This is a genomic window from uncultured Maricaulis sp., assembly GCF_963975345.1.
Taxonomy (GTDB): Bacteria; Pseudomonadota; Alphaproteobacteria; order Caulobacterales; family Maricaulaceae; genus Maricaulis.
In genome coordinates, this window is record NZ_CAXBGE010000009.1 from 1 (window position 1) to 57671 (window position 57671).

Annotated in this window: 49 protein-coding genes (1 of these 49 running past the window's edge); 28 read left to right on the forward strand and 21 right to left on the reverse strand. The window is 62.6% G+C overall.

The features are described 5' to 3' along the window. Positions 1 to 269: 269 nt before the first annotated feature. On the reverse strand, positions 270 to 746 hold the full coding sequence (locus AAC029_RS10615; RefSeq protein ID WP_339747333.1) for a hypothetical protein: 477 nt from the start codon (positions 744 to 746) through the stop codon (positions 270 to 272). Beyond that, positions 739 to 1065: a hypothetical protein gene (locus AAC029_RS10620; protein WP_339747336.1), complete on the reverse strand. Its 327-nt coding sequence runs from the start codon at positions 1063 to 1065 to the stop codon at positions 739 to 741. The genes AAC029_RS10615 and AAC029_RS10620 overlap by 8 nt, the downstream gene beginning before the upstream one ends. A 288-nt stretch (positions 1066 to 1353) precedes the next feature. Between AAC029_RS10620 and AAC029_RS10625 the strand changes: the two genes are divergently transcribed. From AAC029_RS10625 to AAC029_RS10645, 5 genes are all read left to right on the forward strand, one after another. Further along, a complete protein-coding gene (locus AAC029_RS10625) occupies positions 1354 to 2127 on the forward strand; it encodes a hypothetical protein (protein ID WP_339747338.1) in 774 nt (257 codons plus the stop codon). Further along, on the forward strand, positions 2042 to 3637 hold the full coding sequence (locus AAC029_RS10630) for a DUF6504 family protein (protein ID WP_339747341.1): 1596 nt from the start codon (positions 2042 to 2044) through the stop codon (positions 3635 to 3637). Before AAC029_RS10625 ends, AAC029_RS10630 begins: the two co-directional genes overlap by 86 nt. Continuing rightward, positions 3637 to 4116, forward strand: coding sequence for an endonuclease domain-containing protein (locus AAC029_RS10635; protein ID WP_339747344.1), 480 nt, complete (start codon positions 3637 to 3639; stop codon positions 4114 to 4116). Before AAC029_RS10630 ends, AAC029_RS10635 begins: the two co-directional genes overlap by 1 nt. After that, a complete protein-coding gene (locus tag AAC029_RS10640; protein WP_339747347.1) occupies positions 4113 to 7340 on the forward strand; it encodes an error-prone DNA polymerase in 3228 nt (1075 codons plus the stop codon). The genes AAC029_RS10635 and AAC029_RS10640 overlap by 4 nt, the downstream gene beginning before the upstream one ends. Positions 7341 to 7432: 92 nt before the next feature. Continuing rightward, positions 7433 to 7810: a BlaI/MecI/CopY family transcriptional regulator gene (locus AAC029_RS10645; protein ID WP_339747350.1), complete on the forward strand. Its 378-nt coding sequence runs from the start codon at positions 7433 to 7435 to the stop codon at positions 7808 to 7810. 7 nt (positions 7811 to 7817) lie between these two features. Here the strand turns inward: AAC029_RS10645 and AAC029_RS10650 are convergent, their stop codons facing one another. The 3 genes from AAC029_RS10650 to AAC029_RS10660 form a co-directional block, all read right to left on the reverse strand. Then, positions 7818 to 8759, reverse strand: a complete 942-nt coding sequence (locus AAC029_RS10650; RefSeq protein WP_339747353.1) for an alpha/beta fold hydrolase — start codon at positions 8757 to 8759, stop codon at positions 7818 to 7820. Positions 8760 to 8876: 117 nt separating this feature from the next. Further along, positions 8877 to 11198 carry a TonB-dependent receptor gene (locus AAC029_RS10655; RefSeq protein ID WP_339747356.1) on the reverse strand — a complete coding sequence of 774 codons (2322 nt, stop codon included), beginning with the start codon at positions 11196 to 11198 and terminating at the stop codon, positions 8877 to 8879. Next, complete coding sequence (locus AAC029_RS10660; RefSeq protein ID WP_339747359.1) at positions 11195 to 12154, reverse strand: alpha/beta hydrolase; 960 nt, start codon at positions 12152 to 12154, stop codon at positions 11195 to 11197. Before AAC029_RS10660 ends, AAC029_RS10655 begins: the two co-directional genes overlap by 4 nt. A gap of 36 nt (positions 12155 to 12190) precedes the next feature. Between AAC029_RS10660 and AAC029_RS10665 the strand changes: the two genes are divergently transcribed. The 5 genes from AAC029_RS10665 to AAC029_RS10685 are packed head-to-tail and all read left to right on the forward strand — an operon-like array spanning position 12191 to position 16780. After that, positions 12191 to 12799, forward strand: a complete 609-nt coding sequence (locus AAC029_RS10665) for a TetR/AcrR family transcriptional regulator (RefSeq protein ID WP_339747363.1) — start codon at positions 12191 to 12193, stop codon at positions 12797 to 12799. 40 nt (positions 12800 to 12839) lie between these two features. Then, the gene (locus tag AAC029_RS10670) at positions 12840 to 14342 is read left to right on the forward strand and encodes an AMP-binding protein (protein WP_339747365.1); all 1503 of its coding nucleotides are present in this window, start codon (positions 12840 to 12842) and stop codon (positions 14340 to 14342) included. Then, positions 14339 to 14710 (forward strand): MaoC/PaaZ C-terminal domain-containing protein, encoded by a 372-nt coding sequence (locus AAC029_RS10675; RefSeq protein ID WP_339747367.1) that lies wholly within the window; start codon positions 14339 to 14341, stop codon positions 14708 to 14710. The genes AAC029_RS10670 and AAC029_RS10675 overlap by 4 nt, the downstream gene beginning before the upstream one ends. Then, the gene (locus tag AAC029_RS10680) at positions 14707 to 15099 is read left to right on the forward strand and encodes a phosphate acetyltransferase (RefSeq protein ID WP_339747370.1); all 393 of its coding nucleotides are present in this window, start codon (positions 14707 to 14709) and stop codon (positions 15097 to 15099) included. The genes AAC029_RS10675 and AAC029_RS10680 overlap by 4 nt, the downstream gene beginning before the upstream one ends. A gap of 55 nt (positions 15100 to 15154) precedes the next feature. Further along, positions 15155 to 16780, forward strand: coding sequence for an NAD(P)/FAD-dependent oxidoreductase (locus tag AAC029_RS10685; protein ID WP_339747372.1), 1626 nt, complete (start codon positions 15155 to 15157; stop codon positions 16778 to 16780). Here the strand turns inward: AAC029_RS10685 and ppa are convergent. The 5 genes from ppa to AAC029_RS10710 form a co-directional block, all read right to left on the reverse strand. Next, positions 16777 to 17325 carry an inorganic diphosphatase gene (gene ppa / locus AAC029_RS10690; protein WP_339747374.1) on the reverse strand — a complete coding sequence of 183 codons (549 nt, stop codon included), beginning with the start codon at positions 17323 to 17325 and terminating at the stop codon, positions 16777 to 16779. The genes AAC029_RS10685 and ppa overlap by 4 nt on opposite strands. Before the next feature lie 94 nt (positions 17326 to 17419). Next, positions 17420 to 21949, reverse strand: a complete 4530-nt coding sequence (gene gltB / locus AAC029_RS10695; RefSeq protein WP_339747377.1) for a glutamate synthase large subunit — start codon at positions 21947 to 21949, stop codon at positions 17420 to 17422. Next, a complete protein-coding gene (locus AAC029_RS10700; RefSeq protein ID WP_339747379.1) occupies positions 21946 to 23367 on the reverse strand; it encodes an NAD(P)-dependent oxidoreductase in 1422 nt (473 codons plus the stop codon). Before AAC029_RS10700 ends, gltB begins: the two co-directional genes overlap by 4 nt. A gap of 301 nt (positions 23368 to 23668) precedes the next feature. Further along, on the reverse strand, positions 23669 to 24667 hold the full coding sequence (locus AAC029_RS10705) for a 4-hydroxyproline epimerase (RefSeq protein ID WP_339747381.1): 999 nt from the start codon (positions 24665 to 24667) through the stop codon (positions 23669 to 23671). 4 nt (positions 24668 to 24671) lie between these two features. Then, a complete protein-coding gene (locus AAC029_RS10710; protein WP_339747383.1) occupies positions 24672 to 25595 on the reverse strand; it encodes a dihydrodipicolinate synthase family protein in 924 nt (307 codons plus the stop codon). Positions 25596 to 25822: 227 nt separating this feature from the next. Here AAC029_RS10710 and AAC029_RS10715 point away from each other — a divergent pair, with 227 nt between their 5' ends. The 11 genes from AAC029_RS10715 (at position 25823) to leuB (ending at position 40305) form a co-directional block, all read left to right on the forward strand. Next, positions 25823 to 28327 carry a zinc-dependent metalloprotease gene (locus AAC029_RS10715; RefSeq protein WP_339747386.1) on the forward strand — a complete coding sequence of 835 codons (2505 nt, stop codon included), beginning with the start codon at positions 25823 to 25825 and terminating at the stop codon, positions 28325 to 28327. Positions 28328 to 28362: 35 nt separating this feature from the next. Next, positions 28363 to 29379, forward strand: a complete 1017-nt coding sequence (locus AAC029_RS10720; protein ID WP_339747389.1) for a hypothetical protein — start codon at positions 28363 to 28365, stop codon at positions 29377 to 29379. 521 nt (positions 29380 to 29900) lie between these two features. Then, positions 29901 to 31619 carry a dihydroxy-acid dehydratase gene (locus AAC029_RS10725; RefSeq protein ID WP_339747391.1) on the forward strand — a complete coding sequence of 573 codons (1719 nt, stop codon included), beginning with the start codon at positions 29901 to 29903 and terminating at the stop codon, positions 31617 to 31619. Positions 31620 to 31651: 32 nt separating this feature from the next. After that, positions 31652 to 32641, forward strand: coding sequence for a ketol-acid reductoisomerase (gene ilvC / locus AAC029_RS10730; RefSeq protein ID WP_339747744.1), 990 nt, complete (start codon positions 31652 to 31654; stop codon positions 32639 to 32641). A gap of 22 nt (positions 32642 to 32663) precedes the next feature. Then, positions 32664 to 34370 (forward strand): acetolactate synthase 2 catalytic subunit, encoded by a 1707-nt coding sequence (ilvG, locus tag AAC029_RS10735; protein ID WP_339747393.1) that lies wholly within the window; start codon positions 32664 to 32666, stop codon positions 34368 to 34370. Between the two features lie 2 nt (positions 34371 to 34372). Continuing rightward, entirely contained in the window at positions 34373 to 34702 is a 330-nt protein-coding gene (locus tag AAC029_RS10740; protein ID WP_339747396.1) for an ACT domain-containing protein, read from the forward strand. Next, entirely contained in the window at positions 34684 to 36270 is a 1587-nt protein-coding gene (locus AAC029_RS10745; RefSeq protein WP_339747398.1) for a 2-isopropylmalate synthase, read from the forward strand. Before AAC029_RS10740 ends, AAC029_RS10745 begins: the two co-directional genes overlap by 19 nt. Positions 36271 to 36284: 14 nt before the next feature. After that, on the forward strand, positions 36285 to 37241 hold the full coding sequence (locus tag AAC029_RS10750; RefSeq protein WP_339747401.1) for a branched-chain amino acid transaminase: 957 nt from the start codon (positions 36285 to 36287) through the stop codon (positions 37239 to 37241). Beyond that, complete coding sequence (leuC, locus tag AAC029_RS10755) at positions 37231 to 38658, forward strand: 3-isopropylmalate dehydratase large subunit (RefSeq protein ID WP_339747404.1); 1428 nt, start codon at positions 37231 to 37233, stop codon at positions 38656 to 38658. Before AAC029_RS10750 ends, leuC begins: the two co-directional genes overlap by 11 nt. Continuing rightward, entirely contained in the window at positions 38651 to 39238 is a 588-nt protein-coding gene (leuD, locus tag AAC029_RS10760; RefSeq protein WP_339747407.1) for a 3-isopropylmalate dehydratase small subunit, read from the forward strand. Before leuC ends, leuD begins: the two co-directional genes overlap by 8 nt. Further along, on the forward strand, positions 39235 to 40305 hold the full coding sequence (gene leuB / locus AAC029_RS10765) for a 3-isopropylmalate dehydrogenase (protein ID WP_339747410.1): 1071 nt from the start codon (positions 39235 to 39237) through the stop codon (positions 40303 to 40305). The genes leuD and leuB overlap by 4 nt, the downstream gene beginning before the upstream one ends. A gap of 83 nt (positions 40306 to 40388) precedes the next feature. Here leuB and AAC029_RS10770 read toward each other — a convergent pair whose 3' ends face one another. The 4 genes from AAC029_RS10770 to AAC029_RS10785 all read right to left on the reverse strand — a co-directional run bounded on the left by AAC029_RS10770 (position 40389) and on the right by AAC029_RS10785 (position 45075). Beyond that, the gene (locus AAC029_RS10770; protein ID WP_339747412.1) at positions 40389 to 40988 is read right to left on the reverse strand and encodes a hypothetical protein; all 600 of its coding nucleotides are present in this window, start codon (positions 40986 to 40988) and stop codon (positions 40389 to 40391) included. A gap of 596 nt (positions 40989 to 41584) precedes the next feature. Beyond that, on the reverse strand, positions 41585 to 42826 hold the full coding sequence (locus AAC029_RS10775) for a dihydrolipoamide acetyltransferase family protein (RefSeq protein WP_339747414.1): 1242 nt from the start codon (positions 42824 to 42826) through the stop codon (positions 41585 to 41587). A 2-nt stretch (positions 42827 to 42828) separates the two neighbouring features. Beyond that, the gene (locus tag AAC029_RS10780) at positions 42829 to 43842 is read right to left on the reverse strand and encodes an alpha-ketoacid dehydrogenase subunit beta (protein ID WP_339747416.1); all 1014 of its coding nucleotides are present in this window, start codon (positions 43840 to 43842) and stop codon (positions 42829 to 42831) included. A gap of 3 nt (positions 43843 to 43845) precedes the next feature. Next, on the reverse strand, positions 43846 to 45075 hold the full coding sequence (locus AAC029_RS10785) for a 3-methyl-2-oxobutanoate dehydrogenase (2-methylpropanoyl-transferring) subunit alpha (RefSeq protein WP_339747419.1): 1230 nt from the start codon (positions 45073 to 45075) through the stop codon (positions 43846 to 43848). A 182-nt stretch (positions 45076 to 45257) separates the two neighbouring features. Between AAC029_RS10785 and AAC029_RS10790 the strand changes: the two genes are divergently transcribed. Further along, positions 45258 to 45737 (forward strand): Lrp/AsnC family transcriptional regulator, encoded by a 480-nt coding sequence (locus AAC029_RS10790; RefSeq protein ID WP_339747422.1) that lies wholly within the window; start codon positions 45258 to 45260, stop codon positions 45735 to 45737. A gap of 23 nt (positions 45738 to 45760) precedes the next feature. On the opposite strand, the gene AAC029_RS10795 is transcribed toward AAC029_RS10790, so the two are convergent. Both AAC029_RS10795 and AAC029_RS10800 read right to left on the reverse strand, forming a co-directional pair. Beyond that, positions 45761 to 46195, reverse strand: coding sequence for a GNAT family N-acetyltransferase (locus tag AAC029_RS10795; RefSeq protein ID WP_339747424.1), 435 nt, complete (start codon positions 46193 to 46195; stop codon positions 45761 to 45763). 2 nt (positions 46196 to 46197) lie between these two features. After that, positions 46198 to 47385, reverse strand: coding sequence for a thiolase family protein (locus AAC029_RS10800; protein WP_339747428.1), 1188 nt, complete (start codon positions 47383 to 47385; stop codon positions 46198 to 46200). A 137-nt stretch (positions 47386 to 47522) separates the two neighbouring features. Between AAC029_RS10800 and AAC029_RS10805 the strand changes: the two genes are divergently transcribed. Continuing rightward, on the forward strand, positions 47523 to 47933 hold the full coding sequence (locus AAC029_RS10805) for a CPBP family glutamic-type intramembrane protease (RefSeq protein ID WP_339747430.1): 411 nt from the start codon (positions 47523 to 47525) through the stop codon (positions 47931 to 47933). Here AAC029_RS10805 and AAC029_RS10810 read toward each other — a convergent pair. Continuing rightward, positions 47930 to 48229, reverse strand: coding sequence for a type II toxin-antitoxin system RelE/ParE family toxin (locus AAC029_RS10810; RefSeq protein ID WP_339747747.1), 300 nt, complete (start codon positions 48227 to 48229; stop codon positions 47930 to 47932). The genes AAC029_RS10805 and AAC029_RS10810 overlap by 4 nt on opposite strands. 13 nt (positions 48230 to 48242) lie before the next feature. Continuing rightward, positions 48243 to 48488 carry a type II toxin-antitoxin system ParD family antitoxin gene (locus AAC029_RS10815; protein ID WP_339747432.1) on the reverse strand — a complete coding sequence of 82 codons (246 nt, stop codon included), beginning with the start codon at positions 48486 to 48488 and terminating at the stop codon, positions 48243 to 48245. Positions 48489 to 48683: 195 nt separating this feature from the next. On the opposite strand from AAC029_RS10815, the gene AAC029_RS10820 reads away from it, so the two are divergent. Together AAC029_RS10820 and AAC029_RS10825 are read left to right on the forward strand one after the other, a co-directional pair. Then, positions 48684 to 49352, forward strand: a complete 669-nt coding sequence (locus tag AAC029_RS10820; protein ID WP_339747434.1) for a hypothetical protein — start codon at positions 48684 to 48686, stop codon at positions 49350 to 49352. A 25-nt stretch (positions 49353 to 49377) separates the two neighbouring features. After that, positions 49378 to 50070: a DUF2589 domain-containing protein gene (locus tag AAC029_RS10825; RefSeq protein ID WP_339747437.1), complete on the forward strand. Its 693-nt coding sequence runs from the start codon at positions 49378 to 49380 to the stop codon at positions 50068 to 50070. Positions 50071 to 50110: 40 nt separating this feature from the next. Here the strand turns inward: AAC029_RS10825 and mnmA are convergent, their stop codons facing one another. Genes mnmA through flgK form a run of 3 tightly spaced genes read right to left on the reverse strand, consistent with a single transcriptional unit; the run spans position 50111 to position 54465 of the window. After that, positions 50111 to 51340 (reverse strand): tRNA 2-thiouridine(34) synthase MnmA, encoded by a 1230-nt coding sequence (gene mnmA / locus AAC029_RS10830; protein WP_339747439.1) that lies wholly within the window; start codon positions 51338 to 51340, stop codon positions 50111 to 50113. Positions 51341 to 51394: 54 nt separating this feature from the next. Next, positions 51395 to 52309: a flagellin gene (locus AAC029_RS10835; RefSeq protein WP_339747442.1), complete on the reverse strand. Its 915-nt coding sequence runs from the start codon at positions 52307 to 52309 to the stop codon at positions 51395 to 51397. A gap of 14 nt (positions 52310 to 52323) precedes the next feature. Then, the gene (gene flgK / locus AAC029_RS10840; RefSeq protein WP_339747445.1) at positions 52324 to 54465 is read right to left on the reverse strand and encodes a flagellar hook-associated protein FlgK; all 2142 of its coding nucleotides are present in this window, start codon (positions 54463 to 54465) and stop codon (positions 52324 to 52326) included. Positions 54466 to 54950: 485 nt separating this feature from the next. Between flgK and AAC029_RS10845 the strand changes: the two genes are divergently transcribed. The 3 genes from AAC029_RS10845 to AAC029_RS10855 form a co-directional block, all read left to right on the forward strand. Beyond that, on the forward strand, positions 54951 to 56807 hold the full coding sequence (locus tag AAC029_RS10845) for a flagellar hook-length control protein FliK (RefSeq protein ID WP_339747448.1): 1857 nt from the start codon (positions 54951 to 54953) through the stop codon (positions 56805 to 56807). 10 nt (positions 56808 to 56817) lie between these two features. Continuing rightward, positions 56818 to 57471, forward strand: coding sequence for a flagellar hook capping FlgD N-terminal domain-containing protein (locus tag AAC029_RS10850; protein WP_339747451.1), 654 nt, complete (start codon positions 56818 to 56820; stop codon positions 57469 to 57471). Positions 57472 to 57582: 111 nt separating this feature from the next. Beyond that, a protein-coding gene (locus AAC029_RS10855; protein WP_339747453.1) for a flagellar hook protein FlgE crosses the window boundary here: on the forward strand, positions 57583 to 57671 show its beginning. 1300 nt of this gene lie beyond the right edge of the window; 89 of the gene's 1389 nt are visible here — the first part of the coding sequence; its start codon is at positions 57583 to 57585; the stop codon falls past the right edge of the window.

Consider the following 57671-nt stretch of genomic DNA (forward strand, 5'->3'; position numbering starts at 1 on the left):
CTGCAGGATCCACCATTGCAGCTTGCCGATGGCGTAGCGTCCACACATGGGGTGAGGTTAGCGCGAACCGGGCGCGATTGCAGCCCGGGAGATGGTCCGGTCCTGAGGGGCAGGGGCACGTCCCGTTTAGGGCGCATTTCAGAGTTGGCTCCGCCCGGGGAGGATGGGGTTTGCATCCTAAATTTAGGTGGTTTTATAGACGCTTGGCTTTCGGAAATTGTGTTGGTTCTGATTATTCTTCATTTCCGGATGTTGCCGCTCGCTCACAACTATTCGGTGTCACCGGGGGATAGCGGGAATCCATAGTAATCTTCAAAACGCTTTTCGCGGCAGCCGCTCTGCTCTTCATGAAAATCAAGTGACAGGCTCAAACCGCCAAACTGGGCGCCGTCAAAATGCGCGCGAAAATTCGACTCCACGTCCTCTGCATGAAGACTCCTTGAATCCTCCACCACATTGCAATAATCGACTGAAATTTTCATTTCATCTGGCAAAACTTCTACTGACACATCGTAATATTTAGTCCCCATAGATTGCAAAATTTCATACGGGTCGTTGCCGTCACACATTATGTATAAACTTGGCGTGGCCGAAAGAAATCCAGATCGAACGCTTTCATATACCTTGCAATGCTCACCTTCATAAAAACTTCTGCCAGGAATGATGGTATGTGGAGAGCAGGACGCCAGTGTCAAAGTAAAAAGCAATATTGTGCATGAACCATACTTTTTGACTATTTTATTCATCGTCCACGCCCCTAATCGACATAAACTCGACCCACTCGACTATAGAGCGCATTTGCCGCCTTGTCGCCTTGAAGGTCGTTGGCCCGCACTGGAGAAACATCGCGGGGGAAAGCGTGGAATGAATGGCGACGCTTCGCGGGCCAGCCGCAGTTTCGGCCTTGGCGTTGAAGGTGGAATATTTCATCTCACTCAGCGGCTTGTGCCAGAAATGCGGCACCAATCCCCAACACGGCTCAAGATTGGTCGCTGCCTGCTGGAGCTTGAACGTCTCCTGCAGGATCCACCATTGCAGCTTGCCGATGGCGTAGCGTCCACACATGGGGTGAAATTAGCGTGAACCGGGCGCGATCGCAGCCCGGGAGATGGTCCGGGCACAGGTGTGCTTTCCAACCTCGCTCCAACCCGCCTCATCCGGCCTTCGGCCACCTTCTCCTCGCGGAGAAGGAAAGCGCGCATCTTCCCTCTCCGTGAGGAGAGGGTGCCCCGCAGGGGCGGGTGAGGCGGGCAGCGCTACGATGGAGAACGCCCACACCCCTCACCGATTCCCCTCTTGACTCTCTCCGCTCCTGAACGGAACATAAGCGGAACATTCAATAGAGGCTATGACATGCCAACTGCGCCGCGCGTCCTTAGGGGACGGCCGCAGCTCGAGGAGCTGCGACGCCAGATCCAGGCGATTGAAACGCCCATAACCGTGCCCGTCCTGACGGGTCAGGATGCGCTGGTGCTTGGCCCAGGCCTGCATGAGGTCTGCCCGGCGAGCTATCTCGACACGCCCGCCGCGCTGGCTTTCCAGATCGGCATGCTGGGTCATGGGTTGGCCGAACAGGACCGGCTGCGTCCGGTGATCTGGGTGCGCTCGGCGGGCCATCGCGCCCATGATTTCGGACGTCCCTATCCGCTCGCCTTGGCCCGATGGGGGCTGGAGCCGGAACGGGTTCTGCTGGTCGAGGCGCGCGATGCGAGCGATGTGCTGTGGGCGATGGAGGAAGGGCTGAATGCCGGCGCGCTGGTGGTCGGCGAGGTCGGCGCATCGCTGCGCTATGACCTCACCGCCTCGCGCCGCCTGCACCGTTCGGCCCAGGCACGAAGCGCGCGCGTGCTCGTCTTGCGTGGTCATCAAGATATCCAGCCCAGCGCGGCCCTGACCCGCTGGCGATTATCCGCCCTGCCGTCACCGGACCGGCCATGGCGCGGGGCGACAGGCCTGCCGGGATTGGGAGTGCCGCGCTTTTGCGCCGTGCTCGAACGGGTCCGGGGCGGCCCGCCGAAAAGCTTTGAGGTCGAGTGGAAAAATGCGGCGTTTCATGTCCTTGAGCCTGCCGAGATGGCCCGTCGAGCGACGCAATCTGCGTCCCAATTCAGCCGCCTCGCCGTCTGATGCGCCCGAGCCCCCCTTCGCCCTGGTTCACACCTCAACCGGTGGGGAACGGCTCTATGCCCTCAATAATGAGGCGGCGCGGCTGGGCTTGCGGCGCGGTCAGGCGCTGGCCGATGCCAAGGCGCTGGAGCCGGGTTTGCGCATTGCCCCCTTCGCGCCCGATGCCGACCGGCGTCTGCTCGGCGCCTTTGCCCGCTGGTCTGGCCGCTGGTCACCCTGGACGGCGCCCGATCCCGGTGAACCGGGGGAGGATGGCGTAATGGTCGATATCTCCGGCTGCGCCCATTTGTTCGGCGGCGAGGACCAGCTGGTCACGGCCGCGCTGGACGCTGTGCGCGGTCAGGGTCTGACCGCCCACGCTGCCATCGCCCCGACCATAGGCCTTGCTTGGGGTCTGGCGCGCTTTCCGGCACGGCGGGTCCCAACCGGCTGGCTGATCGCCCATGATGTCGGCGCCAGCCTGCATGGCCTCCCGGTCGAGGCCCTGCGCATTGGCGATACCGCCGCAAGGCTGCGCCGGTTCGGGCTCAAGCGGGTTGGCGATATTGCCGGCCTGCCGCGCGCCAATCTGGCGCGGCGTTTCGGCCCCGATCTGGTGCGCCGCCTCGACCAGGCACGCGGCCAGGAGGATGAAACCCTCAACCCGCTACAGCCGAAAACGCCGTTTCGCGCCCGGATGCGCTTTGCCGATGCCCTGCTTTTGCTGGAGGGAATCAAACAGGCGGTGCGCGAGACCGCCAACACGCTGTGCGCCCATCTCGAGAGCGAGGGCCGTGGCCTGCGCCGGGCCGAGCTCAATCTGTTTCGCGTCGACGGCAAGATCCACCTCCTGATCATCGGCACCGCCGCCCCGGCGCGCGATGCGGCGCATATCGCCCGCCTGTTCAATGAAAAGCTCGACCGCGCCGAGATCGATATTGGGTTCGGCATTGATGTCATCGAACTCAATGCCACCGCCACCGGCGCCCTGTCGGGCCGGCAATCCGGCTTAATCGGCGATGCCAGCCTTAATGATAATCGTTTGGACACCGAGGCTTTCGCGCGCCTGACCGACCGACTCAGCGTCCGCTTGGGCGAAACCCGCGTCAAACGCGCCGCCCGCCGCGACAGCCATATCCCCGAACGCGCCGCCGGCTGGAGCGCGGAGACGAATCCGTCCGGCTCAGCCCTGATGGTGCGCGAGGCGAGCGGCCAACAGGCCTTCCTGCTGTCGCCGGAACGGCCTTTGCTCATCCTCGCCCGCCCGGAACCGGCCGAGGCGGTGGCAGAGATCCCCGACGGACCGCCGCGCAGCTTCGTCTGGCGCCGCACCCATCACCAGGTCCACCAGGCCGAGGGCCCGGAACGCCTCGCCCCGGAATGGTGGCGTCCTGAAAGCCGCGCCAGTCCGAAGACCCGCGATTATTTCAGGATCGAAACGATCGAGGGCCGCCGTTTCTGGCTCTATCGCGACGGGCTCTACGGCCCGGAAACCCGTAACCCCCAATGGTTTGTCCACGGAGCATCATGATGGAAATGACCCAATTAGCGACGCCCCGACGCGCCCATCCCCACCACGAGACGACGCCCCTGGCCGGAAAAATTCTCTGGGAGCGCCTTCGCGGGCGCAGGATTTCCGGTCACCGCTTCGAGCGTCAACACCCGATCACCGGTTATATCGTCGATTTCGCCTGCGTGCGGCACCAGCTTGTGATCGAGCTTGATGGCAACACGCACCGCCGCCCGGAGGAGATCGAGCGCAGCCGGCTGCGGACGATGGAGCTGATGCAGCAGGGCTGGACCGTGATCCGGCTTGCCGATGCCGATATCGCTGAGCGCCTCGAACAAGTGATCACGACCATTGCCCGGCATCTTCCCATCCTCCCCCGCAAGGCGGGGGAGGTGGACCGGACAAAGTCCGGGCCGGAGGGGGCCTCACCGCCACACACCCCCTCAGTCCGCTGCGCGGACAGCTCCCCCGCACAGCGGGGGAGCAAGGATGAACGGTGACCGCATTCGCCGAGCTCGTCGCCGCCAGCAATTTCACCTTCCTGACCGGGGCCTCGCATGGTGATGAAATGGTCGCCCAGGCCAAGGCGCTCGGACTGGCGGCCATCGGGCTGGCGGATCGCAATTCCTTCGCCGGCGCAGTGCGCGGTCATCTCGCGGCGAAGGAGGCCGGGATCAAATTTCTGGTCGGAGTGAGGCTGGTCACCACATGCGGCTTCGCACTGGTCGCCTATCCGAAACACCGCCACGCCTATGGTGCGTTGGCGCGCATGCTGACGGATGCCAATTTCCGCTCGAAGAAGGGGCGTTGCGAGCTGTGGCTGGAACAGATTATCGAGGCCTCGACCGACCAATATTTCATCCTGCTGCCGCCCGATCCACCCTGCGCGGAATGGCAGGCCAAAGCGGCGGGCTTCTGCGCCCGCTCAAGGGCCCGTCACGTCCTCGCCCTGACCCGCCGTTTCGACGGTCGCGATGGCGAGCGTCTGCACGCGCTCGATCAATGCGCCACCGCACTCGGCCTCGACTGCATCGCCACCAATGACGCGCTCTATCATGTCCCCGAACGCAAGCCGCTGGCCGATGTGGTCGCCTGTATCCGCGAGCATGTGACGATCAAGGCCGCCGGTTTTCTCCTCGCCGCGAATGCCGAACGCCATCTCAAACCGCCATCCGAAATGGCGCGTCTGTTTCGTGGCTATGAGCGCGCCGTCGCCAACACGATCACTTTGGCGCAGAGCATCAATTTCAGCCTTGAGGAACTGGTCTATCAATATCCCAGCGAGGTTGTCGGCGACGATGAAACCCCGGCCCAGACACTGCGCCGCCTCACCGCCGAGGGGCTGGAGCGTCGCTATCCCGATGGGCCGCCGGACAAGATCGCCGCCGCCATCGCCCATGAGCTGACCCTGATCGAAAGCCTGGATTTCCCGGCCTATTTCCTCACCGTCCACGATATCGTCCGCTTCGCGCGCAGCCAGGGAATTCTGTGTCAGGGCCGAGGCTCGGCCGCCAATTCGGCGGTCTGTTTCGCGATCGGCATCACCGAGGTCGACCCCAATCTGATCGATCTCCTGTTCGAACGCTTCGTCTCGGCGGAACGCGGCGAGCCGCCCGATATCGATGTTGATTTCGAGCATGAGCGGCGCGAGGAGGTGATCCAGTATGTCTATGAGAAATACGGTCGCCGCCGCGCCGCCATGACGGCAACGGTCAATTGCTACCGGCCGCGCGGCGCCATTCGCGAAGTCGGCAAGGTGTTCGGCTTGTCGGGCGATGTCATCTCGGCCCTGTCGAAAACGCTGTGGGGCTGGTCGACCGATGATCTCACCGATAACCGCATCCGCACCGAGCTCGGCCTCGATCCCGATACGCCCGATATCGCCATGACGCTGCATTATGCCCGCGAGCTGATGGGCTTTCCGCGCCACCTCTCCCAGCATCCCGGCGGTTTTGTGATGATGCAGGGCTGGCTCGACGAAATCGTGCCGCTGCACAATGCCGCCATGCCTGATCGCACGGTGCTCGAATGGGACAAGGAGGATATCGACGCGCTCGGCCTGATGAAGGTCGATGTGCTCGGTCTCGGCATGCTCAGCTGCGTCGCCCGCGCCTTCGATCTGATCGAGCGCCATTATGGCCGCTCCCTGACCATGGCCTCAATCCCGCAAGGCGATGAAGCCGTCTACGACATGATCTGCAAGGCCGATACGATTGGCGTGTTCCAGATCGAGAGCCGGGCCCAGATGACAATGCTGCCGCGCCTGCGACCGCGCTGCTTTTATGATCTGGTGATCGAGGTCGCCATCGTCCGCCCCGGCCCGATCCAGGGCGATATGGTGCATCCCTATCTGCGCCGCCGCTGCGGTCAAGAGGCGGTGGAATACCCGTCAAAAGCGCTGGAAGATGTGCTCGGAAAGACGCTCGGCGTGCCGCTGTTTCAGGAACAGGCGATGCGGATCGCCATTGTCGCCGCCGGTTTCACCCCGGCGGAATCCGACCAGCTGCGCCGCTCCATGGCCGCCTTCCGGCGCTCCGGCTCGATCCATGAAATGGGTGAGAAGCTGATGGCCGGCATGATCACCAAGGGTTATGAGCCCGACTTCGCGGCGCGCTGTTTCAAACAGCTCGAAGGCTTTGGCGAATACGGTTTTCCCGAAAGCCATGCCGCCAGCTTCGCCCTGATCGTCTATGTCTCCTGCTGGCTGAAGCATTATTACCCGGACGTGTTTGTTGCCGCGATCCTCAATTCCCAACCGATGGGGTTTTACGCTCCGGCGCAACTGGTTCGCGATGCACGCCAGCACGGCGTTGAGGTCAGACCGCCCGACATCAATCATTCCGATTGGGACTGCACGCTGGAGCCGGCCAAAGCGGGCCCCCACTTCGCGCTCCGTCTCGGCCTGCGGCAGATCAAGGGTCTGCGCGAAGCCTCTGCCGCGCGCCTGGTCGCGGCCCGCCAGACAAGCGGTGCCTTCACCAGCGTCCCCGATCTCGCCCGCCGTTCGCGTCTTGATCGCGCCACGATGGACCGGCTCGCCAATGCCGACGCTTTCGGCTCCATCGCCCTCGACCGCCGCCAAGCCGGCTGGACCGCCCTGGCCCAGGCCGGCAAACCATTGCCGCTATTCGAGCATGCCGATGAATACGGCCATGAGGCCGCCACCGCCCTGCCGCTGATGAGCGCCGGCGAGGAAGTCGCCCAGGATTACGCCACGCTACGGCTATCGCTCAAAGCGCATCCGATGAGCTTTTTCCGCCAGGAGCTGGAGGAGAGCGGACATGTCCGCGCCGAACAACTCACCGAGCTGCGCGATGGCCGCTGGGTGACGCTGGCCGGTTTGGTGCTGGTACGCCAACGCCCCGGCTCGGCCTCAGGCGTGATTTTCGCGACGCTGGAGGACGAAACTGGAGTGGCCAATATCATCGTCTGGCCGAAATGCTTCGAGCGTCACCGCAAGATCGTAATGCGGTCCAAGCTGATGAGTGTTACCGGGCGCTTACAAAAGGAGGGCGAAGTGATCCACATCATCGCCAGCCGCATCACCGACCAGAGCTGGCGCCTCGCCGCCCTCGCCGATGGCGAGGAATTCGCCGAAGCCCTCGCCCACGCCGACGAAATCGCCCGCCCCCAGGACGACCCCCGCCTGATCGGCATTTACCGCCGCGTCATGCAAGGGGAGCGGCTGGAGGATATATTGCCCAAGAGCCGTGATTTTCATTGAGGCCCCTGCTTCGGCGCGCAGTTTGCAAACAAAAGCTTAACACGGCGGACCTGTTGCGAAGCGGGTCAGTCGGTTGCAGACTAGGAGCCGAGATGAGCAAGCCGCACACCCTGAGCGAAGACGAAGCCCACGCCATGCGCCTGCTGTGGGATCGCGGCAGCGCCTCGGTGAATGAACTGGCCCTGGCCAGCCGGCAACCGGCCAGCGAAACCCTGTCCATCCTGCAGCGTCTGCGCCGCAAGGGCGCGGTTGAACGCCAGCAGCGCGGCCGCGATATCCGCTATCGTCCGCGCCTCAACCGCCAGACCGCACCGACGCATATGCTCGGCCGTCTACTAACGGAGACCGCCGACGATGGCCGCACCGGGCTGGGCATTGTGGTGTTGCGCGAAAGCGATATCGACCCGCAGGACTGGGCCGATCTCCAAGCGGAAATCGCCGCCAAAGCAGCCGCGAAATCCAAGCCCTAGCCGACGCTTACTCAGACAGGAATGCCCGGACATCAGTGATCGTCCGCGCGGGATCTTCCTCGTGCAGGATATGGCCGAGATCGTCATAGATGATCAGCTCGGCCTGCGGCAGGTCGGCGGCAAGCCGTGTCGCCTGCGCCACGGGAATGATCGCATCGCGTCCGCCCCACATCACCAGAGTCGGAGCCTGCACCCGCGCCAAAGCGGCGGTTGGATCGGGCAGGGTGAAAACTTCGAGCCGCTCAACAAGAGCCTGACCAACACCGGGTGTCTGCATCAGGGCGTGAACGCGGCCAGGCAGACTCGGGTCCATCCGGCTGGCATCGCCGAACAGGCCGGCCGAGGCCGCGGCGACCATCGATACCGGTGCCTGGGTAAAGTAGAATGAAACGCCCATCGGCACTGCGACCGGCTGCTCGGTAACGCCATTGATCGAATAGGCCCCCGGCGCAACCAGTACCAGGCGTGCAACGAGGTCGGGGCGCTGCGCGGCGAGGCGCCAGGAGACCAGCCCACCGAGTGAATTACCCACCAGGGCGACATGATCGAGACCCAGCTCATCGAGCAGGGCGCCGAGGAAATCAACGGTTTGCGGCACGGAGTAGCGACGTTGCGGATCGGGCCCGGTCAGGCCATGGCCCGGCAGGTCCATGCGGATGACGCGGTAGTCTGCGCTGAGATCGGCAGCCCAGGCGTCCCAGCTTTCCAGCGAATAGGAGAAGCCGTGCACCATGACGATGACGGGCGCATCAACGGGCCCCTCGCTTCGGACGCGCGCCATGACGCCGTCAACATCAATCAGGCGATCACTCTCGCTCCAATAGGGTGACTGAACCCGCGCGGCCTGGTCGAGCGCCGGCTCGTCAGCGGGCCGGTTCATGAACCACACCAGAGCGCCGATTGCGATGACGGCAGCGAGGGCGAGTAGCGCGAGCACGATGCGGGGCATGGGATTTCCTCGGTTTCAAATAAAAACGGCCGACGATCCCTGATGCTCAGGAAGCGCCGGCCGGTCAAGTGCAATGGGAGCGGACATGGGAGGTCAAGCCCGCTCCCGATCATGCGCCTAGAAGCGGTAAGCCAGCGTCGCCGTGAAGGTGCGCGGATTACCATAATAGCCGACCAGCGTGCCGGAACGTCCCAGTTCCGGAGCGAAGGTCGTGTTGTTGACGAAGTCATAGCCGGAAACCCGGTATTCCTCGTCGGTCAGGTTGCGGCCATGCAGGCCCATCTGCCAAGCACCATCTTCGCTGTCCCAGACGACCGAAGCGTTCCAGAGCGTGTAGGAGGCTTGGTCAAGCTCCGGGAACGGGATTTCGAACTGGCTCGAATCACCGCGGTAGGATGCGGTGATCTGGGAGTTGAGATCGCCACCGGCGAAAGAGGTCAGATAGCTCAGCGTGGTGCTGAGTGTGGCGTCCGGCGTATTCTGGATGACGACCTGGTTGGAGATATCGACACCGAAAGCGTTGATGAACTCGTCATAATTGCCATCAAGAAGGCCCATTGCCCACGCGAAGCTCAACGCATCACCATTGGTGAACACGTCATGGCCCAGATCGAGCGTGCCTTCATATTCGAGACCGGTGATGGTCGCGGCGCCGGCATTGGTAGTCACGCCGGTGAAGGTGTCGTTTACGCCGTCATTATTGGTATCGATACCGACTGATCCAGGCACCTGGATGTCGGTATAATCCATGTGGAAGACCGCGATGGCGTGGCTGTACCGGTCGCCTTGGTATTTCCAGCCAAGCTCAAAGCTGTCGACCGTTTCCGGGTCGAAGGACATGAAACGGAACACTTCATCCGCCGTAACCGTGCCGCTGAGATCGAAGTCAGGGGTGCCGGTGGTCTGCGCCCGAGGATCGAAGCCGCCGCCCTTAAAGCCTTGGCTGAAACTGGCATAGAAATTGTTCGAGGCGGTCGGCTGCCAGGAGATCGAGGCCGTCGGGCTGAAATCATTCCAGGAGTTGGTGCCGAGGAAGTTGGAGGTGGTGGCAATCGGGAAACCGGCACCTCCGAAGAATTCGGAGAAGCCACCCAGATAGGTGCGACGCAGGACGCGCGATGTGCGTTCGTCCTCGGTATAGCGGCCACCCAGGGTGAGGCTGACGGTATCGGTCAGATCATAGGTGAAGTTTGCGAAAACCGACCAAGTGCTGGTGTCAACATCGCCGAACGTCTGGGCGTTGAGACCCGCCACCAGGGTGTCGAGCAGGACGTCGAACACGGTCGTGGCATTGGCGTCGAGCGAGTAGTAGCCCATCACGCCAGCGAGACGATCGCCTTCGTAAAGGACTTGGAATTCCTCGGAGGTCTGCTCATTGGTGTAGATCGCCGGAACGTCCAGATCGCCTTCGGGAAGATTGTCGAAGTCGATCGGCGTCGTGGAATCGTCTTCACGACGGGACAGGATATTCCGGATGGTCCAGTTGTCGTTCAGGCTCCACTCGCCCGTCAGGGTCAGGCCACTGGCTTCAACGCTTTGCGCGACAACATTCAGGCCGGCGCGCGTGTTGAACACATTGTCCAACACTGGATAGGCGATCGGAGCAGCCGCCGACGGATAGTTCGCAGGCGTTGCCAGCAGACGATGGCCGCCGCGCGCATTGGATGTGTCGTCGACATTGTCATAGGCGAGACGGAAGAACAGATCGCTGGTCGGCTCCCACTCGGCGCTGACACGGTAGCCCAGAACCTCCTTGTTGTAGTTCTCGGCACCGGTGGTCAGGTTGGTTCCGAAACCGTCTCGCTGAAGATTGGCGACGGCAGCGCCGATGCGGAAGGTGTCGCCCAGCGGCATGCTGCCGGAAACGATCTGGTCGAGCTGGCCGTAGGAGCCGAAATTCAGGCGGGCCGACAGGGTCGGTGCGTCCGAGTCAAGGCGGCGGGTGACGTATTTGATTGCGCCACCAATGGTGTTGCGGCCGTAAAGCGTGCCCTGTGGGCCACGCAGAACTTCGATCCGTTCGACATCATATATATCCAGAACGGCAGCCTGCGGGCGGTTGAGATAGACGTCGTCGACATAGATGCCAACACCGGCTTCAAAGCCGGCAACCGGATCCTGCTGGCCAACGCCGCGAATAAAAGCGGACAAGGTTGAATTGGTGCCGCGCGATGCTTCGAGCGTCACATTCGGTGTGGTTTCGGCGATCGCCAGGATATCAACGGCGCCCATGGCTTCAAGTTGTGCGCCGGTATAGGCGGTGACAGCCAACGGCACGTCTTGCAGCGATTCTTCGCGGCGACGGGCGGTGACGGTGATGACGTCCTGGCGGACACCGTCGCCATCTTGTTGGGCCTGGACCGGAGCTGCGAACAGCATGGTCGATGCGATCGTGCTCACCAGGAGCGCGGCGCGGGTCATTTTGAAACTCGTTGTCATGATGATTTCCCCTCAAGACGTTCGTTGTTGACCGCCATCGCATGCGCGCGATTGGCGAAGTGTGCGACCGCGCTGGCGAACCCGTCGGGTTCCTCCAGATGCGGGGCATGTCCCGATTTCGCAAACGTAACGGATTGCGCATCGGGTAAGGTTTCGGCGAGATAGCGGCTCGTCTCCGGGCCGTAGGCTTCACTGCGCGCGCCAGAGGTGACGAGCGCCGGTAAGGTCATCGCGGATAGGGCTCCGCGCAGATCCTGATGGGTCATTGAGAGCCAAAGATCTGCCATCGCATCGCCGTCGCGTCGGCTCAGCCGGGCAACGATGTCGGTGATCATTTCCGGCTCACGGACAGCACGTCCGCGGGCAAAAATGCGTGGCGCGAATGCGGCAGCATAGGCCGACCAATCATTGCGCATGGCTTCAACGGCCCGACCGCTGCCGGCAATATCCATCCCGGTCGCCATACCCAACGACCAGTCCTCGGTATTGAGGACGCGCGGGCTCATATCCTCGATGATCAGACCAGCAAAACGCGCGTGCCCTTGGCGGGCAATCATCATCCACAACACCGTTGCGCCCATAGACCAGCCCAGCGCGGTGATGCGGGTCAAATCCAGCGTTTCGATGAGGGTTTGCAAGTCACCCGCCAGCAAATCGATATCGAGTGGGGTGGTTCCGGCAGGGGTTTCGCCATGGGCGCGGAGATCGGGGATAACGATCCGGAAATCATTCGCGAGCCTGTCGACCAGCGAATCGAAGAAATCGCCCGAAGCGGCCCAGCCATGCACCAGCAACAGGACCGGCCCGGTTCCGATATCGCGATAGTGCATCAACGCACCGTCGCTCATCGCACACGATTGCATCGCTGCGCGTCCGTTCACCGGATTATCTGGTTGGGCATTGAGCACTGCGCCGATCTCTCCCGGATGCATCACACGCCACGGCTTTCGTGCCATATTGCGTTATCGGCAATTTTGTGAAAACTGAATCATATGTCAACTTCACTTTCTTCGACCTCTCCGAAAATTCCGAAAACCGCACGCGGCCAACGCACCCGAAACCGGCTGCTGGATGCCGCAGAAAAATCCTTCGGCGAGAGTGGCTTTCACACGAGTTCGATCGGCGATATCACCCGCCGCGCCTCGGTCGCCCTGGGCACGTTCTACGTTTATTTTGATTCAAAAGATGAGATATTCCGGGCACTTGTCGCACATATGGGCGAGATGACGCGGAGCTGGATCGCTGAACGCGTTAAGGGGGCAACCGACCGGTTGGACGCCGAGCATAAAGGGCTCGTTGCCTACATCGAATTCGCCCGCGCCCACCCCAATCTCTATCGCATCATTGAGGAAGCGCAATTCGTCGCGCCTGATGCATACAAGGCACACTATGACAGTTTTGCGGAGCGCTACCGGCGCAATCTCGATGAGGCCGTCGAGCGCGGCGAGATTCGTGATGGCAACCAGGAAACCCGTGCCTGGGCCCTGATAGGGATCAGCGTTTTCCTCGGCCTGCGCTTCGGCATTTGGGAACCCTCACGCAGTGCTGACGACATTGCCCGCGAGGCGTCCGATCTGATCGCGAAGGGGCTGGCGCCATGAGCAAGGCTACGAACCAGGCCGCCACCGCAGGGCCGAACCCATGAACGGGTTGCTCGACATCACCGCACGTCGCGCCGCGATCGATCCGGACGCCATCGCTTTCCACGTCGTCAATACCGGCGAAGAGATCGATTACCGCGCGCTGGAACGTCGCAGCGCCCAAGTAGCCAGCCTGCTTGAAACCTACGGCGTCGCAGCGGGCGACCGGGTGGTGATCCTGTGCCGCAACCGGGTGGAGTTTTTCGAGCTCCTGTTCGCCTGCGCCAAGCTCGGTGCGATTCTGGTGCCGCTCAACTGGCGAATGCCGGCCAGTGAACTGATCCAGCTGATCGATGATTGCACACCGGTCTTGACGATTACCGGCGCCGAAGACCGCGACACAGCCCGTGCGATTTCAGCGCCAATGGACTTGCCCTTGCTCGATCTCGACGGTGAATATTCACAGCAGCGCGAAGCTGCTCGCCTGCACCCGGGCCGCAGCGGCTGGCCGGGGCAGGATTGCTGGTATCTGATCTACACGTCCGGCACGACCGGCAAGCCCAAGGGCGTGATCCAGACCTATGCCATGGCGCTGGTAAATTCCGTCAATATCGGCCAAGCGATTGGTCTGCGCGGTACGGATTCAACGCTCAACTTCCTGCCTCTGTTTCATACCGCCGGCATCAATCTGCACACCCTGCCGGTCCTGTTTGGCGGCGGCACGGTCCACATCCTCCCCGGTTTCGAAGCCGGTCCGATGCTGGAGCTGATCAATGCCGGCGCGCTTGATGTCTTTATCGGTGTGCCCGCAGTCTATCGCGAATTGACCCTGCATCCGGACTTCGCCCGGACCGACCTCACCCGCCTGCGCCATTGGGCCTGCGGCGGCGCGCCACTGCCCGATATCCTGGTTGAGCGTTTCGCGGCTGGCGGCGCCATTGTCTGCAACGGTTTCGGCATGACCGAAACCGGCCCAACCGCCTTTCTGGTCGACGAGGCGCGCGCCCTCGACAAGATCGGTTCGGTCGGCAAGACCCAGATCCTGGTCGAGGCGCGGATTGCCGGCCCCGGCGGCGAAATACTTGCGGCTGGCGAGATCGGCGAAATCCAGTTTCACGGCCCCGGTCTGACCCCGGGCTATTGGCAACGCCCGCAAGAGACGACCGAACTCTTCACCGAGGATGGCTGGCTCAAAAGCGGCGATCTCGGGCGGTTCGACGAGGATGGCTATTGCTTCGTCGCAGGCCGGATCAAGGAGATGTATATTTCTGGTGGTGAAAACGTCTATCCGGCCGAAGTCGAGAATATTCTCGCCGACCACCCCGATGTGCAGGAAGCCTCTGTCACCGGCGTGCCCGATGAAAAATGGGGCGAGGTCGGCTGCGCCCACATCATCCTGCGCCAAAGTGCCAGCGGCGATATCGCCGCCCTGAATGCCTGGTGCCGCGAAAGGCTTGCCGCCTACAAGGTGCCGCGCCATGTCGTTTTCGCCCGCGATTTCCCGCGCACCGCAGCCGGCAAGGTGCAGAAACACCTCCTGCCCCGGCCTGGCTCGACAGGGTGAGCCACACTGCCTCCCTCGAGCGCAGCTTCTGTCAGGCAGACTTCGATGCCTTCGCGCAGCTGTCAGGCGATCATAATCCGATCCATGTCGACCCGGAGTTTTCGGCCCGGACCCGGTTTGGCTGCACTGTCGCCCACGGCGCCCTGTTGTGCGCCGTGTTGCGCGGGCTGGTCGAAGAATTGGTCCCCGGCGGGCGGCAAATCCGCCAGTCAACGCAATACCCCGCCCCGTCGCCGGCCGGCGAATTGCTTCGTTTCGAGGCCGAAGCGATCCGTGTCGATGGCCCGGTTACAACGGTGCGGCTTCAGGTGACATGCCTGTCAGGCATGACGATCACCTGCATCGGTGAAACCGGGGTGACGCGATGACCACAGCCGCAAAACCAGGGCTGGCCATCGGCCAAGCTGCGCAAACAACCCGCACCTTCAACCAATCCGACATCCTGGCGCTTCAGGCCGTCTCCGGCGCGCCCTCGAGCAGCGAGGCGGTGCCGGAAGCGTTGATCAACGCTCTGTTCTCCTACCTGCTCGGTGTCGAGCTGCCGGGTGAAGGCACGAATTATCTCAAACAGCAGACCGAATTTCTGCAAGCCGCGCCGATAGATGAGGCGTTGACGGCCCGCATTGAGATCACCCGAATCCGGCCGGACAAACATCTGGTCGATCTTGCCACCACTTGCGTTTCGGCTTCAGGAAAGCTGATCGCCCAAGGCCGCGCCCTGGTGCTGGCGCGCGATGTCGCCGGCGCTTTCGGCTAGGTCACAACCTGCGATTTGCATTTACCTTTCCGGTGTCATGTGGAAACTGCCCACCATGTCAGCTCAGCGCAAATCAGCCTCACTGCCGGTCCCCGGCCAAGATGTCATCATCGTCGGCGGCGGCCATAACGGCCTCGTCTGCGCCGCCTATCTCGCCAAGGCAGGACTGAAGGTCACCGTGCTGGAGCGCCGGCATGTTCTGGGCGGCGCTGCCGTGACCGAGGAATTCCATCCGGGCTTTCGCAATTCGGTCGCCGCCTACACCGTCTCCCTGCTCAATCCGAAGGTCATTACCGATCTCGAACTGCACCGGCACGGGCTGAAAATCGTCGAGCGCAAGCTGGGCAATTTCCTGCCACGCGAGGACGGTTACCTATTGGCAGGCGAAGGCGTGACCAAGCAGCAAGTCTCCAAGTACTCAACGCGTGATGCGCAGCAGTTGGACGCGTATGAAGCGCGACTCGAAGTGATAGCCGACACGCTGCGCGCCATGGTGTTGCAAACACCGCCAAATTTGCGCGAGGGCGGCTGGGCCGGTGCGATGCCGGAAGTGTTCAAGGCGCTCAATGTCGGCGGAAAGCTCGGCGCACTCGACCTGACAGCCAAGCGCGATCTGCTTGATTTGTTTTCGAAATCGGCCGGCGACTGGCTCGATGGCTGGTTCGAGAGCGAGCCAGTCAAAGCCCTGTTCGGCTTCGACAGCATCGTCGGAAATTACGCCAGCCCCTACACCCCCGGCAGCGCCTATGTCCTGCTCCACCACGTGTTCGGCGATGTGAACGGCAAAAAAGGCGTTTGGGGTCATGCCATTGGCGGAATGGGCGCGATCACCCAAGCGATGGCCGCGTCATGCCGTGAGCGCGGTGTCGAGCTGCGAACCGAAGCTGCCGTAAAGGAAATTCTCACCAACGGCCACACCGCACAGGGCGTATTGCTGGAGTCCGGAGAGGTGCTTCATGCCCGGGCCGTCGTCTCCAATCTGAACCCGAAACTCCTGTTCGGCTCGATGGTCGATCCTGCTGTATTGCCAGCAGATTTCAACGAACGCATCGCCCATTACAAATGCGGATCCGGCACATTCCGGATGAATGTCGCACTATCGGAACTGCCCAGCTTTACCTGCCTGCCGGGCCCCGGCGATCACCTCTCGGCCGGCATTATCATGGCCCCCTCGCTCGATTATATGGACCGCGCTTGGAGCGATGCGCGCCGCTATGGCTGGTCGCGCGAACCGATCATCGAAATGCTGATCCCCTCAACCCAGGACGACACTCTCGCCCCGCCCGGCCAGCACGTCGCCAGCCTGTTCTGCCAGCATGTCGCCCCGGTCCTGCCGGACGGTCGCAGCTGGGATGATCATCGCGAGGAAGTCGCTGATTTGATGATTGAAACGGTCGACAAATGGGCACCGGGATTCAAGTCCTCAGTGCTGGGTCGCCAGGCATTGTCGCCGCTGGATCTGGAGCGGACCTTCGGTCTCACGGGCGGTGATATCTTCCACGGCGCGCTCAGCCTGGACCAGCTCTTCTCGGCGCGGCCGGTATTGGGGCATGCCGATCACCGCAGTCCAGTGGCGGGATTGTACCAATGTGGTTCCGGCACACATCCGGGCGGCGGTGTCACCGGCGCGCCCGGACATAATGCGGCCCGCGAAATCCTCAAGGATTTCAAACGGCACTAGCCCGCCAGTTCGATCAACTTGAGACGCTCACGCTCAATCGCTTCGAGGATCAGCTCGCGCGCCCGGGCCGCATCAGCCCAGCCTTCAACCTTGACCCATTTGTGTGGCTCAAGATCCTTGTAGTGCTCAAAGAAATGCGTGATCCGCATGATCAGCGGCTTCTGAACATCGTTGTAATCAAGGACATCATCATAAAACGGCGTCAGCTTGTGGTGCGGTGCGCAGAGGATTTTCTCGTCCAGACCGCTTTCGTCTTCCATCAGCAACACGCCAATCGGGCGGGCACGGACGACACAGCCTGGCATCAGGGTTGTCTGACCCAGCACCATGACGTCGATCGGATCGCCATCTTCCGACAGGGTATGAGGCATGAAGCCGTAATTGCACGGATAGCTCATTGGCGTGTGCAGGAAACGGTCGACGAAAACGGTGCCGGCCTCCTTGTCCATCTCGTATTTGACGGGCTGCCCCCCAACGGGGACTTCGATGATAACATTGATGTCTTCAGGCGGGTTCACACCCGCGGCGATCTTGTCGATCCGCATATTCGTGCTCCTGGCGCGAGGATTTTGCGATCTCATACGCTGATAAGGCCCGCGATCCAATGCCCGTGCTGCGCCGCAACACGGGCTTTCGGCATCAGGCCACGCTGGCGGCCGCCAAGTTGGTCTCGGCCGGTGCCTCCCGCCGCACGACTTCCTCGCCGCGAATGTGGACGAAATGCTCGCGCTCGACCGCCCAGTCTGCGAGCAGGCGCTGCGCCTGGGACGATCCGGTCTGCGCGGCATGCTGCTCCATCAGCCCATGGCAACGCGCCTCCGATTGGGCCGTCAATGCGAGCGCGACGACCGTATCGGTGTTGAGACGCGCGTCGAGACGGCGCTGCGGATCGTGAACGAAGACATCGCCGCCCGTCATGCCAGCAGCGAAATTATCCCCGACCGGACCGAGGATGACAGCAACGCCGCCGGTCATATATTCACAGCCATTGGCACCGCAGCCCTCGATCACCGTCTCGGCGCCGGAATTGCGCACGGCAAAGCGTTGCCCCGCCACGCCCGCGGCGAACAGACGGCCCGAAGTGGCACCGTAAAGACAGGTATTGCCGATGATCGCGCTGCCCGTCGTCTGCTCACGGGAGCCGCCGAAGGGGCGCACCACAAGGGTCGCTCCAGAAAGGCCCTTGCCAACATAATCATTGGCATCGCCATCGAGTTCAATACGCAGACCCGCGGTCGCAAACGCCCCCAGCGACTGGCCGGCTGAGCCTCGCAGTTTGAGCGTCAGATAATCATCGGCCAGGCCGGCACCGCCGAACACACGGATGATCTCCGACGAGGTGCGCGTACCGACTGCACGATCGGTATTCCTGACGGCATAGTCGAGCTGCATCTTCTCGGCGCGGGCGAAGACTGGCGCCGCATCCTTGATGATCTGTTCGTCGAGGCTGGGCGCGACCGGATTGCGCTGTTCGCGGGTCGAACGCGCCGGGCGCTCGGCGGCATCGGCGCGCGCCATGATGGCGCTGAGATCGAGATCGTCGAGCGCCTCGGAACCACGCGAAACCTGGTCGAGCAGATCGGTGCGACCGATCACGTCTTCCAAATCCTTCGCGCCCAAGCCGGCGAGTATTTCGCGTACATCCTGGGCCAGGAAGGTCATCAGATTGACGACATAATCCGGCGCGCCGCCGAAGCGCAGACGCAGCTCATCGTCCTGGGTGCAAATGCCGACCGGACAGGTATTGGAATGACATTGCCGCACCATCAGACAGCCCAGCGCGAGCAAGGATGCGGTGCCGATGCCAAATTCTTCGGCCCCGAGCATCGCCGCGATGACGATATCGCGTCCCGACCGCATGCCGCCATCGGCGCGCAGGGTGATGCGTTCGCGCAGACCGTTGAGTGACAGCATTTGATGCGCCTCGGCAAGGCCGAGTTCGAGCGGGCCGCCAGCGAATTTGATAGAGCTCAGCGAGGCCGCACCGGTGCCGCCGACGCTGCCGGAGATATTGATGATATCGGCATTGGCTTTTGCGACCCCGGCCGCGACAGCGCCGACACCCGCGGAGGCGACCAGCTTGACGCCGACCCGGGCCAGTGGATTGATCTGCTTGAGGTCATAGATCAGCTGCGCCAGATCCTCGATCGAATAGATATCATGGTGCGGCGGCGGCGAGATCAGCGACACGCCCGGCGTGGCCAGCCGCATCTTGGCGATGAATTCGGTGACTTTGAAGCCGGGCAATTGCCCGCCCTCGCCGGGCTTGGCACCTTGGGCAACTTTGATCTCGATCTCGCGGCACTGGTTGAGATATTCCGCCGTAACGCCAAAGCGCCCCGAGGCGATCTGTTTGACCGCCGAATTCATATTATCGCCATTGGGCAGCGGCTTGTAGCGGCGAGGATCCTCGCCGCCCTCGCCGGATACCGATTTGGCACCGATCCGGTTCATCGCGACATTCAGTGCGCCATGCGCTTCGGGCGACAGTGCTCCGAGCGACATGCCCGGCGTCACGAAACGGCGGCGAATGCCATTGATCGACTCGACGCAATCGACCGAAACCTTCGCACCGAGCGGGCGCATGTCGAGCAGGTCGCGCAACTGGATTGCGCCCTGTCCGGCGAGCGCTTCGCGGTAGCGTTTCCAGGCCGCCGCGTCATTGTGCTTGACGGCCTGTTGCAGCTCGGTGATCGAGTTGGCGGTGACGGCATGGCGGTCGCCCGAGGAACGCTGGCGATAGAAGCCTCCGACCGGCAGGCGGGCATCGCCGCGCCAGGCGGATCGATGCAAATCGACGGTGCGGGCTTCCAGCCCCGGCAGACCGAGGCCGGATATCCGGCTGACGACGCCGGGAAGGTAGGCTTCGACCAGGGCGCGCGACAGGCCAAGAACCTCGAAATTGCAGCCGCCGCGATAGGAAGAAATGATCGATATCCCCATTTTGGAGATGACCTTCAACAGGCCGCCATCAAGCGCCAGTTTGAGCTGTCTCGCCCGGCTACGCGCCTCGCGGTCCTCGCCGGGCTGGTCGCGATTGGCGGTTACGGTTTCGAAAGCCAGATAGGGATTGACCGTGGTCGCACCGAGCCCGATCAGCACGGCGGCATAATGCGGATCGAAACATTCCGCCGAGCGGACATTGACCGAGCAGGCATTGCGCAAGCCATACCGGGTCAGGCGGGAATGCACCGCGCCAGCAACGAGGATCATCGGCAGGGCACAATGATTTTCATCTGATTGGTGATCGGTCAGCACAAGATGGGCCGCACCATCACGCACGGCATAGACTGCCTGCTCGATCACCTGATCGATGGCCGCGCCAAGGGCGTGACCATCGCCGGTCGCTTCGCCAACCGGCAACAGGCAATCGATCTCCTTGACCGCCCCGCCCATCATTTCGCGCCAACGCGCATAGGCGCCATTGGTCAGGATCGGGCTTTCGAGCACCAGAACATTGGCGCGGGTTTCGCCCTTGGCCAGGATATTGCCGAGATTGCGGAAGCGGGTCTTCAACCCCATCACACGGCCTTCGCGCAAGGAGTCGATCGGCGGATTGGTCACCTGGGCGAACGTCTGCCGGAAGAAGTGCGACAGGGGCCGGTAGCTCTCCGACAACACGGCGAGCGGGGTATCGTCGCCCATCGATCCAACGGCTTCCTTGCCGTCATCGGCCATCGCAGCGAGGACGAGTTCAATCGCTTCGAAGCTGAAGCCGGCGGCGGCCTGGCGCCGCAGACGTTCGGCATCGGTAAATTCAATGGGTTCCGGCCCCAGCCCAATGGCGGGCTCGATATCCTCGACCTCGCCGAGCCAGCGCTGATAGGGATGGGTTTCGCTCAACGTGTCGAGAATTTCGTGCTCGCGGTAAAAGCGGCCCTCCTCGAGATCGAGCGCGATCAGCCGGCCCGGCGTGATGCCGCCGCGCTCAATGACGCGTTCCGGTGCAATCGGTGCCATGCCGGTTTCCGATCCGGCGACCAACAGGCCATCGCTGGTGATCGCATAGCGCATCGGGCGCAAGCCATTGCGGTCGAGCCCGGCAATCGCCCAACGCCCGTCAAAAGCGGCAATCGCGGCTGGGCCATCCCAGGGCTCCATCACCGAGTTGAAATACTCATACATCGCGCTCCAGCCGTCAGGCATGACATCCGCGCGCTTGGACCAGGCTTCCGGGATCAGCAGCGTCTTGGTCATCGGCGCACTGCGTCCGGCACGGACCAGAATTTCGAACACCTGGTCGAGCGCCGCCGAATCCGAGGCGCCGGGTTGGATGACGGGCTTCACATCCGCCTGCGCATCCTCGAACGCGGTTTCAGCGATGTGAATTTCGTGACTTTTCATCCAGTTGGTATTGCCGCGAATGGTGTTGATCTCACCATTATGCGCCAGCATGCGGAAGGGCTGGGCCAGCCGCCATTCCGGGAAAGTATTGGTCGAATAGCGTTGATGGAAAATCGCGAAGGGCGAGACGAAACGCTCATCCTTCAGATCGAGATAGAAGGCGTCGATATCCTCGGCGCGGAACAGGCCTTTATAGATAATGTCATGCGGCGAGAGCGAGCAGATATAGAGCTCACGCAGGTTTTCCTCGCGGGCGCGGCGCTCGATGCGGCGGCGGATAATATAGAGCGTGTGGGCGACGGTCGCGGCATCGCGGGCCTGGGGATCGCGAAACAGGACCTGCTCGATTTCCGGCAGGGTCGAGCGCGCCTTGGTGCCGAGGATCGAGGTATTGGTCGGTGTCTGGCGCCAGCCGTAAAAGCTGAAACCCTGACCGAGAATTTCCGCCTCAATGATGGCGCGGGCCCGCTCACGAGCGGCGAAATCCGTGCGCGGCAGGAAGACCATGCCGACAATGACATCGCCGCGCTGTGGTTCATGACCGGTGCGTGCGACGGCGGCCTTGAAAAAGTCCTGTGGCACTCCAACACGCAGGCCGGCACCATCGCCGGTGCGGCCATCGGCATCGACAGCGCCACGGTGCCAGACCGATTTGAGGGCATCTATGGCCAGCTCGACGATCTCGCGCCGCGGCTCGCCCTTCATGTCGGCGATCAGGCCGACGCCGCAGGCATCGCGTTCGTCCTCTGGACGGTAGAGGCCCGACGCCTCAAGTAGCTCCAGACCCTTGCGGTGCCGCGCTTCTGACCAGTGCGATTGTGTCATTCGGCGGCTCCAAGCACGGCAAGGCGATTGTCGAGATAGTTTTCCATCGACCGGGCCGCATCGAGCCCGTCGCGGATCGCCCAAACCACCAGTGAGGCACCGCGTTGGATATCGCCGGCGACGAACACGCCGTTCAGGCTGGTCATGCTGGAATCGGGATCGGAGTCGACCGTGCCCCACTCGGTCAGGGTCAGATCCGGTGCATCAAAGCTCTGGCACAGGTCTTCCGGCTGAAAGCCGAGTGCGGAGATGATCATGTCGGCGGGCAGATCAATGGTCTTGCCCGCATCAACCTCCGGCATGCGGCGCCCGGATGCGTCGGGCGCGCCCAGTCGCATCCGCTGAACGCGGACGCCGGTGAGATCATCGCCCTGCGTCAGCACGGCGAGCGGCGCCGAGAGCCATTCAAACACCACGCCCTCCTCCTCGGCATGACGCACTTCGCGTGCCGAGCCAGGCATATTCTGTCGGTCACGACGATAAAGGCAGGTGACCGAGCGCGCGCCCTGACGAACAGCGGTGCGGACACAATCCATCGCCGTATCGCCGCCGCCGATCACAATGACGTCCTTGCCCTCGGCCGAGAGACGTTCGTTGGCCGCTTTCGGATCGCCGAGCCCGTCGCGATTGGAACGGATCAGATAATCGAGTGCCTGGATCACATCCTCGCCGGCGCCGGGACAAACCAGCTTGCGTGCTGCATAGACCCCGGTCGCAATCAGCACCGCATCGTGTTGCGAGCGCAACACGTCGAGCGAGGCATCACGTCCGATCTCGAAATTCAGCTTGAATGCGACGCCGCCGTCAGCGAGGCGGTCCAGCCGACGTTGCACAACATGCTTGTCCAGCTTGAAGCCGGGAATGCCATACATCAACAGACCGCCGGCACGGTCGGCGCGTTCATAAACGGTCACTTCGCAGCCCGCTTCGCGCAGCCGCTCCGCCGCCGCCAACCCGGCCGGGCCGGAACCGATCACCCCCACGCTCTGGCCACGCGGCGCGCCCGGCCGGAGCGGGGTCACCCAGCCCTCATCCCAAGCTGTGTCCGTGATGAATTGCTCGACGCTGCCGATCGTCACCGCGCCATGGCCGGATTTTTCGACGACACAACTGCCTTCGCAGAGGCGGTCCTGCGGGCAGATTCGGCCACAGATCTCCGGCATGGTCGAAGTCGCGGACGAGGCTTCATACGCCTCGCGCATCCGGCCGGTTCCGGCCAGCATCAGCCAGTCGGGGATATTGTTCTGTAACGGGCAACCGGTCTGGCAAAAGGGCACACCGCATTGCGAGCAGCGCGAGGCTTGCTCGGCAAGTTGAAGAGTTTCAACGGGCTGATAGATCTCAAGAAAATCGGTACGGCGCTGCGCTTCGGGACGCTTGCCCGGATAGGCCTGATCGATATCGACGAATCGCAGCACTGATAAGACCTCACAACTTCACACCTTGCCGCAGTGCAGCACACTCTCGATGACCGCTCAAGAGGCCGGGCGTGTCCGGTTTGGGTAAATAATTTCGTTTGAAGTTGGGATTATAGCATTTTTTAGTGCCGCGTACAAAATTGCCCGTGATTATTGGGATGTTTTGACAGATTTTCTCGACGAGAAAATTTGCTGCGTTGCGGAAAATATTGAAGATTCAGACTGCCCGCCCGTCGCGACACAACATTGCGGGGAGGTCGATCTGGAGGTGAGCCGAATCTGACCAGTCGAAAGCGCCGCGTCAGGCCAGCAGAAAACCGTGGCAAAAAGGGTCGCGGTCATCGACCTGGATGCGATTGATGCCGGTCTGCCGTGCCCAGCCGCGAATGCTGGGACAGATCGCAGGCAGTGATCCGACGCGGGTCGTGCTCTCCACCCGGCCGTGAAACAGGCTGCCGATCAGGCTTTCATGCACGAAATCATCGCCGGGTTTGAGGCCGCCGCGCGCCGCGAGCTGGGCCATGCGGGCACTGGTTCCGGTACCGCAGGGCGAACGGTCGATCGCGCGTTGGCCGTAGAAGACCGCATTACGGGCATGAGCCTGCGGATTGATCGCCGGCCCCGTCCAAAGCAGATGGCTGACGCCGCGCACATTGGGATCGAGCGGATGGACGCAGCTGACCGCCGCGTTGGCGAGTTCGCGAACCACAGGGCTGAAGCGCAAGATGTCGGAGACGGAAAATGCATCGAGGCCGGGATAGTTCGGCTGCGGCTCGATGATGGCGTAGAAATTACCGCCATAGGCGATGTCGAACACCAGTTCGCCCAAACCGGGGCACTCGATCCGGACGTTAGTGGCGGCAAGATAGCTGGGAATATTGAAAATACGGACGCTGGCGACGAACTCGCCATCCCATTCGATCTCGGCCCGGATCCGGCCGGCCGGCGCGTCGAGCAGCACCTGATTGCGGTCGCGTGGCACCAACTGGCCATTCTCCAGCCCCAGCGTGATGGCGCCGATTGTGCCATGCCCACACATGGGCAGGCAGCCCGATGTCTCGACGAACAGGATGGCGGCATCGGCGTCCGGCGTGCAGGGCGGGTAGAAGAAGGCACCGGACATCATGTCGTGGCCGCGCGGTTCGAACATCAGCGCCGTGCGGATCCAGTCATGATGGCGGATGAAGTCCATCCGCTTCTCGCTCATCGTCGCACCGGCCAGATCGGGTGCACCGGAGGTGATCAACCGAACCGGATTGCCGCAGGTATGACCATCAATACACTCGAAGATCTGGCGCACCGGTTTACTCCTGAGAGGCACGGGCAATTGTCAGATCGGGCCGGTTGTCGCGCGCGGTCTCGACCATCGCGATTACTTCGGCGCGGCGTGCGCCGGTCAAAATCATGCGCGGCATGCGGACCCGCTCCGAACCGCGTCCCATGACGAATTCTGCCAGTTTGATCGACTGCACCAAGTCGTGCTCGGCATCGAGGTGGAGCAGAGGCATAAACCAGCGATAAATCCGCCGCGCGGTCTCAAGGTCCCCTGCTTCCAAGGCGTCCCAAAGGGCGATGGATTCGTGCGGGAAAGCATTGGTCAGGCCCGAAATCCAACCCTGAGCGCCGAGCAGAATCTCTTCCATCGCGACATCATCGAGACCGGCGAAGACCGCATAACGATCACCGCAGGCATTGATGATATCAGTGATCCGGCGCGGGTCCGGCGCCGATTCCTTGATCGCGACAATCGTCTCGACGGGCGCCAGCCGCTGCAGCGTCGCAATCGAGATACTGACCCGGTAGGCCGGTGGATTATTGTACAGCATGACCGGCAAGGACGAGGCTGCGGCGACCCGCCGGATATGCGCTTCAAGCTCCGCCTCAGTCGGAACATAGACCATGGCCGGCAGCAGCATCGCACCGTCGACGCCAAGGCGGGCGGCATCGCGGACATAGGCCTCGGCGAGTTCGGTCGTCAGTTCGGACACGCCGGTCAGAACCGGGATGCGTCCGGCGACGGTAGCAATGACCGCTTCAAGCACTTGCCGCTTTTCAGCGGCGAGCAAGGAGTTGTTCTCACCGACAGTGCCCATCACGACCAGCCCGTGCACACCGTCGCGAACCAGGCCCTCGACGACGCGGCACGTGGCGTCGAGATCAAGGCTTAGATCGTCCGCAAACTGGGTCGTCGCCGCTGGAATCACGCCGCGCCAATTGATTTTCGCCATTCGGTTTGCCTCCCGGCCCTCGCACAATTACGTCCAAGCGCATCGTTAAACCGACGCTGCCGGGAATCAATCAACTCCTGCGCCGCCCGCGTCGAATTTGCGCGCACTACCGCCTGGGACAAACCCAATGATGGCGGGTCGTTACCCGCAGGGGCACCGGTAAGGTGACAGGCCGCAATCAGCGGGTTAGCGTCTCGTCAGGGATGCGATGGGGAGTTGATGACATCATGACAAATTTGCGCAATTTGGCGGCCGGTCTGGCGTTCGCACTGGCTGCAACCGGCTCACTCGCCTGGGCCCAGGACGAGCCGGTGAGTTATGCCGAAACCATCGCCGGCCTTGATCAACGCACCGGCTTGTTCAATGTCTATGTCGATGATGGCGACGGTCGGATTCTCGCCGAGCTGACGCCCCAGGATGACGGCTCGCTCGGCCGGATGATTTACACTGCCTGGCTCGCCTCTGGCCTCGGCTCCAACCCGGTCGGACTGGATCGCGGGCTCGGCACGGATTCGGAAATCTTGCGCTTCTTCCGCGTCAATGACCGCGTCTTCGCCGAGTTCGAGAATTATCGCTACGAGGCCATCGGTGCCGACGCCCCCGAGCGTCAGGCGACAGAACAATCCTTCGCGCGCTCGATCGTCTGGAGCGGTGAGATCGTCGCCGAGCAGAATGGCAGGGTGCTGGTCGATCTGTCAGGGTTTCTCACCCGCGATCCGGTCGGAACCGTCGCCCAGCTCGATGCCGCCGGCCAGGGCAGTTTCTCGATTGATAGTGATCGCAGCGCCGCCCTGACCGGCAGCGTTCATGCCTTCCCGCTGAATGTCGAAATCGACGCCTTGCTGACCCTGCAATCCTCGGAGCCAGGATCAGAGGTCCGCGCCGTAACGCCCTCCGCCAATTCGGTGACGCTGACCATCCACCACTCCTTCGCCGCCCTGCCCGAAGCTGGCTATCAGACGCGTGAAGCCGATGATCGTGCCGGCGCGATCAGTACTGAAATTTACGACATGGCCGCTCCGCTCGATGCGCCAGTGCGTCGCCATCTCGCCATTCGCCACCGGCTGGAACGGATCGACCCGGCAGCAGCCTCCGGCCCGGTCGTCGAACCGATCGTCTATTATGTCGAACGCGGGACACCGCCTGTGATCCGCGATGCTCTGATCGAGGGCGCGGGCTGGTGGGCGGATGCTTTCTCCGACGCCGGCTTTGAAGACGCCTTCCGGGTCGAACTTCTGCCCGAAGGCGCCGACCCACTCGACCTGCGCTATAACATCATCCAGTGGGTGCATCGCCAAACACGCGGCTGGTCCTATGGCGGCGCCGTGATCGATCCGCGCACCGGTGAAATCCTCAAGGGCCATGTCATCCTCGGCAGCCAGCGTATCCGCCAGGACCGGATCATATTCGAAGGCCTGCTTGGCACCGCTCATACCGGCACTGGAGAGGCTGATGATCCACTCGAACTCGCCCTGGCCCGAATCCGCCAGCTGGCCGCGCATGAAGTCGGGCACACGCTCGGCCTGATGCATAATTTCGCCGCCAGTGCCAATGATCGCGCTTCGGTGATGGATTACCCGGCACCGCGCGTGTCAGTCGACGCCTCCGGCGCCTTCGATGTCAGCCAAGCCTATGCCCGCGGTACCGCCGCTTGGGACCGGACCGCAATCAGCTGGCTCTACGCGCAATACGCCGATCCCGCCGCCGAAGCCGAAGGGCAGGAAGCGATCCTGGCCCGTGCCCACGCCGTTGGTCTGCTCTACATCACCGACATGCATGCGCGCGGCAATGATGCCGCCCATCCGCTGGCCAATCTGTGGGATGATGGCAGCGATCCTGCCCAAGCGCTGATCGACATCATGGCCGTTCGCGCTCAGGCCTTGGCCAATTTTGGGCCGCAAGCCCTGGCGTCAGGCCAGCCCGCGAGCGATCTGCGCGCCGTGTTCTCACCGATCTATCTTTATCACCGCTACCAGGTCGAAGCCGCCGCCAAGACGCTGGGCGGCGTGTATTTCGAGTATGAACTCAATGGACCATCGGTGCGCGGCCTGCGCCCCGCCGGCGCCGCAGAGCAGATGCGGGCACTGCGTGTGCTGGTCAACACGCTCGACCCGGCTGTGCTCGACATTCCCGAGACCGTGCTGTCGCAATTAATGCCTTCGCCCTCAGGCGATTACGACGCAGCGGCGACGCGGGAGATGTTTTCCTCCTCGCAATATCCGGCCTTCAGCCGCAGCGATGCGGCAGCGGCGGCGGCGCGGATCACCCTTGAGGCCATGCTCTCGCCGGCGCGACTGGCACGGATGACCGACCAACATTCGCGCGATCCGGAACAGCTTTCCGCCGCAGATCTGCTCAGCGTGGTGGAAGGCTCGGTGTTCACGACAGCACGCGGCGAGGCCTCTCGTCTTGCCCCGCTGCGCACTGCCATTGAAGGTGAATACATTGCCCAGCTTCTTAGCGTCACCGCCAGTGGTCCGCGCTCCAGCGCCAATCTGGCCCGCGCGCATCTCGAAGCCCTCGCGGCGGCCCTGCCGACTGGACGCTCTGCGACGGCCGGATCGCGCGAAGACCGGATTGGACTGGCGCGGCAGATCGAGGCCGGGCTGGCCCGGATTGATCGCGGCGAAGACGTCGGCGGTTTCGAGGCCGAAATCCCGCCGGGCAGCCCGATTGGGGCCGATAGTTGCTGGCATTGTGACAGCGCCGGCCTGCTTGGCCTCGGGCGATGAGGCTCGCTGGCGGCGCCGCTCTGGGGATCGCACTGATGACCCTCGCAGCCTGTCAGCCGGCACCGCAACAGGCGATCATCATGGACTGGGCCGCGCAGGAGAGCGGCGTCACGTCCAGCCTGCGTGGGCTCACCGTCGTCGATGCCGAGACCGCCTGGATCGGCGCGCCTGATGGTATCGTTCTACGCACAATCGATGGCGGTGCAAATTGGACGCAAAGCCGGATCGAGGCCGCCGCCGGGCTGGATCTGCGCTCAGCGCATGGGTTTGACGCCGATCACGCGCTCTTCTTCACCGCCGGCAGCCCGGCGCGGCTGTTCGAAACCCGCGATGGCGGCGCCTCCTTCACGCTGCTGTATGAAGACCCCTCTGAAGCGGCCTTCTTCGACGGCTTGGCATTCTGGGACGATCAGCACGGCATTGCCTTCTCCGATCCGGTCGCGGGCGTGTTCCATATCCTGCTGACCGGGGATGGCGGCCAGAGCTGGACCAAAACGACAGGGTTACCAGAACCACTCGACGGCGAGGCGGGATTTGCCGCCTCGGATACCAGCCTCGCCCTGGGTGAGGATGGCCGGGTCTGGATCGGCACCGGTGGTGGCGCACGGGCTCGCATCCTCTTGAGCATGGATTACGGTGCCAGCTGGCGGGTGGTGAATACGCCGCTGGCCAGCGGGCAATCCGGTGCCGGGATTTTCTCGATCGCCGCGTCCGGCAACACGCTGGTTGCTGCCGGCGGGGACTATACCCGGCCTGACGAAACCGTCGGCGTCGCAGCCTATTCGCTCGATGGCGGCCATGTCTGGTTCGAACCGGAAACTCCCCCGTCCGGTTATCGCTCGGCCGTCGCCGCGATCCCGGGGTTGAGCGGGCATTTTCTCGCAGTCGGACCGAATGGGGCCGATCTCAGCCGCGATGGCGGCCGAAGCTGGAGCCCGATATCCCAGACCGGCTATAATGCCGTCTCCTTCGCGCCCGGCTCACCATTTGGCTGGGCTGTCGGAGCTGAAGGCAAAATTGCGCGACTGAGGGTGAGTCTGGATCCGCAATAGGGTCCGATCCGAACACAAAATGCTGCAATTGCTCACCGGGACCGCCCCGAATCCCGGCTTTCCGGCGGCTGGACAATCCGTGCGCAGCCGTGAACAGGCCCGCCCGATCCGGCCGCCAATTTCTGTGCCCACACATGCCAGGCCGTGCAGACGGGCATTTCGTCGGAAAGGCTGTTTCATGCCATTCAAGGCGCTCAGATGGGCTTGAAAACATGATTTGTGCGCATTTGCGCTTGCCATAGCGGAAACATCGCGCCACCTTGCACTGCAGCACAAGTCAGGAACCGCCCGCATTATGCGTAACACCGTCACCCATCAGCCGATTTCATCGGCCGCCGTCCTGCCGGACGTGCGGGTGCTCGTCAGCGCGCTCTCCCTCGTACTTGTGATTATTCTGACCTCCATAACGGGAGCGGTTTCCGCGCCTGCCAGTTAGCGAACGCAAACATCGGCAGACATGAAAAACCCCGCTCCCGGAACCCGGAGCGGGGTTTTTCGTGTCTGTCACACGGGAAATTCCGATGTCGACCGAACGACCCAAGACTTCTGACACCATTACGTTCGGCGCCGCACGCGCTCCGGCTCGCGCCATGTTGCGTGCAACCGGCCTGTCGGACGAGGATTTCGACAAGCCGATGATCGCGGTGGTCAATACTTGGACCACGGTGACGCCGTGCAATATGCACCTGGCCGATCTGGCCGCACCGGTGCGCGATGCGATCCGCGAAGCCGGCGGTGTGCCGGTTGATTTCAACACCATCGTCGTGTCCGACGGCGTCTCGATGGGCACGCAGGGCATGCGCGCCTCGCTGATCTCACGCGAAGTGATCGCCGATTCGATCGAGCTGGCCGTGCGCGGCCACTCGCTGGACGGCGTGATCGTGCTGGTCGGCTGCGACAAGACCATTCCGGCCGCGGCCATGGCGCTGGCGCGGATGGATATCCCCGGCTGCATCCTCTATGGCGGCACGATCATGCCAGGCCGTCAGGGCGATAAGGATTTGTCGATCCAGGATGTGTTCGAGGCTGTCGGCGCCCATGCTTGCGGCACGCTGGACGATGCCGGTTTGGCCGAAGTCGAGAAGTCCGCCTGCCCCGGCGCCGGTGCCTGTGGCGGCCAGTTCACCGCCAATACGATGGCGATGATCCTGTCGATCATGGGCCTGTCGCCGATAGGAGCCAACGACATCCCAGCGCCGCATCCGGACAAGGCGCACGCCGCCGCCCGGTGTGGCCGGCTGGTGGTCGATCTGGTCAGGTCGGGCACTCGCCCGCGCAGCTTCATCACCGAGGCTTCGCTGCGCAATGGCGCCATCGCGGCCTCGGCCAGCGGCGGCTCGACCAATGCTATCCTGCATCTGGCGGCCATTGCGGCGGAGGCCGGTGTGCCATTCTCGATCGATGTATTTGACGAAGTTTCCGCAACAGCGCCCGTCATCACCGATCTGAAGCCGGGCGGCCGTTTCCTCGCTCACCACCTCTTTCTGGCCGGCGGGACACGCCTGTTCGGGCAACGACTGATGCAGGGCGGCCGTCTGAGCGACACTCCGACAGTCACCGGCAAAACCCTGTTCGAGGAATTCGCGACCGCAGTTGAATCGCCAGGCCAGCGCGTCGTTTACACAGTCGCCGATCCGGTCAAACCCGATGGTGGTTTTCGTATCCTGTATGGCGATCTGGCGACCGAGGGCGCGGTCCTGAAACTCTCTGGCCACACCCACACGCAATTTGAAGGCCCGGCCCGCGTGTTCGAACGCGAGGAGGATGCCTTCGCCGCCGTCGAGCAAAACCGGATCGCGCGGGGCGATGTCATCATCATCCGCAATGAAGGCCCGCGCGGCGGCCCCGGCATGCGCGAAATGCTCGGCATCACCGGTGCCCTGGTCGGCCAGGGGCTGAGCGAACATGTCGCGCTGATCACAGATGGCCGCTTTTCCGGCGCCTCCAAGGGCTTCGTGATCGGTCATGTCTGCCCGGAAAGCGTCGAGGGCGGTGCCATCGGCCTGATCCATGAGGGCGACACCATCCGTATCGATGTCGCTTCGCGCCGGATCGATTGCGATGCCGATCTCGAGGCCCGCCGCAAGGCCTGGACCCCGCCTCTGCCCAATCCGATGGGCGGCGTTTTCAGCAAATATTCCCGGCTCGTCTCTTCGGCCTCTCAGGGCGCCGTGACGATCCAGACCCAACAGATTGAAGCCCCGCAAACGCACATGATCCCTCAGGAGACTTTCGCATGACCACCTCCCAGACACCCGCCACCCCGCGCCGCATGGCGTTCGAGATCGACACTGCCGCCTTCAAGGCCAAGCCGGTTGCGGTCATCGGCTATGGCAGCCAGGGCCGGGCGCATGCGCTCAATCTGAAGGATAGTGGCTGCGACGTGATTGTCGGCGTCCGTCCCGGCGGCAAGGGCGATATCCGCGCCAAGGCCGATGGCCTGCGCACCGCACCCATCGCCGAAGCCAGCAAGGCCGCCTCGCTGATCGCGATCCTGACGCCGGACATGACCCATGAAGCGATTTTCCGGGAGGAGATCGCGCCGAATATCAGTGCCGGCGATGCCGTCCTGTTCGCGCACGGCTTCACCGTGCACTACGGCCGCGTCCAGGCGCCGGAGGGTGTCGATATCATCCTCGTTGCGCCGAAGGGGCCCGGCGATCTCGTCCGCCGTGAATTCGAACGCGGCCGTGGCGTGCCCTGCCTGTTCGCCATCCATCAGGACGCGACCGGCACCGCCCGCGACAGGGCGCTGAGCTATACGGCCTGCATCGGCGGCTCCACCGCCGGCGTGATTGAATCCACCTTCGCCGAAGAAACCGAAACCGATCTGTTTGGCGAACAGGCGGTGTTGTGCGGTGGTGCGACCGAGCTGGTTCTGGCCGGCTACGAGACTCTGACCGAGGCCGGCTATCAGCCCGAAGTCGCCTATTTCGAATGCATGCACGAGCTCAAGCTGATCGTTGATCTGCTCTATGAGGGCGGGCTCGCCAAGATGCATGAATTCATCTCGGAGACCGCGATCTATGGCGATCTGCGCTCGGGCCCACGCGTCATCAATGCCGAGACCAAAGCGCGGATGAAGGAGGTTCTTGCCGACATCCAGGACGGCACATTTGCCCGCGACTGGATCATGGAGAACCAGGCCGGCAAGCCGCAATACAACGCCCTGCTGCGCAAGGATCTCGAGCATCCCATCGAAAAAACCGGTGCGGCCCTGCGCGCAGAAATGCCGTGGCTGCAAGCCGGCGCCAATACCTGAACGCCCTGATCTGGACCTGAAAATGACCATGCTGTCGACCTTGCCCAAGACCGAGACCCCGCCCCAGGCACGCTCCCGCAATACGGGTGCGCACTGGGTCGTGCGGACGCTGGAGAATCTCGGCGTGACCCGGATCTTCGGCTATCCTGGCGGAGCGATCATGCCCGTCTATGACGCGCTCACGGGGTCGAGCCTGAGCCATGTTCTGGTCCGTCACGAACAGGCCGCCGCCTTTGCCGCCGATGCCCAGGCCCGCATCACCGGCAAGGCCGGCGTCTGCTTGGCCACATCGGGACCGGGCGCGACCAATCTTCTGACCGGCATCGCCAATGCCTTCATGGATTCCGTCCCGATGGTCATACTGACCGGACAGGTTCCGTCCGGCCTGATGGGCACGGATGCTTTTCAGGAAGTCGATGTCTTCGGCATGACGCTGCCGGTCGTGAAGCATTCGGTCATCATCCGCGATGCCAACCGTATCCCGGAGCTGATCACGGAAGCCTTCCGGATCGCCGAAGAAGGCCGTCCTGGCCCAGTGTTGATTGATCTGCCCAAGGACGTCTTACAGGCCGAGGCACATCCGCCCCCCCCAGGCGCGCCTCGTCCTGCTGCAGCGCCGTTGTTGGCCTCCGCCCCCCTCATGGAGGCCGCAACGGCGCTGATTACTCAGGCCAAACGTCCTGTGCTCTACATCGGCGGCGGTGTCGGCTTGGGTAAGGCCGTCCAGCCTCTGCGCGACTTCATGGCCCGCACCGGCATTCCCGCCGTCGCGACCCTGAAGGGGCTCGGCGCCCCGCATCCCGACGCGCCGCATTTTCTCGGCATGCTGGGAATGCACGGCACCCGCACCGCCAATCTGGCGGTCAATGAAAGCGATCTGCTGATGTGCGTTGGCGCGCGCTTCGATGATCGTGCGACCGGCAAGCCTGACACCTTCGCCCCCAATGCCCGCATCATCCATATCGATGGCGACCCGGCCGAGATCGGCAAGCTGCGCTGGGCCGATGTCGCGATCGGCTGCGATGTCGCCGATGCGCTGAGCCGGCTGGATCCCGGTTATCTGGCGATAGAGGATTGGCGTCAGACCTGCGCCGAGCGCCTGAAGGCCTTCGCCTTCGACTATGACGCGCCCGGCTCCGGGGTCTTCGCGCCGGCGCTGCTGAAGCAGTTATCCGAAGCGGCGGGTGATGATTTCATCGCCGCCTGCGATGTCGGTCAGCATCAGATGTGGGTGGCGCAGCATTGCCGTTTCGCACGCCCTGAATCGCATCTCACCAGCGCAGGATTGGGGGCGATGGGCTATGGCCTGCCGGCCGGGATCGGCGCGGCGATGGAACGACCCGCCATGAAGGTCGTCACCATTACTGGCGATGGCTCGATCATGATGAATATCCAGGAGTTGGCGACGGCACGCCGCTATGGCGTACCGATCCGCATCCTGCTGCTCGACAATGGAACGCTGGGCCTGGTGCGTCAGTGGCAGGAATATTTCTTCGAGCAGAATTACTCCGAGATCGACCTCTACGACAATCCCGACTTCGCTGAAGTCGCCCGCGCCTTCGGCGTCGAAGCCTTCACCGTGCATTCGCGCACCGAAGTCCCCGGTGCCATCGACCGCTTGTTGCGGTCACGCGGACCGATCCTGGCCCATGTGCTGATCGACCCGCGCGAGAACGTCTGGCCGCTCGTACCGCCTGGCGCATCCAATGCTGACATGATGGAGAACTGACCATGAGCAATATCCTCAACATCGAAATCTTCGAAACCGAAGGTGCGCTCGTGCGGCTTGTCGGACTGATCGAGCGCCGTGGCTTCACAATCTCAAGCATGGCGATGTCGGCCCCGAGCAATGGCAGCGCAAGGGTCACAGTCGAGCTCGCCGCGCGTGGCACGGGCCGCCAGATCGACGTGCTGACACGCCAGATCGAGCGCCTGTTCGACGTACATGCGGTATCTCGCCCCGGCTCGTCTGAAGCGCTGGCCTTTGCCCCCGGGCTGGCACCGGAACTGAGTTCGGCCAGCGCAACCGATTGGAGGGCGGCATGTCCCGGCCAAGCATAGTGCCCGCCCGGCACGACAAGGATCGCGTCTACATCTTCGACACCACCCTGCGCGATGGCGAGCAGGCGCCCGGCTTCTCGATGTCGCCGTCGGACAAGCTCGAGATCGCCCGCATGCTGGAACGCGTCCGGGTCGATACGATCGAAGCCGGTTTTGCCGCTGCTTCACCGGGCGATAGCGAGGCGATCCGCCTGATCGCCTCGGAAATCACCGGCCCGACCATCTGCTCGCTGGCCCGAGCCAGTGAAGCCGATGTTGATGCGGCGGCGCGGGCCTTGGAGCCGGCGCGGCGCAAGCGCCTGCATGTCTTCCTCGCCACCAGCCCGATCCATCGCGAAGCCAAGCTGAAAATGTCGCGCCTGGAGGTGTTGCGTGCCATCGAAAAGGCGCTGCTGTACGCTCGCGGCTGTTTCGACGAGATTGAGTTTTCGGCTGAGGATGCCTTGCGCACCGAGCCCGATTTCCTGATCGAGGCGATGAGTTGCGCCGCCGCGTTCGGTGCCGATGTCCTCAATGTCCCCGACACGGTCGGCGTCAGCGAGCCGGGCGAAATCCGGGCTCTGTTTGCTAGCCTGGGCGAAAAAGTCGTGCGGCCCGAGCATGTGATTTTCTCGGCCCATTGCCATGATGACCTCGGCCTGGCCGTCGCCAATAGTCTCGCCGCCGTCCAGGGCGGTGCGCGCCAGATCGAGTGCTCGATCAATGGCATCGGCGAGCGCGCCGGCAATTGCTCGCTCGAGGAAGTCGTGATGGCGCTGCGGGTGCGGGCCGACATCTATGGTGTCGACACACATCTGGACACGACCGGCCTGTGGCCGGCGAGCCAGAAGCTGACCCGGGTCACCGGTGCGGCCCTGTCGCCGAACAAGGCGATTGTCGGCAAGAATGCCTTCTCCCACGAGGCCGGCATCCATCAACACGGCATGCTGTCGGACCGGCGCACCTATGAGATCATGACGCCGGAAAGCGTCGGCTCACCCGGCAGCGCTCTGGTGCTGGGCAAGCATTCTGGCAAACACGCCCTGACCCAGCGCCTGTCACAGCTGGGCTATCAGCCCGACCCGGAGGCGCTCGACACCGCTTTCCTGGCCTTCAAGGCCTATGCCGACGAGTATGGCGAAGCGACCGACGCCGATCTGGTCGCGCTGATGGAGCACCGCTCCCAGAGCGGCTGCCAGTGGACTGTATTGCGCACCGAATTGCGCACGACGACCGGACCGAAGCCACAGCAATTCGCCCGCGTCGAGCTGGAGCATCCCGAACGTGGCCGCATCTCGGACATTGCCTCAGGTGACGGTCCGATGGCCTCGGCCTTCGCTGCCGTGCAGCGCATCACCGGCACCACAGCCGAAGTGATTGGCTTGGAAACTCGGCTGGTCAATTCACCGGCCGGCCGCGATTTCATCGCCGAAATCCGGCTCGACCTCAACGGGACCCAGGTCAATGGCCGCGCTCGTGGCCCTGATGTGGTCACCGCCGCTATCGACGCCTTCTTGTTTACGCTCGACCGGGGTCAAGCGTTTGACCAAACCGGTGAAGCCCAACCCCAACCGGCAATCGCCGTCTGACCAGGAAAAATATTATGGCAATTCAGGAAACCGATTTCATCTGGCGTAATGGCGAACTGGTCGATTGGCACGACGCCCAGACGCATGTTCTCAGCCACGCCTTGCATTACGGCACCTCGGTGTTTGAAGGCATTCGTTGCTACGACACGCCGAACGGGCCGCAGATCTTCCGGCTGAAGGAACATGTCCGGCGCCTGTTCGATTCGGCGCGCGTCTATCATATGCCCCTGCCCTATACCGAGGCCGAGCTGGAGGAGGCTTGCAAACAGGTGATCCGTTCCAACCGGCTCAAAGGCGCCTATATCCGTCCGATCGCCTTTTTCGGCTATGGCGGGATCGGCGTGTTGCCCGGCAAGGATACCCAGATTGAAGTCTGCATCGCCGCCTTCCCCTGGGGGGCCTATCTGGGCGAGGACGCACTGAGCCAAGGCGTCAATTGCTGCATCTCCAGCTGGAACCGTCCGGCCCCGAACACGATCCCGACGGGAGCCAAGGCGGGCGGCAATTATCTCTCTTCGGTGCTGATCAGCCACGAGGCGCATTCGCGCGGCTTTGATGAAGGCATTGGGCTGGACGTCAATGGTCTGGTCTCCGAAGGCGCCGGTGAGAATATCTTCGTCGTCTCCGACGGTATCATCCGCACGCCGCCAACTTCGGCCTCGATCCTGTCGGGGCTGACGCGCGATGCCGTGATCAAACTGGCCGAAGCCGAAGGTTATGATGTGCGCGAGCAAACGCTGTCGCGCGAAAGCCTCTATGTCGCCGACGAGATCTTCTTCACCGGCACGGCGGCGGAAATCACCCCAGTGCGCTCAGTCGATGGTCATGTCGTGCGTTGCGAAGGTCGCGGCCCGGTGGCCGAACTGATGCAGAAGCGCTTCTTCGGCCTGTTCACCGGCGAGACCCCGGATCGGCATGGCTGGCTCCATCCCGCCTATGGCAATGGCATGGAGGTCCAGCATGTCGCCTGACGAGGGCGCGCCGCGTTCCCTGTTCGACAAGGTCTGGAACAGCCATCAGGTCTCTGCGGAAACCGCCGATACCCCCGGTGTGCTCTATATCGACCTGCACCTGATCCATGAAGTGACCTCGCCGCAGGCCTTCTCGGCTCTGGCAGCGCGCGGTCTGAAAGTGCGCCGACCGGACCGCACCCTGGCGACAATCGACCATTCGACACCGACGCTGGATTTCGCCGCTGGCGAGACGCCTCCCTATGCCAGCGAGGCGGCGCGGCTGCAGGTCGAGATGCTGGAGGCCAATGCAGCCGCAAATGCCATCCCGCTGCATGGCTGGGGCAGTGAGTATCGCGGTGTCGTGCATGTGATGGGCCCGGAATTGGGTGCGACCCAGCCGGGCATGACGGTGGTGTGCGGCGACAGTCATACCGCGACCCATGGCGCTTTCGGCGCGCTGGCTTTCGGCATTGGTACGACCGAGGTCGGCCATGTGCTGGCCAGGCAGTGCCTGTTGCAACGCAAGCCGAAATCCCTGCGCGTCACCGTGAAGGGCCGGCCCGGCCGCGGCGTCTCGGCCAAGGATATCGTGCTCGCCATCATTGCCCGGCTCGGGATTGATGGCGGCACCGGCAGCGTGATAGAATATGCTGGCGAGGCGATTGAAGCGCTCGACATGGAAGGCCGGATGACGGTCTGCAATATGTCGATCGAGGCCGGAGCCCGCGCCGGCATGATCGCGCCAGACGCCACGACTTTCGCTTGGCTGGAAGGCCGCAAGCTCGCGCCAAAGGGCGCCGCTTGGGATGAGGCCGTCGCACGCTGGTCACAGCTCGCCAGCGATCCCGGTGCCCGCTTTGATCGCGAGATCGAAATGGATGCCAGCGAGATCGCGCCGATGGTCACTTGGGGTACAGCGCCCGATACCGGCATTGCTATTGATGCACACGTGCCGGAGGCCCGCTCCGCCTCGCACCGGAAATCGCTCGACTATATGCAATTCGAGCCCGGCCAGCCGATTGCCGGCACAAGGGTCGATCAGGTCTTCATCGGTTCGTGCACCAATTCGCGCATCACCGATCTGCGCCAGGCGGCGGAGATCATGCGCGGCCGTCAGGTCGCCGCCGGAGTGCGGGCGTTGGTCGTGCCCGGCTCGGTCCAGGTGCGCCAACAAGCCGAGGCCGAGGGGCTCGACCAGATCTTCATCGCTGCCGGAGCGCAATGGCGCCAGCCGGGCTGTTCGATGTGTATCGCGATGAATGGCGATCGCGGCGAGGCCGGTGAGCTGGTGGTCTCGACCTCCAATCGCAATTTCGAAGGCCGCCAGGGCCCCGGTTCGCGCACCGTGCTGGCCAGCCCCGCAACAGCTGCCGCTGCAGCCGTGACCGGCCTGATCACCGACCCACGTAGCCTGATGGAGGGCGCCCATGTCTGACAATCCGGTGGGATTTACGCATCTGCACAGCCGCACCTTCACGCTGCCGCAGGAGGATATCGACACCGATCAAATCATCCCGGCGCGCTTTTTGACCACCACGACGCAGGACGGTCTCGGCAGGCTCGCCTTCCACGACTGGCGCTATGATGAAGGCGGCAAGGCGCGCGATGACTGCGCCCTCAACACGCTGGATACCGGTGCCTTCGCAATCCTCGTCGCCGGGCGCAATTTCGGCTGTGGCTCTTCGCGCGAACATGCGCCTTGGGCCTTGCATGATTTCGGTGTCCGCGCCGTGATTTCGAGCGAGATTGCCGATATTTTCCGCTCCAATGCGGCGAAGAATAATATCATTCCAATCATCGCGCCGCCGCAGGCCCATGCCTGGCTGCTCGAGCATGAGGGTGTTGACGTGAAGATTGATCTGGAGCGGCAATATGTTGATCTGGGCAATGGTCCCGGCTTCCATTTCGAGATTGAGCCCTTCGCCAGGCATTGCCTGATCGAGGGCACGGATCCGCTCGGATTCTTGCTCTCACACCAGGACGCGATCACAGCTTACGAGGCCCGCAGCGCATGAAAACCTACCAAATCGTCCTGCTTCCCGGCGATGGCGTCGGCCCGGAAGTCACGGCCGTCGCCCGCGCCGCAATGGCAAGCGTCGCGGCGATCTGTGGCTTTCGTCTGACCTTCTCCGAGCACGCCATCGGCGGTGCTTCGATTGACCAGTATGGCGCGCCCTTGACGCCGCAGGCCTTGGCCGCCTGCCAAGCCAGCGACGCCATCTTCCTCGGTGCGGTCGGCGGCCCGAAATGGGATCAGGCCGTCTCGCGCCCCGAGGCCGGTTTGCTGGCGCTACGCAAGGCATTGCAGGTTTATGCCAATCTGCGCCCCGTCAGTGTGCATCCCGCTCTGGCCGGCAAATCGCCCTTGCGCGCCGAGCTGGTCGCCGGTGTCGACATGCTGATCGTGCGCGAGCTGACCGGCGGGATCTATTTCGGCGCCCGGCAAAAGGGCCAGGATTACGCCAGTGACGAATGCGCCTATAACCGCGCCGAGATCGAGCGCGTCGCCCATATCGCCTTTCAGCAGGCACGCCTGCGGCGCGGCAAGCTGACCTCAATCGACAAGGCCAATGTGCTGGAAACCAGCCGTCTCTGGCGTTCGGTCGTCAGCGAAATGGGCGCCAAGACCTATCCCGATATTGCGCTCGATCACATCTATGTCGATGCCGCCGCGATGCATTTGCTGCGCGATCCGGCCAGTTTCGATGTCATTGTGACCGAGAATATGTTCGGCGATATTCTCAGCGACGAAGCCTCGATGCTGCCCGGTTCAATCGGCCTGCTCGGTTCTGCCTCGCTCGGAGATAAACGCCCCGGCGTGTTCGAACCGATCCACGGCTCAGCCCCCGACATCGCGGGTCAGGACAAAGCCAACCCGTTCGGCGCCATCGAGAGCGCCGCACAATTATTCGAGTCCGGTCTGGGCGAGATCGAGGCTGCGCGGCGCCTGCGAGCCGCCATCAATGCGATGCACGAGGCCGGCGAATGGACGGCGGATCTCGGCGGTTCGCTGAACTGCTCCAAGGCCGGCACCCGGCTGCTCCAGCATCTCGAGCGGATGCGGGTATATTTAAAACGCTAACGTCACTGCGGTTTTGAGCACAAAGTGGAAGGCTTCACCGCTAATTGTACCGGCCACTTCTGTTCAATGCCGGCCCCTTCGATTCACTCCGCTGCCGGACACGCTGCGCGCACGGCGTCGAGCAGGGTGGCGTTCACCCACTCGCCGGTTTCCGGATCGCGCAAGCGCGTGATGCGGCCCCAATGGTCGGGACTGAATTCCTCGAAATACACATTCTGCTCGGGCACTTCAGGGTAGACCTGCCACAAGGCCAGCATGCCGTCATCGCGGACCTGTTGGTAGAGTTCGCTCACCCCAGGGGTAAGCGAATACTGCCAGGCGGTTTTCCACAGGCCAGCTGGCTCGTCATAGATGCGCACATTGATTCCGACTCCCGATTGCTCGCGATAGCCATAGCCGGGATCAAACCATTCATCGATAATGGCGCGACCGCCCATGCCGTAATAGCCGTTCCAGCGCGCAAAATAGGGTGCTTCGCCCCAGGCCCCGGCTTCGGCATCCCATTGTCGGATGCCGACGGTGAAATCGCCGATGATGAAGGCGAACTGGCTGAATGCCTCCGGCATGCCTTCGGCGGGCTGGCCGTAATCGCCGCAACGGACTGTCCCCTCTCCGGTGACCTGCGCGGCGGCGGGGGCGGCGAGCATCGCTGCCGCGACGAAAATGACTGACACGTGTTTCATGGTTCTCTCCCCCTCTTCGCCAGCGAGTATAGCCGCTCTCTCGTCTGGTGCGCCCAACATTTGCGTGAACGGGTGCCTGCACCAAAATCTCCACGCCGCGTGCGGCTGGAGGGATGGGAGGGTGTGGGACGCCGGCGAATGCCGGTAACGCGTATAAGTTAAGTGTGACATCCGTGACGTCCCACACGTGCAGTTTTCTCGGGCTGTCTCCACCCCGGTTCCAATCCAGAAAGGTACTCAGGTCGGTCGTTTAGTGCCGTCAGACCTTAATGGACGCCCTGCCAGCGCTCGGGATGTCACCCCTCTGCCCGGACAGGCTGCACGCTCCCGATCGCCGCGACTGACTGAGCTCGTGCCTCCCGTGCGACCGGAACAGCTGAAGCATACGCGCAGGTGGAGGGGGTGGGGATAAGTTTGCCTAAAACCCGTCATCCCGGGGAACGCCGGGACCTCGATATCACAGGCTCCGCACCTGCTACGTCGAGGTCCTGACTGGCGTCAGGATGACGTGGGCCAGTTGTCGCCGGGTCGGGGATAAGTCTCCAAACCAGCGACCGTCGCGACCGGGGACACACACTGGTGTGTCCCCTTCGTCATCACATAAACAGCGTCGCCGGATTCTCCAGCAGGCCCTTGACGCGCTGGATCAGCATGGCGGCGTCGAAGCCGTCGACGATGCGGTGGTCGAAGCAGGAGGAGAGATTCATCAGCTTGCGGGCGACGACACCGCCCTTGGCGTCGAAGCGCGGGAGTTCCTGCATCTTGTTGACGCCGATGATCGCGACTTCCGGGGCATTGAGGATCGGAGTGGTGACCAGACCGCCAATGGCGCCGAGCGATGTGATGGTGATCGTCGAACCGGTCAGCTCGTCCTTCGATGCCTTGCCGGCCTTGGCGGCGGCGCCAAGGCGCTGCAGCTCGGCGGCGATTTGCCAGATATCGAGTGCTTCGGCGTGCTTGATCACCGGCACCATCAGACCATTGGGCGTCGCGGCGGCGATACCGCAATGAATGCCCTGATATTTGGTCAGCAGCATGGCCTCGCCGTCGAAATGGGCGTTGGCCTGAGGCGTTTCCGGCAGAGCCTTGGTCAGGGCCATGACGAGGAAGGGGATGAAGGTCAGCTTGGTCTGACCGTCGGATTTTTTCGAATTGAGATGGGCGCGCAGCTCTTCCAACGCCGTGACGTCGATTTCCTCGACATAGGCGATTGAAGGGATGGTGCGCTGGGCGTGCGACATGTTTTCGGAAATGCGCCGGCGAAGACCGATCAGCTTTTCTTCCGTCACGCCGGTGCGCGGGGCACGCAGGGTCGAACCGCCACCGGAATGGGCGACGAGACGGCCGCCCGAAGCGATGAAATCATCGAGATTGTCATGGGTGATGCGGCCGGCAGGTCCGGTACCAGGCACGGCGGCCAGTTCGATTTCCGCTTCCAGCGCGCGCTTGCGCACCGCCGGGCTGGCCAAAGCCCGTTCGCCGACCGGACGCGAGGCGACCGATGGCGCTGGCGTCGGCTTGGCGGTTTCAACCACCGGCGCGACGGCCGGCTCGGCTGCTTCAACCTTGGGCGCTTCGTCTTCGACGGGCACCGCACCATCGACGGCGATAAACATGATCTCGGTACCAACCGCGACGATATCGCCCGGCGCGCCGACCAGTTTGGTCACAGTGCCATTGACGGCACAGGGGATTTCAACGGTGGCCTTGTCGGTCATCACGTCGAGGACATGTTGGTCCTCGGTGACGGTGTCGCCGACTTTGACATGCCATTCAACGATTTCAGCCTCGACAATGCCTTCACCGACATCGGGCATTTTGTAGCGGTATTCGCTCATGATCAGGCCTCCAACACTTCGCGCATCGCGTTGATGAAACGCTGCGGACCGGGGAAATAGGACCATTCATGCGCGTGCGGATAGGGGGTGTCCCAGCCGGTGACGCGCTTGATCGGGGCTTCGAGGGCGTAAAAACAGTCTTCCTGGATCTGCGCCGCCAGCTCGGCACCGAAGCCGGAGGTGCGCGGCGCTTCCTGGGCGACGATACAGCGGCCGGTCTTGTTGACCGAGGCGGCAATGGTTTCGATGTCATAGGGCACCAGCGTGCGCAAATCGATGATCTCGGCATCAATGCCCGATTGCTCCGCCGCCGCCAGGGCGACATGGACCAGCGTGCCATAAGTGACGATGGTCATCGCCGCGCCTTCGCGCACGACATCGGCCTTGCCGATCGGCAGCGTGTAATGTTCGTCGGGCACTTCGCCCTTGGGATGCTTGCCCCAGGTCTCGAGCGCCTTGCCGGCACCGCCATCAAAGGGGCCGTTATACAGGCGCTTCGGCTCGAAGAAGATGATCGGGTCGGGGCTTTCGATCGCAGCGATCAACAGGCCCTTGGCGTCATAGGGATTGGACGGCATCACAACTTGCAGGCCGGGCACTTGGGTGAAGAAGGCTTCCGGGCTCATCGAATGGGTCTGGCCACCGCGAATGCCGCCGCCGCTCGGTGTGCGGATCACGACCGGGGCGGTGAAGGTGCCAGCGGTACGATAACGCAAACGCGACAATTCGGAGACGATCTGGTCAATCGCCGGGAAGATATAGTCGGAGAATTGGATCTCGGCGACGGGCTTGAGGCCGTTGGCGCCCATGCCGATCGCCATGGCGACAATCGCCGCCTCATTGATCGGTGCATCGAAACAGCGGTCGAGCCCGTATTTTTCCTGCAGCCCGGCGGTGACGCGGAACACGCCGCCGAAATAGCCGGCATCTTCGCCGAAGGCGAGCACGTTGGGATCGCGCTCCATCATATTGTCCATCGCCGAATTGAGGGCCTGGATCATGTTCATCTTGCTCATGACCTATACCCCCAGATCGCGGCGTTGACGGCGCAGGCGCCAATCGGGTTCGGCATAGACATCCTCGAACATGGATTGCACCGGCGAAAGCGGCCCGTCATGCAGCGTGCCGTAGGTTTCGGCTTCCTTGTAGGAGGCGATCACGAGCTGATCGAGCTCCTTCTCCAGCGCCACATGACGCTCCTCATCCCACTCGCCCAGACCGATGAGGTGGTTCTTCAACCGTTCGACCGGATCGCCCAGCGGCCAAGCTGCAGCCTCGCCCTTGGGCCGGTAGCCGGAAGGATCATCGGAGGTGGAATGGGCGTCGGCGCGATAGGTATAGCTCTCGATCACCGTCGCACCGTGACCGGCACGGGCGCGCTCGGCGGCCCATTGGGTTGCCGCATAGACCGCAAGGAAATCATTGCCGTCAATCCGCAGCGAGGCGAGGCCGTAGCCAATGCCCTTCAGCGCGAAAGTCTCGCTGGCGCCAGCGGCCATGCCCTGAAAGGTCGAAATCGCCCACTGATTATTGACGATATTGAGAATGACGGGCGCCTTGTAGGTCGAGGCCAGCACCATGGCGCCGTGGAAATCACCCTCGGCGGTAGACCCATCGCCGATCCAGCTCGCCGTGATCCGGCTTTCGCCCTTGTACTGGCTGGCCATCGCATAGCCGACGGCTTGGGGAAATTGTGTCGTGAGATTGCCCGAGATCGAGAAGAAATTGCCTTCGGCCCAAGTGTAATGGACCGGCAATTGGCGGCCTTTGAGATTGTCGCGGCTATTGGAGATGCAATGACACATCATCTCGACAATATCGCGGCCGCGGGCGAACAGAATGCCCTGCTGGCGATAGGACGGGAAGACCATATCGGTCTTGTCGAGCGCCATCGCTGCGGCGACGGCGACCGCCTCCTCGCCCATGGATTTCATGTAAAAGCTCATCTTGCCCTGACGCTGCAGCTTCTGCATCCGCTCGTCGTAAACACGGGTCAGCACCATGTGGCGCAGACCTTCGCGCAGGGTTTCAGGCTCCAGCTTGGGATCCCACTCGCCGACCGCTTGGTGATTATGGTCGAGCACCCGCACCAGCCCGAGAGCCAGATCAAGGGTTTCGCTGCCTGCAATCGAAGGGTCGGGACGGCGTGCCGTGCCAGCCGGCGGGATCTCGATATGGGAGAAATCAGGCGTGTCGCCGGGGCGCACATGCGGTGCAGGGACATGAAATCGGGGTTTGGAGTGTGCCATGAGCTCTCGCTGAAAACATCGGCAATACCTGCCAGGGAATACACGCGCACGACACGGCGTGTGCGAGGGCGTCTAACGCGGAAGCGCCCACCTTGTCTACTACTGGAACAAGGTGCCATTTCCGGGTTTGTCTTCGCGGAAATGTAGACTAATTTCCCTCAAATACTGATTTTGAGGAAAAAATGATCGCGAACCTTGACCTGATTGATGTCCGTATTCTCGATGCGTTGCAGGAGGACGCCGGCCGCTCGGTGGCCGACATCGCCGAAATCGTCGGGCTGACCCCCTCCCCCTGCTGGCGCCGGATTCGCCGGCTCGAAACCGAAGGCATCATCAAGCGGCGCTCGGTCGAACTCGATCGCCGCGCGCTCGGTCTGATGTTTACCGCTTATCTCGAGGTGAAGATATCACCGGCACGCAAGGCCAATTACGTCAAGTTCGAAAAGGCGGTCCAAAGCTTCCCGGAAGTGACAGAGGCCTGCATGATGACCGGGCCCTATGATTATCTGGTCAAGGTCGTGATGGCGGATATCGACGCCTATAACGAGTTCATCTCCGAACGCATGATCCCGCTCGACATCGTCGGCGATTTCCGCACTTCGGTGCAGGTGCGCAATATCAAGGACGGCAAAGGTCTGCCGCTCGGACATATCCAGGGCTGAGCCGGGCGCAGGGTCGCGAGCCGCTAACGCAGGCGCTGCATGCCCGGTCCGAAATTTTCGCTCGGACGGGCTTCAAAACCGAGGTCAGCATAAAAGCGCTCACGCCCCTTCGCGCACATCAGCATGATGTCGGCCTGCGGATAGTCGCGGGCGAGCCGCGCCAGAAAATGCTGCATCAACCGGTGGCCGAGGCCCTTGCCGCGAAGTTCCGGGGCGATAATCGCGTCCTGGATATAGAGATTGATCGGATCACCGACCGCGCGCACGAAGCCGACAACGCGGCGGTCGGCATCCACAGCCGTCGTCGCCGCCAGCGACGCGGCGAGAACCGGTCGGGCCAGCTGCGGCGAAATCTCGCCCCAGCCGCACGCGGCCCGCATCCGGATAAAATCGGCTACCGGCGGCGGACGGTCCTCAAACAGGAAACCGTCCACCACCAGTTCGTTTTCGTCAGACAAAGCTAGAGACGCTCGATCGCGACAGCGGTGGCTTCGCCGCCACCGATGCAGAGCGAAGCGACGCCCTTGGTCTTGCCGTGCTTTTCGAGCGCCGCAATCAGGGTGACCATCACGCGGGCACCGGAGGCACCGATCGGGTGACCCAGGGCACAGGCACCGCCATTGACGTTGACCTTGTCATGGCTGAGGCCGAGCTCTTTCATCGCGATCATCGGGACGACGGCGAAAGCCTCGTTGATTTCCCACAGATCGACCTCGTCAATCGTCCAGCCAGCACGCTCGACAACCTTGCGCATCGCAGGCACCGGAGCAGTGGTGAAGTAGGCCGGATCATGGGCATGGGCGGCCGTGGCAACGATGCGGGCGAGCGGCTTGAGGCCGCGGCGTTCCGCTTCCGACTGGCGCATCAGCACCAGCGCCGCTGCGCCGTCTGAAATGCCCGAGGCATTTGCGGCCGTGACGGTGCCGTCCTTGCCGAAGGCCGGACGCAGCGACGGGATCTTCTCCGGCATTGCCTTGCGTGGCAGCTCATCGGTGTCGACCACGACATCGCCCTTGCGGGTCGCCATCGTCACCGGGGTGATCTCGCGCTTGAAATCGCCATTCTTGGTCGCGCGCTGGGCGCGGGCCAGGGTTTCCAGCGCATAGGCATCCTGTTGCTCGCGCGTGAACTGGTGTTCTTGCGCGATCATGTCAGCATAGACACCCATCGGCTTTTTCTCATAGGCGTCTTCGAGGCCGTCCTGGGCCATATGGTCCTTGAGCACGTCATGGCCATATTTCATGCCGCCGCGATGGGTTGGCAGCATGTGCGGTGCATTGCTCATAGATTCCATGCCGCCAGCGACAATGATGTCGGCATCACCGGACATGATCGCAGCGCGACCCATGATCGCGGCCTGCATGCCCGAGCCGCACATCTTGTTGAGCGTGGTGGCCTCAACCGATTTGGGCAGACCGGCTTTAATGCCAGCCTGGCGCGCCGGAGCCTGGCCCTGGCCAGCCTGGAGGACATTGCCCATCAGGACCTGATCAACATCTTCGCCGGCAACGCCAGCTTCTTCCATCGCGGCCTTGATCGCGATGGCACCGAGTTCATTGGCCGACAGCGTCGTCAATTCGCCGAGCAGGCCACCCATCGGGGTGCGCGCCATACCGACAATGACGATTGGATCATCAACTGCACTCATCTGAAGTCTCCTCAGGGGCGGGATCATGTGTAATTCTGGCGCGCATGATGAAAACATGCGGCACCGCGTCAAGTCTTTTCGCAGATGCAACATCGGCATTGCGGAGGTGGCCTGACCAGCGAGCCTGGCTGGAAGCCTTGTCCCTGCTCGCTGTTTTGACGGTTTTGGCGCTCCTCATTGGCTCCGTAGCGCATCTATTCACATTTGCACCGGTGACGAACTGGCCCGGATTGATCGTCATCGCCCTCATCGCGATCCTCAGTCCGGCACTGGCCGAGGAGATGGTGTTCCGGGTGCTGCTGGCGGGAGGTCGCGGCCGCTGGCGCGCCGGTGCGGCGCTGACCCTGTTCGTGCTCTGGCACCCGGCCCAGCTCTGGCTCGGCTTGCCCAGGGCGCAGCCGATTTTCGCCGAGCCCGCCTTCCTCGCCATCACCGCTGCCCTTGGCTTGGCGTGCACGATCAGCTGGCGCCGCTCCGGCTCGATCTGGCCGGCGGTGGCGATGCATTGGGCTGTGGTGGTGCTGTGGAAAGGGGTGGCGGGGGGCTAGGTGTCGCCCTCATCGAAGAGATGCGCGAGTGCGCGATGGCCCTCGACGAAGCGCAGCGCCAGAAGCTCCTCGTTCTGATACTGCGTGATGATCAGATAATTGCCCCCTACGCTACTGCGGATGCCCGGCCCCAGCTCTTTGCGGAGACGTCCGAGTTCAAAAGGCGACGTCGCCATCGACCGAGTCCGCGCCACGAGCTTTTCGACAAAGCTCTGCGCAATAGCAATGCTGCCCGTCTCATTGTGGATGTAGCCGGCAATGTGATCGAGATCGTCCAGCGCCGGGCCTGTCAGCACCAAGCGGAACACCTCACTGCGCCCCGGACTTCAGCTGCTCAAAGGTCGCCGCGAGGTGAGCTTCTGCTTCCTCGATTGTATAGCGGCGCTCATCATTGATCGCCGCTTGCAGGGAGGCCCGCAGCTCCGCCAGCCTGGCCTCGCGCTCCTCGACCAGGCGCAGGCCCTCGCGCACGACCTCGCTCTGGGATGTGTAGCGCCCCTGCTTGACCTGGTCTTCGACGAACAGCTCCCAGCGCTTTCCGATTGAAACATTCATAGGCACCTCCGATCACAGGCATTATTACACGAAATAACACAAATTGCGCCATTTTCGTTATCCGCAAATCGACCGGATATCTGACTGTCGAGGATCTCGCCGACTCATAAGCGCTTCGAACCTCTCGAGAATCTTGTGGTGGCATTTGGGTGTATTAGTTGCTATGGTTGCATTGAAGTGTGATGAGGATGGGGCATGCTCGACATCAGCGAACTCATTGCCGCCGTTCAGGAAGCGGTCAGCGAAGCTGCGGAGCAGGTTCACCAGAAGAATCTCGAACTGCTCGACAATTATTTTGAGCCCTCTGATATCGATCCCAACGACCGGGATTTGAATCGGGAAAAGCACGCCGCACACCACGACGAACCTGACCGGCGCCAGCCCCGCTTTCCGCTCGCATCATTCGCGCAGTCCCTGCGCCGCGCGCCGCCGGCAGAGAGCGTCGCTGCCGCAGCAGCAGCAGCAGCAAGCGGAATACCACCGGGTCGAGAACCTCCAGGCAACGACCGCAAACGCGACGACGATAACCCGAGAGGGCCCATCCAACCGAAGATGGTCGTCGTCCGCTACCCGATCGCGACGGAGAACGGGCCGACGACGCATGATGTCTGGGTCCCCCTGATCTCCCTACTGCCGCAATCCCAGCTCGAACTGAAAGAATTGCGGCTCACCCTCAAGGTGGAACCCACCGAGGGCGGAAAGGGGTTGCGTCTCGCATTTCCCGGACGCCGAACCTGGTTTTCGCCTGCCCGTGATGACTACGGACAGGTGGAAATCGTCATCGAGGGCACGCAAACGCCCGTCGGGCGAACCGAGCTCATTGAAGGCTACAACAAAGTATTGAGAGCGCAGATACCCGGCTAAATTCAAACCCTAGGGGAGACGCATCATGGCATCCGAAGACCTAATTTCAATGGCCCAAGCCTTTTCAGGCCTGCCAATGGATCAACTTATCGGCGTTCCATTGATCGAAGCGTGCCGCGCCAACAACCGCATGGCACTCGCACAAACCAAATACATTCTGGACACCGGTTTCCAGCAAACGACAGACTCCAAGACGAAGGCTGTCGTGTACACGCCTATCGAAATCACCCTCGACCTCAAACGGCCGATTATCACCGACGTCCCTTTACTCGACAGCAATGACGATCCGGTATTGGACGTCGACAAAAATCCCATCATGACCAAGGATGTCAGCACCGCCGAGACCACGGTCGTGCTACCGCTCATTTCCGCCATCCCCGTCGCCCTGATTGGGGTCGACTTCGTCAGGATCAGTTTCGACATGGAGGTCAAATCCTCCTATGCGCGCGAGACAACCGAGACGGAGAAGACGGACTATTCCGCTGCAGCTTCTCTGGAAGCCAAGTTCGGCTTCGGCGGGTTCTCAGCGAAAATCACCGGTAGCGTGTCCTACCACTCGGAAAAATCTTCCGAGAACAAGGAGCAATTCTCAAAGAGCAATAGCGCCCGGTACAATGTCGAGGTTACCGCGAAGCAGCAGGCGCTGCCGCAGGGCCTCGCCGTTATTCTCGAAGCCTTTGCCAGGAATGTTGGCCCCTATGAGGCAAAGTCCGCCTAGCGATCTAGACCTCGGCCAAAGGCAGCGATCAGCTGATCGCCTACCCGATCAGCCGATACCCGCTCGCCGCCGCCGCAGTCGCGCTCGTCTTGGCGATCCAGCCGCCGCCTAAAACCCGGCCATCATCTTCGGCCGAATAGAAGACACACGCCTGGCCTGGCGCCACACCCTCTTCGCCGCCGGGCAGGACGACAGCGATTTCATCGCCGTCGACCGAGAACGCCGCATCCACCGGCGGCCGCGTCGAGCGGACTTTGACTCGCACGGGGACGCCGTCTGCCAGGGCTTCATCGCCGAGCCAGTTGATGTCTTTCAGCGTGATGCGGTCGACGGCGAGGGCCTCGCGCGGGCCGACCACGACCTGGGCCGTGGCAGCATCGAGCTTGACGACATAGAGCGGATCGCCGATCGCGATCTTGAGGCCGCGGCGCTGGCCGACCGTGTAGTGGATCACACCTTCATGGCTGCCCAAAACGGTGCCGTCGACATGCACGATCTCGCCGGGGCGCGAGACGCCGGGGCGAACTTTCTCGACGATGTCGACATAGCGGCCCTGGGGCACGAAGCAGATATCCTGGCTGTCCGGCTTGTCGGCGACGATCAGATCGAAGGCTTCGGCGAGCCGGCGCGTCTGATCCTTGTCGAGATGGCCGAGCGGGAAGCGCAGGAAATCGAGCTGTTCATGCGTGGTCGCGAACAGGAAGTAGGACTGGTCCTTGCCGGCATCGTGAGCCCGGCGCAACTGGGCGCCATTCGGCCCGTCAACGCGCTGGATATAATGCCCCGTTGCCATGCAGACAGCGCCAAGCTCGCGCGCGGTGGTCAGCAGATCAGCGAATTTGACGGTCTGATTGCAGCGCACGCAGGGGATCGGGGTGAAGCCGGCCAGATAGGTGTCGGCAAACTCCTCGATCACCGCTTCGCGGAACCGGCTTTCGTAGTTGAGGACGTAATGGGGAAAGCCACATTCTTCGGCGACGCGCTTGGCATCGTAGATATCCTGGCCGGCGCAGCAGGCGCCCTTCTTCTTGATCGCAGCGCCATGATCATAGAGCTGCAGCGTCACGCCGACGACATCATAGCCGGCGCGGTGCAGCACGGCCGCCGTCACCGAGCTGTCCACCCCGCCCGACATCGCGACGACGACACGATGATCGCCCGGTTTGCCGCCCAGACCGAGCGGATCGCCGGCGAGGCCAAGTTCGGAAAGAAGGTCGTCGGCACGCGCCACGGCGCGGCCAGAATCCGTACGCGGATCTGTGGTCGTCATATGCGCCTCCAGCGGGGTCAAGGCCCGCAGCAAACGGTTGATGTTGGGCGAGGCTTACCTCAAAAAATTGAGAAGCGAAACCTGTGTCAACGAAGCGAAGGTTTTCGCCGAGACGTCGAGCACATTTTGCGCCGTCTGGAATTTGGTCGCGGCCTCGGCCATATCGACATCCTCGATATCGCTAATCATGCCGGTGAGGAAGTCCTGGCGGTCCTTCTGGCTCTGCTGCGAACTCTCGATCTGCGACTGCATGACTCCATTCATGCCGACCACCGAGATGATCCCATCCTGTGCCGCGACGATATTCGTCAATTCACCGACGACAAAGGCCTGCTGGATATCGGTCATGGGATCGACAAAGGGGCCATTGGGCCCGGCCTCGAACTCGGCGATGCGCTTGAACGAAGCCATAATGTCAGTCGCGATGCCACTGGCCAGCCGTCCGACCGTGACCGTGGTGTTCTGGTCGACCTGAACCGTCGGTTCGAGATCATTATTCTGGAAGGCGTCAGCAACAGCTGGCAAGGCCGCCAGGTCAGCCAGTGTGCTGATCGTCATCGGCTTGGTGTCATCGCGCGTGCCGCCGAACATATAGGAGCCGAGATGCTGGCTGTTCAGCGCGTTGACGGCGCTATAAAAGGCATCGGATATCTCCTGCATGACGAAATTGCCGTCCTGGGAGGTCATCGCCGAACGCAGATCGCCGACCGAGCTTGAGAGGCGTTCAAGCGCGACATTTTGCGCATTGAGCCGGATACCCGAGCGTATCGCCGCTTCTTCAAAGGCCTTCGACTGTGACAGGGCGCCGCGGCTGGCGGCGATGGTCTCAGCCTGGTAGCCAACCCCTTTGAGGTCGGCCCCCTTCTTGCCGGTGCTCAACTCCTGTTGGGCCTGGAACAGGGATTGCTGCGCGCGCATCAGGTCCAGCAGGGCCGATTGCGATGCGCCAAAGGTCGATATCCGCGTCATGTTTCAATCGCTTCCTAGACAATACTCATCAGGGCGTCGGTCATTTCCTTGGCCGCCTGCAGCATTCTCGCCGAGGCGTTGTAAGACTGCTGGTAGAGCGTCATCGAGGCCAATTCCTCATCGAGGCTGACGCCCTCCACATTCGACCGCTTGGTCTGGGCCGTCGCGCGAAGCACTTCGGCCGATGCCGCCTCGCTCTCGGCCCGTGCCGCCCGCGATCCGATACTGCCGGCCAGACGGGCCGCGTAATCCTGCAGGCTGGAATTGGCACTATTAATCGAACCGGCGGCGTCGAAATGGCGCACCACCGTCATCGCCGTCTGCAGCAATTGACCGCCGCGCGCATCACCCGAGGTCAGCACCAGATCGCCTGCCACTGTCGCAGCGTCGATATTCAACTGCCCCAGCGCCAGCTTGGATGAATCGGAGCGCACCATGGCGTTGACGGAAAAGATCTCCGACCGCCCGGCCGTCGCAGGCAGGCCAATACCGAAGAGTTGCGAGAAGGAGACGCCGGATCCGGAGCGGCTGGTATCGTCCGCCGTCAGATTGAGGTCGAAACCGTCATATCCGGTTTTTGGGACCGAGCTGAGCTTGCCATCGGCGTCCAGCGTGAATGTGGCATAGCGGCCGAGCCCAGTGGCCGAATTATTCAGCGCCGTTACCGCATCGGCAACAGTTTCGCCAGTTACCATCGGGATATTGATCGAGCCTGAAGGCCGTCCATCCGGTGTCGTGATCTGGAAAGACAGCGAAGTGCCGGTCGTAAACTGGTGTGCATCAGCACCGGAAAGGCCGGTTTCGAAAAAGCCGGGGCGCGTCGAGGAGACCAGATCATTGAGACCGAAGAAGTGCGAGAAGCCGCGCCCGGCACGATCGCTGGGCGTGGTTGGATCCTGCAATGTCGCCAGGCCATTATTGGCGCTGCTCGCCGCCAGGGTCATAGCGCCATTGGCGAAACTCGCCGAGCCATCAGCGCCAAGCGCGGTATTGATTGCGGCGGTCAGACTGCCGACCGTTGTCCCCAGCGCGACGGCGGCACCGCCATCAACGCTCAGTGTGCCCGTGTCGAAATTAATGTCGATGCGCTTGACCAGGGTTCCGGTGGAGCCGGTGACGGCCAGCGTCGTGGCGCCCGTGAAATTATGCAGATCCGCCGACACCAATCCGGTATTGCGTCCGGCCAGGGTCTGAGGCGCAGGGTAGGATGCCGAATTATTGTGCGCCAGATTGAGCGCGTCGGCTGCGCCAGCTGTCAATTCGGCCAGCTCATTGGCAATCTCCGGCAGAACCCGATCGCGCAGATCGAGCAGGCCGAACAGCTTGCCACTGTCGATATGGCCACTGAGCTCTTTGGCTTGGGCACCATTAGGCGGCTGCACAGAGATTTGGCCGTAGGATACGCCATAGGACCCGCTTCCCGTCGGGGTATATTTGAGCTGCGTGACGCCGGTTTCGACCAGAGCGACCCCATCGCCCGTACGAATCACGAGGCGTCCGTCGGCCTTGGTTTCGGTACGGATATCGACGTAACCGGCGAGTTCGTCGAGTAGTTCCGATTGCCGGTTGGCGATGCCGGACGTATCGCCACCTGCCACGGCGATACTCTGCACGCTCGCATTCAGGCTGCTGAGCTCACTGAGAATCTCATTCGTGCGCTGGACAGCGGCCTGGATTTGGGAATCGGCATCCTTGCGCTGATCGCCGATCATTTGCGACAACCGGTTGGTTTCGTCGAAGAAGGCCTGCAGATCGGCGGCTGCAGACAGCCGGGCCACCGATTGCGAAGGATCAACACTGGCCTGCGACAAGCTTGAAAAGGCGCGGCTCAGACGCGCGAACATCGAACCTTCGTCGTCGAGTTTACCGAATTGCGACTGCACCTTGTCCAACCCGTCAGCCTGGATCTTGGCTGCTTCACCGGCGCTGATTGCGCGAATCGAAGCCGCCTGCAAATAAACGTCGGCGATCCGGGAAATACCGGTGACCTGGACCCCCATGGCGACGCCGCCGACATTGAGGGCCTGCAGCACAGCCTGGGTGCGCGCATAGCCGGGCGTGTTGACATTGGCGACATTGTTGGCGGCTGAATTCAGACCAGCTTGGCTGGCCGACAGGCCTGACAGTGCACTTCCGATAATACCGTTCAGCGACATGATGCCATCCTCGAAATCGCTTCAGCCATACAGGCCAAGCGGTCAAAACTGCCGACACTCCGGCAAGGCTTGCCGAGCCAAAACGATGGTTCCGCGCCTTGGACATGGTCCGCACGTGATACGCAACAATCTGTTTTCGCTTCCATATTCATGCAAATCCGCAACTTTCCGACATCCCGGGTTGATGAATGTCCTGCAGAGTTAATCGCAAGGCACGGGCCAAGTCGGCGAATGGCACTCAATCGGGCCCCGGATGCTGTGAATATCGAAGGTTCGACGCGGCCGCCGCCACCGAGCCGCCGCCCGGCAGCTTCAACCCACCACCGGGCATAATCCGCCGGGCTGATCGCGTCATTTACCTGTCTTACCCAGAGATTAATTCATTAAATCATCTACTTAACTAGAATCTCCACTGGCATGAAGCTTGCGGACCCTTTCACCGACAGGGCACGCGTTGTGTGCCGAGCGAGTGGATAGTTTTGACCATGCCAGCGATTGCCCCCGGCGCAGAAATGATCGCAAGAAGCACGACGGCAGCGTCAAATTCGGCGGATGCACGAACGGCTGCAGATTCGGCGGCGGACCGGGTGGCAGGCCGAGCCCGTTCGGACAAGTCGGACCCGCGCCGTGACAAATCAGACTTTGATGCAATGGTCGGGCTGGCCACTGCGCCGACGACGCCGGTTCCGGCCAGCAACAAGGCCGCACCAACCGGCGACCAAGCCGCTGACCAGCCAGCATTGACCGCCAATACCGACGCACCGGGCACCGGCAAGACCGCGCCGAACGACGCACCGCAACCAGCCACGGCTCCGAAGCCGGCCGGCACGCCGGCGGGTGGGACACCCTCTGCTATCGACGGCATGGCGAAAGGCGGCCCCGCGCCGTCCGGGAAGACCAGTGCCGGAGCGCCCCCTCAGGCCGCGGCCAACCCTGCCGCCAGCGACCCCGCCGGCGCACACGTGCCGTCGGCAGGCGGCGGCGTTCAGGACAGCCCGGCTGGCGTCGGCGATATAGTTGCAAATGTTCAGCCGACCCTGCAATCGGGCACCGGTAAAAGTCAGAGCCGTCCAACCGCTACCGGTGAAACCACCGCCAATGATCCCCCCGCTGCCTTGGCCGGCTCGAAGCCGTCTGACGCCAAGAGTCTCGATGCAGACGCCCTGACCAAAACAGCTGCCGAGGGTGCCGCCACGGTTAAAAACAGCGGCGCGGCGCAGGCTGATGGCGCCGTACAGACTGCAGGCAACGCGGCGACTCAAAACGCCGGCAAGGACGCAAAACCACCTGTGATGGCGGTCATTTCACCCGCAGAAGCAGGGACACAAGCGCCGACATCGGCCAACGCTCAAACACCCGCCAGCGCACCGGCGACGCCAGCCACGCCTGTCGCGGCCGAAGCCGCGCTGCCCGCAGCGGCGTCTACCACGGCCGCGCCGGGCTCGGCACCCGCACAAGCGGCCGCGGCGGCAGCGGCCAATGGCGCCCTTGCGGAAGCCAGTCCAGCCGGACGCTTTGCACAGGCGCGTCAGGGCGTGGACGAACGTGACAACAACGTCGCCGCCGCCCGTTCCAAGGGCAAATCTACCGCCAATGGCGCTCAAAACGCCACCAGCCAGGCTGGCGCCAAGCACCAGGCAGCGGGCGCATCGCCGCCGCCACCCAGTGCTTCCAATTCGCAAGCCGCGCGCCCCGACGCTGCGGCCGTCGTGCGCGACCTTCCAGCCTCAGCCCCGCCCCCGCCGGCTGCCACCACAGCGCCACTCGCTGCTGATCCCGGGCGGATGCCCACGGTCAGCGTCGATCCGGCACTGACAGCAGGCACAGACACCGGACCTGGTTCCGTGCGCGGCACGGCACACAATGCCGCCGCAACCGGCGCGGGCCAGACGCCGCGCTTTTCACCTCACACCGCAAACCAGCTGGCAGCCCAGATCTCCCAACGCTTCGCCAATGGTTCGCGCGTATTCGGCATTCGGCTTGATCCGGCCGAGCTTGGCCGCGTCGATATCCGGCTGGAACTGAGCCATACCAACCGCGTTCACGCCACCTTGACCGTCGAGCGCGGCGATACGCTCGCGGAAATGCAGCGTTCAACGCGCGAACTTGAGCGCGCCCTCAATGATGCCGGGCTCGAACTGGCCGAGGACGGCCTGACCTTCCAGCTCAGCGAAGGCGCTGGCGACCAACATTCCGCCAATCCGGAACAGGGCAGCAATTTCAATATCTACGGGCAGGATGATGACGGCGCGCAGGACCTCGCAGCCGAAATCGACAGCGGCCCGGGCGATGCTTACGGATTCCGGCTGTCGCGGCGCGACGGCGTCGACCTCAGGGTTTAGGAGACATAAAATGCCAAGCACAATCAATGCCGTAACGGATACCAGTCCGCAGCTTGAGAGTAGCCGGACCGGGCTGGCCAATAATTACGAGATGTTCCTCTCTTTGCTCACTTCGCAGATGAAGAACCAGGATCCGCTCGACCCGCTGGATTCGACACAATTCGTCAACCAGCTCGTCTCCTTCTCCGGTGTCGAACAACAGATCGCCCAGAATCAGAATCTGGAGAGTCTGTTGATCATCCAGTCCGCGGCCGCCCAGACGTCCTCAGTCGGCTATATTGGACGCGTCGCGACAGCGCTGACACCGGACAGTCGCCTGCAGGGTGGCGCCGCAAACTGGCAGTACGAGTTGCCCGAAAACGCACAGACAACCAATCTGACCATCAGGGACTCCAGCGACCGGGTCGTCTTCCGCACCACTGGCGACAAAACGACCGGCCAGCACGACTTCAGCTGGAACGGACAAACATCGTCAGGCGCTACCGCACCAGATGGCGTCTACTCACTTGAAATCAATGCCGTCGCCCAGAATGGTGCCGCAATCACGGCCGAAATCCGGGCCTCCGCCCGAGTGACGGGCATCGACCTCTCAGGGTCCGAAGTTGTTGTGGAAATGGGCGGGGTGAATGTTCCCCTCTCCTCCGTCCTCGCACTTCAGGAATAGCAGTCGCAGACATTCGCAGGCTTCGGCCTGACCCGGACCGTCAGAATGGCGGACCGGCCTCACAAACCGGCAGAATGCTCCAAAAAAACAATTATCAACAAGGAGCTTATCGTGAGCATCAATTCCGCAATGATCGCCGGCGCATCCGGCTTGATCGCCAACTCCAGCGCACTCGCCGCGATTTCCGACAATATCGCCAA

Bases quoted from the DNA above. Each gene is read 5' to 3' on its own strand.
- AAC029_RS10615 (WP_339747333.1), bottom strand. From the start codon at position 746: ATGAATAAAATAGTCAAAAAGTATGGTTCATGCACAATATTGCTTTTT.
- AAC029_RS10620 (WP_339747336.1), bottom strand. From the start codon at position 1,065: ATGTGTGGACGCTACGCCATCGGCAAGCTGCAATGGTGGATCCTGCAG.
- AAC029_RS10625 (WP_339747338.1), top strand. From the start codon at position 1,354: ATGCCAACTGCGCCGCGCGTCCTTAGGGGACGGCCGCAGCTCGAGGAG.
- AAC029_RS10630 (WP_339747341.1), top strand. From the start codon at position 2,042: ATGCGGCGTTTCATGTCCTTGAGCCTGCCGAGATGGCCCGTCGAGCGA.
- AAC029_RS10635 (WP_339747344.1), top strand. From the start codon at position 3,637: ATGGAAATGACCCAATTAGCGACGCCCCGACGCGCCCATCCCCACCAC.
- AAC029_RS10645 (WP_339747350.1), top strand. From the start codon at position 7,433: ATGAGCAAGCCGCACACCCTGAGCGAAGACGAAGCCCACGCCATGCGC.
- AAC029_RS10650 (WP_339747353.1), bottom strand. From the start codon at position 8,759: ATGCCCCGCATCGTGCTCGCGCTACTCGCCCTCGCTGCCGTCATCGCA.
- AAC029_RS10655 (WP_339747356.1), bottom strand. From the start codon at position 11,198: ATGACAACGAGTTTCAAAATGACCCGCGCCGCGCTCCTGGTGAGCACG.
- AAC029_RS10660 (WP_339747359.1), bottom strand. From the start codon at position 12,154: ATGGCACGAAAGCCGTGGCGTGTGATGCATCCGGGAGAGATCGGCGCA.
- AAC029_RS10665 (WP_339747363.1), top strand. From the start codon at position 12,191: ATGTCAACTTCACTTTCTTCGACCTCTCCGAAAATTCCGAAAACCGCA.
- AAC029_RS10670 (WP_339747365.1), top strand. From the start codon at position 12,840: ATGAACGGGTTGCTCGACATCACCGCACGTCGCGCCGCGATCGATCCG.
- AAC029_RS10680 (WP_339747370.1), top strand. From the start codon at position 14,707: ATGACCACAGCCGCAAAACCAGGGCTGGCCATCGGCCAAGCTGCGCAA.
- AAC029_RS10685 (WP_339747372.1), top strand. From the start codon at position 15,155: ATGTCAGCTCAGCGCAAATCAGCCTCACTGCCGGTCCCCGGCCAAGAT.
- ppa (WP_339747374.1), bottom strand. From the start codon at position 17,325: ATGCGGATCGACAAGATCGCCGCGGGTGTGAACCCGCCTGAAGACATC.
- gltB (WP_339747377.1), bottom strand. From the start codon at position 21,949: ATGACACAATCGCACTGGTCAGAAGCGCGGCACCGCAAGGGTCTGGAG.
- AAC029_RS10710 (WP_339747383.1), bottom strand. From the start codon at position 25,595: ATGGCGAAAATCAATTGGCGCGGCGTGATTCCAGCGGCGACGACCCAG.
- AAC029_RS10715 (WP_339747386.1), top strand. From the start codon at position 25,823: ATGACAAATTTGCGCAATTTGGCGGCCGGTCTGGCGTTCGCACTGGCT.
- AAC029_RS10720 (WP_339747389.1), top strand. From the start codon at position 28,363: ATGACCCTCGCAGCCTGTCAGCCGGCACCGCAACAGGCGATCATCATG.
- AAC029_RS10725 (WP_339747391.1), top strand. From the start codon at position 29,901: ATGTCGACCGAACGACCCAAGACTTCTGACACCATTACGTTCGGCGCC.
- ilvC (WP_339747744.1), top strand. From the start codon at position 31,652: ATGGCGTTCGAGATCGACACTGCCGCCTTCAAGGCCAAGCCGGTTGCG.
- ilvG (WP_339747393.1), top strand. From the start codon at position 32,664: ATGACCATGCTGTCGACCTTGCCCAAGACCGAGACCCCGCCCCAGGCA.
- AAC029_RS10740 (WP_339747396.1), top strand. From the start codon at position 34,373: ATGAGCAATATCCTCAACATCGAAATCTTCGAAACCGAAGGTGCGCTC.
- AAC029_RS10745 (WP_339747398.1), top strand. From the start codon at position 34,684: ATGTCCCGGCCAAGCATAGTGCCCGCCCGGCACGACAAGGATCGCGTC.
- AAC029_RS10750 (WP_339747401.1), top strand. From the start codon at position 36,285: ATGGCAATTCAGGAAACCGATTTCATCTGGCGTAATGGCGAACTGGTC.
- leuC (WP_339747404.1), top strand. From the start codon at position 37,231: ATGTCGCCTGACGAGGGCGCGCCGCGTTCCCTGTTCGACAAGGTCTGG.
- leuD (WP_339747407.1), top strand. From the start codon at position 38,651: ATGTCTGACAATCCGGTGGGATTTACGCATCTGCACAGCCGCACCTTC.
- leuB (WP_339747410.1), top strand. From the start codon at position 39,235: ATGAAAACCTACCAAATCGTCCTGCTTCCCGGCGATGGCGTCGGCCCG.
- AAC029_RS10770 (WP_339747412.1), bottom strand. From the start codon at position 40,988: ATGAAACACGTGTCAGTCATTTTCGTCGCGGCAGCGATGCTCGCCGCC.
- AAC029_RS10775 (WP_339747414.1), bottom strand. From the start codon at position 42,826: ATGAGCGAATACCGCTACAAAATGCCCGATGTCGGTGAAGGCATTGTC.
- AAC029_RS10780 (WP_339747416.1), bottom strand. From the start codon at position 43,842: ATGAGCAAGATGAACATGATCCAGGCCCTCAATTCGGCGATGGACAAT.
- AAC029_RS10785 (WP_339747419.1), bottom strand. From the start codon at position 45,075: ATGGCACACTCCAAACCCCGATTTCATGTCCCTGCACCGCATGTGCGC.
- AAC029_RS10790 (WP_339747422.1), top strand. From the start codon at position 45,258: ATGATCGCGAACCTTGACCTGATTGATGTCCGTATTCTCGATGCGTTG.
- AAC029_RS10800 (WP_339747428.1), bottom strand. From the start codon at position 47,385: ATGAGTGCAGTTGATGATCCAATCGTCATTGTCGGTATGGCGCGCACC.
- AAC029_RS10815 (WP_339747432.1), bottom strand. From the start codon at position 48,488: ATGAATGTTTCAATCGGAAAGCGCTGGGAGCTGTTCGTCGAAGACCAG.
- AAC029_RS10820 (WP_339747434.1), top strand. From the start codon at position 48,684: ATGCTCGACATCAGCGAACTCATTGCCGCCGTTCAGGAAGCGGTCAGC.
- AAC029_RS10825 (WP_339747437.1), top strand. From the start codon at position 49,378: ATGGCATCCGAAGACCTAATTTCAATGGCCCAAGCCTTTTCAGGCCTG.
- mnmA (WP_339747439.1), bottom strand. From the start codon at position 51,340: ATGACGACCACAGATCCGCGTACGGATTCTGGCCGCGCCGTGGCGCGT.
- AAC029_RS10835 (WP_339747442.1), bottom strand. From the start codon at position 52,309: ATGACGCGGATATCGACCTTTGGCGCATCGCAATCGGCCCTGCTGGAC.
- flgK (WP_339747445.1), bottom strand. From the start codon at position 54,465: ATGTCGCTGAACGGTATTATCGGAAGTGCACTGTCAGGCCTGTCGGCC.
- AAC029_RS10845 (WP_339747448.1), top strand. From the start codon at position 54,951: ATGCCAGCGATTGCCCCCGGCGCAGAAATGATCGCAAGAAGCACGACG.
- AAC029_RS10850 (WP_339747451.1), top strand. From the start codon at position 56,818: ATGCCAAGCACAATCAATGCCGTAACGGATACCAGTCCGCAGCTTGAG.